A 56,983-nucleotide genomic window follows, 5' to 3' on the forward strand; every position below is an offset into this window, starting at 1 on the left:
GGCCACCAGACTTTAAAAACTCCTTAACTACCTTTAGTTTGAACTGCTTACTGTATTTGCTCATAAAACAAAACCCCCTTGGTTGGACTTGATGTCCAACTTTTGGGGGTCAGTTCACGAAGGTGGTTTTGGTATTTCTTGATGGCACGGGGCGGAATCAACCAGGGCCGAGGATGTCTGACTCTGCTTTAGTTAATCAACTGCAATCTTTCCGCTTTTAACCAATTTGGCCCACTCGGCCATTTGGGCCTTAATGAATTTATCGGCTGCATCTGAATTACCCTGGAATGGCTCACCACCTAGGCTCAATACCTTCTCCCTTACTTCTGGCGATTGCATTACCTTTGCAATGGCGTCTGATAGTTTTATCAAGATTGGTGCCGGCGTTGCCGCTGGAGCAAAAATACCATTCCATTCATAAACCTCATAGCCAGGAACACCCGCTTCAGCCATTGTTGGAACACTCGGCATAGAGGATGCTCTTTTCTTGCCAGTGACCGCTAGAGCATTCAACTTTCCAGAATCAACATATTGCTTTGTTGATGCAACGCTTCCAAAGAAAACTGGCACTTGCCCACCAATCACATCATTCAATGCAGGGCCACCACCTTTGTATGGAACATGTTGCATCTCCACTCCCGCCTTCACTTCAAACAATGCACCTGCCAGGTGTTGTGCAGAACCATTGCCTGATGATGCATAAGAAATGCTATTTGGCTTTGCCTTGGCCATTGCAACCAACTCTTTCACTGACTTAGCAGGAAAGCTTGGATTGACTAAGAGTACATTTGGGTACTGAGCTAAAACGGCCAAGGTCTTGAAATCCTTATTGGGGTCATAAGGCAACTTAGGAAACAAGGAGGGATTAACTGAATAGGATGATGCATCGAGCATCAATGTGTAGCCATCAGCATTAGCCTTGGCTACATAGGAGGCAGCAATTTGACCACTTGCCCCAGGCTTGTTTTCAACCACTACTGATGTGCCTAGAAGCTTGCCCAGTGGGGTTGCAACCGTTCTAGCCATTAAGTCTGCAGTGCCACCAGGGGGATAGCTGACTATCAAGCTAATGGGGCGGCTGGGCCACTCTTGAGCATGAGACAGCCCTGTTGTTGCAAGCAATGCAACTAATAGAGTTTTTACAAAGGACTTCATCTTTTCTCCTTAATTAACTTCTGCTGAATATTGGAATGCCATAGCATCCCCTACTGAACTGCGAAATTCAACTGGCTTACCAGTTAAATCAAATGCGATCCGATTCACTCTTACGGCTGGATGACCTTCTTTCATTGCTAATGCTTTTGCATCCGTTTTTTTCATCAACTCAAATCCAACCTGATCCTTGGCTTTGATTACCGCAACTCCACATACCTTTGCATACATCGGATAAAACAAAACTTCAAAATCTTTTGGCTTGTAGCCGGCTAACTTCTTAAACTTCGGTAGGGGCAAATAAATTGTTTCGTAGAGCAAGGGCTTGCCATCAATTAAGCGAAGACGATGAATTTTTAATAGCGACTTACAAGACCAACCCGTTAACCTAGTTATTTCTTTATCTAAAGCAACTTCCTTTAAATCTAAAACCTTTGCTTGGGGGGATAGCTGTTCTTGCTCATCTAATTGATAACGAAAAAACCTGAGCATTGATTGCCCATTAAGCCCACTACTGACCACTGTGCTTTTGCCATGTCGTTTAACCAACACTCCATCATCAGCGAGCTGAGCAATCGCCTGTCGAATTGTTCCAACTGCTACGCCGTACTCTTTAGCAAGACTGGCTTCGGATGGAATGGCTTCAGCAATCTGCCATGCACCACTTTCAACCTTATCCCTAAAGGCCGTAGCCAAGCCCTGATAACCCATTAACTCTTTAGCCATACCCGTATTTTCAACTCATTTACTCATCTAGATGAGTTATGCTACCATAATTCCCATGAATGTCGATACCCACTTCCATATTTTTGATAAAAGCCTTTTAAATGAGACTCAGGCTCGCTACTCTGTCGATTACAACGCCTCAATAGATGATTGGGCCAAAGTAGCTGATGCACAACAAATAACTGGCGGGGTCATTGTTCAGCCGAGCTTTCTAGGTTTTGACAACACGCTACTACTTGAAGCCATTAAACAAAATCCTAGATATTTAAGAGGGGTTGGAGTGACTGACCCCAAAGCCTCACAAAAAGAATTGCTTGAACTTAGCAAACAAGGGGTTTGTGGAATCAGACTTAATTTAGCGGGCGATGAAGATCCGCTTGGAACCCTTAAAAATTACGAAGGCCTTATCAACCTTTTAAAAGGGTTGAATATGCATTTACAAATACATCATGATGATGGCTTACTAAATGGGATTCTGCTAGCCATACCCAATGGAATAGACATAGTGATTGATCACTTTGGCAGACCTCAAGCTAATGATGAGTTTGAAAAATTAAATGATGGCATTAGGAAACATCGGGGCAACATCTGGGTGAAATTGAGTGCTCAATACAGAACGCCAAACATAAATCATCAAACTATTTTTGAATATTGGCTCAAGCAAATTGGGGCGTCCCGCCTCCTGTGGGGTAGCGATTGGCCGCATACAAGATTTGAAGCAACCGAAACTTATGAATCCCAAATGAAGCAGTTTTTGTCTTTAACAAATTCTCCAGAACTGAGACAACAAATTCTTTCAAAGAATCCCAGAGTCCTCTACTGGACTTAGCAATTAAAAGCGTCGTTTTAAACGACATTACAAGCACCCACCATAGATAACTTGATAAATAGAAATGAAAAAACCACCCGAAGGTGGTTTTGGTGTTTCTTGGTGGCCCGGGGCGGAATCGAACCACCGACACAAGGATTTTCAATCCTCTGCTCTACCGACTGAGCTACCAGGCCAAGACTGCTTATTATACGCAAACTGTTCTTAAAGCTGTTAAAAAATCCTCTACTGTGCGTTTCCACCTTGTAGTTATCAGCTTTTCTGCTGTGTGTACGCTATACAAAATAGTTTTCACTGTGTCCATTTAGTCCCACTGTAAAAACCCTGCGTTTACTTAAACCACACCCTACAAGCACACAAAACCCACCAAAATATTGCTGTTAGCAGTTGTAGCACACCAAAATCAGGTTGTCCTTGTGCTTTACTGACACTACGCTATAAAAATGCGTCGTCCGTTTACACAGTTAGTTAAAGCACAAGGTACAAGTAGCAACAGCCTCACCACCTTACAAAATGACAACATTGTTTACTTGCGTGACGGAGAGGTAGTGCTGTACAAGCGTGAAAACAGTAGCGTATGGCAGATGCGCTACAGGCTATATGACAAGGAGTGGCGCAGGGTAAGCACAAAGCATCACAACATAGACTACGCAATACGCACAGCAGGTGACATTTATGACGAGGCGAGATTTAGAGAGCGTTTAGGGCTGTCATTTACTCGTCGCAAGTTTGGCGCTATCGCAAAAGTATGTTTACAAGATATAAAAACAGAAATAGACGCTGGCATAAAGCCAATGACTAACAGCGACTACATAAGAGCAATAAACAAATATCTCGTTCCGTTTTTTGAAAACTACTACATTGAAAACATAGACGCAGAAGTTATGCGCAAGTATGAAGTGTGGCGCAATGAACTTATGAAACGCATTCCGTTAGCAAGCACATTAGCAACTCACGCAAGCGCATACAGACGAGTGATAGATACAGCAATACAGCGTGGATGGTTGAGTGAAAACTTGCCGACAGCGCAAATGAGTAGGCGTGGAGAGAAAGGCAAAGCACGACCAGGCTTCACGCGAGCAGAGATTGATTACTTGTTAGATTTTTTAGAAAGCTACAGCGAAGGTGGGCACAGTGCTCGTGCTAAAGAAATGCGCTTGTTGAGTAGAGACTACATAGAGTTATTGATTGGTACTGGTATGCGCTGTGGCAAAGAGAGTCTACACATTAAATGGAAACACATAGAGTGGTACACGGACGCTAATACTGACAAGCGTTATCTGCGTATATGGGTTAGTGGCAAAACAGGCTCACGCTTATTGATTGCTAAACATAATGTGAAAGAAACATTAGAGAGATTGATTAGTAGAGAAGATTTATTTAAGGGGAAAGATTTAGATGCTGTATTAGCAGAGAAGCACGATGTGTATTTGTTTAAGTACAGCAACGGAGAACAGCCGAAAAGTTTTCACACAACATTTATATGGCTTATGAAGGCAAGTGGGCTTACAAAAGACACGGCGACAGGACAAAACAGAACGCTGTATTCATTGCGTCACACTTATGCCACATTAGAACTTACAGAAAATAGAACGGACTTACACACGCTTGCGAAACAAATGGGTACAAGCGTTGGAATGATTGAAAAACATTACAGCAAACTCACAGCAACAATGGCGGCAGAAAGATTGGCTTAAAGGGTGGGCCTGGAAGCCTTATTTGGCAAAGGTTTGCGGGGCGAGTGATTTTTAGAGGGTCTGGTTTAAGTAAAAGCAGGTTTTTTTGTTGTTTTGATAAGGAAATACCCTGCGTTTAGTTAAACTATGTCAATGCGCTTTGACAAAATGTCACAGAAGTTTATAGTTATAAAACAACTAACTACCTGACACTATTTAATATGAAAAAAATCGTAATCTTATTTTTGGCTATAGGTTTAGCTGGTTGTATGACTTGGTACAAACCCAACGCAAGACAAGGTGAGTTTGAGCAAGCAAGATATGAGTGCTTACAGCAATCCCAACAAGCTGGTGGAGTAGCGCAAGTCAATGCTTCTGGTGGTTATGCTGTAAGTGGTGTTAGAACAAACGATATGCTATTTGCTTCCTGTATGAACGCAAAAGGATGGTCGTGGCAAAGCAAGGATTCAGCTCAAGCCGCTGTCGCGCAAAGTCAGATGGCAACTGCGGGCGCTCAATCACAAGTTCAGTCTGAAATGTCTCAGATAAAAGCAAGACAGCAGGCTACTTGTAGCAATCCAGACTTCAAACTTTACTACGCAAAGAGTTCTTGTTTAGCAGAAGATATGACTTTTGAGCAGTTAGCAGATTCAACAAAAATAACTCCAGCACAAAAGGCGGTATTAGTAAAACAAAGAGAGGCGGTTGCTTCTCAGCAAAAAGACCAAATGGAAATCAATAGGAGACTATTTGGAGCGCAAGGTGCGAAGGTTGCTGATTTAGCGCAATCAACACTAATACCTCAAAATGATAAAAATAATCTTGATTTATATAATGGCAAGATTACTTGGGGTGAGTACAACCAGAAAAGAAAAGAGATTGCGGCAACCTTTTCGGCGGCTGTAAAAAATATACGCTAACAATCTAAAAGCAATATATGAGAAGCCACTATTTTAAGTGGCTTTTTTTATTACTAAGGTAGTAATATCTTTTTATGCCAAAACTCAACATCACCCATTTAGTTGGACGCATACAAGAGCGCATAGGGCAACTTGAGCGTGGTGACGCATTAGAAGCAAGGGATATAAATGCTTTGCTTACTAAAGAGCAACAGCAAGCGTTAAAGGATGCTTGGACAGTACAGCAAGCACTACGCAAAATACACAAGCCACCTAAAACAAATGAAGAAGCGCAGAAGATTGGTTGGAAAACGATAAGAGAAGTGCGTTTAGAAATATATAAGCAAGCATTACAAGAGGCGCAAGATGGAATGGGTGATGGAATAGAAAAGTTATTACATCAAAGTGAATCGAAAGCCGCTCGTGTATTTTTGGATGCTTACTTCAACGCTAAAGAAGGTACAAGCAAGTGGAGTGCTGGCAACATAGCACTACGCAGAAATGGATTTAATAGGATTGATGGACAAAGTTATAGCAACGGCGATAAGCGCAGTAGAGAAATGAATGCGTGGGAAGATAGTATGCGTGAAAAAATGGAGGCTGATTTAAGCGCAGAAGAAAAAGAGCAGTTGGAGTTGAGTAGAGAATATGACAGAGCAGTAGCAAAACGGCGCAAATAGTGGGTTTATTAAAAAGCAGGCTTTTTGCTGCCCAGTAAAAACCCTGCGTTTAGTAAAACCCATCCTTTCTGCCCATTTCAGCCTTATATCCATTAGTCCAAAAGCCCATTTACCAGCACTACGCTACTTGTAAACTAAAACAGTCAACAGCTCGTCTTTTCTGCTCATCATTTACTGTGACATAACGCTGTGTAGTGCTGATATTTTTATGTCCTGCCAAACTTGCTAAAACAAAGACGCTAATACCACCTTGCGCCAGATTGGTTAAAAAGGTGCGACGCATACTGTGACTACTTGCTCCAAATACGCAAGCTCGCTTAAAAAGATAATGGAAGTGCTGGGTGAGCGTGGATGCTGTGAATGCTTTTCGCGCGCCTCGCAATGTATTAAACAATGTCTGCTCATTATCTAACCAAGTTCGTGCGTCAATATATTTTTGTAGCTCTGCTTGTAGCTGTGTACTGATAAACACTGTCCTTGCGTTTCCGTGTTTAACCCGATTAGCTGACAGATACACTTGCGATTTGACTGTACCATCCTCATTACGCACATCACCTATCGTTAGCCCTGCTATCTCGCTCACACGCAGTCCACAAGTTAGTCCGATTAAAAACATCATTTTGTTGCGCTCTGCGTATTCGTGCTGTGCTATGTAAGCAAGGACTTTGTTTATATCTGCTTGTGTAAGTGTTTTTGCTTGTGCCATTGTTCTCTCCAAATATTTTTGTTGTTTTAAGTATGTGTTCTTTAGTGCAGCGAGGGCAACCGATATGTGTTTGCGCTATTTGCTGTGAGTGATTTGTTATTTTTCAATAACTTGCGTCTTTGTTTTAATAGTTTGTGACTTCTCTTTGGTCTTGTATTTACGCAATCACACGAATACTTTGTGGCTTTTAGAACACAGAGTATGTAGATTACTTAAAACGCTGTACAGCAAGCGTTTGTCTATCTCGCTTACTCTGCGCTATCGCAAGTCTTTATATGCGCTTACACAGGTGATTTGAGCTATTGCTTTGTGTTGCTATGTGATTTTCAGTTGTAGCTCTGTATTTTTTGCGCTGTAGTTTTCGCAGGTGTAGCAGATCTGTAGTGCTGGTGATTTGTATCTAATGCCCTATGTATAAGCAAACTAAAGTTTGCTTGTGTGTCGCAAAAGCTGTCGCTTTAGCTCACACATTTTTTCTTTTGCTTTTTTTGATTCATTTAGATTAGATTGGACGCACGACGGCTATACGCTTGTGATGTACAAACGATAACCATCGTGTCGTGTAGTTTCATTTGAGTTGAGTCGTTTCTACACGACTGTGAGAACATTTTGCGCGAGACAATCGGATTAAAACTCGCAACCTACTTCTTGTAGGTAATGTCGCGGCTCTTACTTGTATTGCGCACTCCTCTCACAGCTATTGTGCGTCAAGTCCAGTCTCATTAGCCGTCATATTACAAACTGGGTTTTTACACTTTGTTATAGCAGTTGTTTATCTGCTGTTTAGTTGCCTTTGTTATGCCTGTTTACTTTTTAAGTGCCTATTATTTTTGTACTGTCCCCGTTTAACACGGCTTGATAGATTTAATACGCGGAAGCAATCTCCATCAGAAATATGATCTCGCTTTTTTCCATTCCGATAACGCTGTTGAAAGTTTCTTAAAAACTTTTTGGTAGCCTTATCTAGTAAGGTGCTATGTTGAGCAAGTAAATCCACTGATGCTCTTTGTGCTTGTAGTATTACTGGTTTTGTTTTATTAAAACTTTTTAAGTTGATTCCTTTAGAGCGCAACCAAGCATCTGTAGTTTTAATATCTTTTTCTGTGCGTCTTTGTATGTTGTAAGTTAAATGGTCCATACATTTATTTAGTAAGCACCAAACAATACCCTCTTAAATCTGGCGCACTATTTGGTGTTTTTTGGTAGTTTTGGACAAATGCGTTTGATTGCGCTGTTTTGGTTGTCCATTTATAGCCTCTGAAGCTAATGTTTATATGGGTTTATGGAAAAGCAGGGTTTTTTACTACTCATTTTGTAAAAACACTGCGTTTTGTTAAACCCCTCATTTACAACAATAGGGAGCAATAAATGAATACATTAGCAGCACTAAAACTAACAGCAACTAAAAAGCCAACGCAAATGCCAAGCGTTGTACAGCGTAGGACAAAGTTAGCAAAACGATTATGGGAACAGATTGAGTTAGCTAAAGCAGAACAAAACGGCACGAAGTTTTCCGTACCCAAGTTCCGTAGCTACACAGATAAAGAAAGTGGAGTACGCAAACAGATTGAAACAAACAAGCGATTAAAGAGTTGGGTATTTGTTGGTGACAATGGAAAGTTAGCTATTGCTGTTAGATACGGCGCAAAGATATTGGAGTTAGCTAAAGGCAAGTACGCTATTGAAGTAGCAAGCACTAACGATGTTGTACCTACATTACAAATCATTAAAACAGCAGTTGAGGCTGGTGAGCTTGATGTTGCTATTGAAAATGCGTCATTAAAACTGCGTGAGGGTTTTGCTAAATGAAACAGTACAGACTATGGGTGCGTATAAACAGTTTACAAACAGCCGATACGATTGTGTATGCGGAGAATGCTTACACAGCAAAACAGTTGGGTGAGCATATGTATGGTGTGGGTAATGTGTTGAACTACACAGAGGTGAGTTAAATGTAGTGGGGGTTGGGTAAATACTTGTATGCGCTTTTACGAATTTGCCCCCACCCCCACTATTAAACCTATCAAGCCAATGAACCCACAGCAATATCGCCTGAATAGCCTTAAGCGCAATAAAGATAATGCTAAGCAGGCTTATAAGGCTGAGAAGGATAGGCAGGCAGTAGCTAAAGCACAGCAACAGATTTACAAAGCAACTCACTAAAATTAGTTGAGTTGGCAGAATTCTGTCATCAACTGTATGTCGGTAAAGCTTGGCACGATTGGGGAAAAATGAAATTTTGTTTCAAGATTTTGACTGCCAGCAACTTTGCCTTTGCCCATCTGCTCATAAAAAACAGTGACTTTATCCCACTTAAATTTATTTGCCTGACAATTGATTGTCACATAGTATCGAGATGAACGAACACCATTAGTATCGGGCTTAAAATTATCCTTTAGCTCAGTAAAATTTAACAATTCTCCATTCTTCTTAATTGTATTTTTTTCAACATAAACATTTTCATTTATATTTTTAGTTAAGAATAGTAAATTTTCATCATTAACAATTGGGGGCTTGCTTTTGTTATTAAACTCAAAAAAAGCTCTGTCGTAACTTACCTCTACGCCACCATTCCACCTAACACTTACATTGGGAAAGTTTGGGTTCTCTATAAACATATTTACATAGCAACCGTCTGCTGTTTGCTTACCATAAGATAGTAGATATGCTCTCATAACAAATGGCGTAGAATCTCTCAAGCATTGCTCATCCGTAAGCTTTACAGTCCAACCATTATCTAATTTTCCTGTAGCTACTACACCAGCATTACTTGATGCTGATACTATGGCAAGCAATGTTACAAATAAAAATTTGTTCATATATAACTTTTCAATTAGCCTTAATATCAATAAGCTAATACTATATTAGTAGCTATAAAAAATTTAATAAATTTTGGTATAAAGCGATTGTGAATTTAAGTGATAGCTAAAGCACGGCAACAAATTTTCAAAGCTACCCGCTAAAAAATTAGTTCGCAGTTTTCAAATGCCACGCAGAATCTAACCCCAACCAGTTTTAATCTAAGCCCCCTAGCTATTAGATTGTTTAATTTTGGTGCGAATTGTGGTGGTTTTTGGTATTTTTTATGGGTTCTTTGGTTTTGTTGAGAGTGGGGATGAGAGGTATAGCAAAAATACTTTTAAGTGGCAGGGGGTGGGTTTAACAAAACGCAGGATTTTTGTTTGGGCGTAAATTATTTTGACACGCCCCCTGCTTGCTAAGATTAAATACCAAGCACAGTGCAAAAGGTAGATTTAGACTTTTACAGAAATAAACAACCAGTTAATTTTCGTTTATATCTTAGCCACCAAATGTGCTACAGCTTATATGCGTATATTTTTCTTTATTAGAAGAATTTCGTATCCCAAGCTTGACATATTCAGCATCCTTTAAAGTTTGATTTTTATCGACGCTACATTTGAATTTTCTGCCAAACTGTTCCAATTTAGAGTTGTCATCATTTAAAACTTTTACAAATATTCCCATGCCGGGTTGCGGACAACAGCCAATCCACTTTGTCATATAGCTATTTTCAATTACAACAACTTCGTTATTTAAAAAGTAGGTTGGTATTTTTACGCGATACATATCTGTGTAGTCTGATCTCAGCTCTGCCGCTTTATTAATAATTCCCAGTTCAGCAAGCTTCATAATCTGAGTCTCAGCAATTTTCAAATCTTCACGGGCTTTTATGTCTGTTGTTAATCCAATTTTTAATTGTGGCTGAGTTTGTTTTTCCGAATCTAAAGAAACCATTAAATCGCTTAGTTGCTTATCTGTAATTGGCTGTTGCTCAAAACCACTTGAACTGCTTGAAGCCTGCTCTTCGTTAGCCTTATTTGTTAATCCATACAATAAAATAAAATCTGTAGTTCCTTCAATTGTTATATAGGACTTGCCCTCTGATGCTCGCTGTCTTTCTTCTGTTGTAAGTGAAATTGGAATCCCAGCTTGATATGTGGCGCACCCAAGTTTTGCGAAAGCCTCTTTTCTTCCGATTAAAGTATGTGAAGCCTTTTTTAAAGCCTCCAATCCATACCCTTCACGCAAATCTAAAACTAATCCCTGCGGACATATAACTGCGCCTCTGGTTGTGTATAAGGGCTTGAAATAATCAACCTCCTCTTCTTTAGGGGTTGAATTATTATTACTTACAGTATTGGAATGCTCTGAGCCATTTATTGTTAAAGCCAAAATAAAAATGAAAATGGCGATGATGAGCGAAGTGACAGCAATTTTGGATCTCTTAATTGGCTTGCTTATACCGCAATTTGGGCAGGTAGCGGCTTGCTCGCTAATCATTTTTCCACATTCTTTACAAGCAACTAAAGCCATAATTACCCCCAATTTCTTTCAAATCTTACAGCCAAATACTTGTATGAACAAATACAGGGCTACAGTTAAAGCAAGCACTCCACATAACAAGCAGAGGGTGGGTTTAAGTAAACGCAGGGTTTTTGCTTTTACTTAAACACTTTTACAACACACCACATAAAAAATAATCCTCTGCGCTGTCATCCACGCTTGCTACAAAATATTTTTACTGTGTAAGTTTTTTAGAGTCACTGTGTCACACACTGTGTCGCGCTCCACTTTGCTATCGCCCTGCGAAGCATATAAACATTGGGCTTTTGACTACCGTAGGAGGATTTTCAATCCTCTGCTCTACCGACTGAGCTACCAGGCCAAGACTTGGAATTATAACGAATTGGGTTGGATCATCCTCAAATTTGCTTAGTACCCCGTGATTTCTAGGTTTTGTGGTACTTGCCCTTATTAGGCGGTCACCTAGCTCTCGCCCTTATTGCGTGAGGTATCTATTCCCAAGGCCTTCAGTTTGCGGTACAAATGGGTTCGCTCTAGACCTGTGTACTCTGAAATCTTGGTCATACTGCCGCCCATGATTTGCATTTGATGTTCAAAATACGCCTTCTCAAACAAATCTCTTGCCTCCCTCAAAGGAAGATCAAAGTACGTTTTTGCAATTCCACTGATGTATTCACCCTCAGTAGGTGGGGCAACCAACTCGGTTGTTGTTTGCTTTGGTGCGATAACGGAGCTAGCACTCGACTGAACGGCTCTAACCTGTTCTGGCTCTACATATTTAGGAGAGCTCTCCAGGGCTTTACTAACCGTCTTTAAAAGCTTTTGTAGAGCAATCGGTTTTTCTAAAAAATTGAGTGCGCCAATACGCGTGGCCTCAACTGCAGTGTCAATCGTTGCGTGCCCAGACATCATTACTACTGGCATCGTGAGCTGGCCAGTATTGGACCACTCCTTTAATAAGGTAATACCATCGGTATCGGGCATCCAAATATCTAATAAGACTAAATCGGGGCGCATTTGTTCGCGAATAGTGCGTGCCTGTACAGCGCTTTCTGCAGCGTACACAGTATGGCCTTCATCCGTGAGAATCTCATTGAGAAGCTCACGAATTCCCATCTCGTCATCAACAACCAAAATACTAGCCATGCTTATGCTGCCTCTTTTGCTAGATTCATAAACAATATTGACACTTTCGCACCAACCACTTCTTCACCCTGCATACGGTTCCGAATTTCAATTTTGGCCGAGTGATCATCAATAATTTTCTTAACTACTGCCAAACCCAGACCTGTGCCTTTGCTCTTTGTTGTTACGTAAGGCTCAAAGGCTCTTGCCAATATCTTAGCTGGAAATCCAACCCCACTATCACTTATTGTTAATCGCACAGCATTTTGAGCTACGCCATTGTGTTCGCCATAAGGGACTAATTCTGTCTTAACCTCTACCGGACTATTGGGGCGAGGCCCCTCAAGAGTGGCATCTTGAGCATTTTGTAGCAAGTTATGGATTACCTGTCTTAGTTGTGTGGGATCCCCCATGATCTCTGGGCAATGAGGATCTAACTGAGTGCGCAATGGACTGCCCTCGTATAGACCCAAAATTTCTGAGGTGAGCGTGTTGATGGAAACAGGCTTGAGTTGTGGAGTTGGCGTCTTCGCAAAATCCCTAAAGTCATTCACCATTTCTTTCATGGCTTGTACCTGACCAATGATGGTTTCGGTGCTGCGATTAATCATTTCCTCTTGCTCTGGGCTCAGCTTACCCGCAAGCTTATGCTGCAATCTTTCCGCAGAGAGCTGAATGGGCGTTAGAGGGTTTTTAATTTCATGAGCAAGACGTCTAGCAACTTCACTCCAAGCGATAGATCTTTGTGCGCTCACCACATCAGTAATGTCATCAAAAACAACCATACGTAAATCGCCAGTCAGCTCTGTACCGCGCACAAATAGAGTTACCCCCAATTCATTTTCAAATTCATTTGTAGTGTGTAGTTGAATTTGTTTTTGCCACACCGGCGCATTAGTCGGCGCGGTCTTTTGTTCTACATCTCCCTCGCCCAGGACTGCGAGCTTCATAGTAGAAAAGCCTTCTTTGATTGCCCCCTCAAACTCCAATAGAGCTGGTCTGCTGCCGAGGGGCTTTCCATCGAGTAGGGTAAGGTCTTGACCAAAAATACGATCTGCGCCCGCATTGCTAGAAACAACGTTGTAGTTTTTATCAAAAATGCATACGCCTGCCGTGAGGCTTCCCAATACGCGCTCTAAGAATGCTTTGGATTCTTGCAAAGAAGTTCGGGTGTCGGCCAACTGCCTAGTCATGACATTAAATTGCCGTGTAAGCATGCCAAGTTCATCGCCAGTATCGAGCTCTGGCTTGGGAGATAAATCTCCCTGTGCAACTGCCTGGGTGCCTCTCAGAAGCATTAGAAGGGGGCGTGCAAGCTGCCTACCCAACATCAAAGCCAAAGTAATGGCCACAAATACTGCAAAGAAAAGGGTAAGGGTTAAGGTTCCCACAAACATCTTGCGAAGGCCGGTACGCCCCAACGCTTTTTCTTGATATTCACTGTATGCAGACTCCACAGCAAAAATGTTTTTTGCCAACGGGGTAGGTATATAGCGCACTAGTTGTAAAAAATATTTGTCTTCGATCTCTTTGCCAGATTCTAATTTGTTGTGAATCAATTTTTTTCTTATAACGGGAACAATTGCCCTGACTCGATAACCGCGTTGGCCACCTTCTACTTCAATTTGGTCTAAAAAGGTCACTCCTTTCTTGCTAAATGCTTCTGCAATCACATCGGCGCTGGGCGCAGGAAAGTATTTTTTAGGCTTTAGCTCGCTAGTGAAAATCAAATTGCGCTGCATATTGAAGAGACTAACCTCTTGAATGCCAAATTGATTGCGAATTTTCATTACTGATGCAGCTACCTGCTCAGTAGTTGTGCCCGATGGAACTTGGACAATCTGCTCGGCGATGAAATTACCCTCGCCCAAAATTTCTTCTTGGGCCACTCGCAAAGTAACGCGCCCCAACTCTAAGCCCGAGTTCAGGGCTGTCTCCACTTTGACGTCAAACCAAGTCTCAATACTACGCGACACAAACTGTAATGAAACGCCATACAAAATTAAGCCCGGAACAATTCCGACTAAAGCAAAAATCATTGCTAACTTTGCAATCAAGCGCGTGCCAAAGTGCCCGCGATACCATCGCACGGCGATAACAGCCACCAAAATCAAAATAACCAGAGTTAAGCAAACCCCAATCACTACATTCGCGGCATAGAGCCAAATGAAGTAATTATCAAAAAATTCTGTATTGGATGAGGCAATCGCCAATAAAACTAAAAGTAATAAAGCAAAGGCGCCAATCACGCCTATCGTGATTGGAATTATTTTTTTACTCCAAGCCTTGGATGTAAAAAAGCCCGGGTCTAGCATGGCTGCTATCGATCTCATCGCTTAATTAAATTAGGGCCATTAGGAGAAAATAGGAAGCGATACCAATCGCTTGATACATTCCATTCGCGGTTATTGAGTGCGTTTACTTGAAATGGTTTTGGTAGCTTACTGAGATCTAAGCTCATTCGCATGCTGGCCGTATACGATTTACTGGAATCTAGTTGAGTGCCGTCAATGACTCGCCACCCACCAATACTCCCCACCGCCTGCAATGCCTCAGACATAGTTTTGGCAGAAAAGGTAAAGCCCTCTGAAGCAATTCGGTACTGCTGTGTCAATGGCTGATAAGAAAGCCGCGTCTGCCTTTGCACAAGCACAGACTTTTCATCAAACCAATACCAACGCGATCGCATTAAATCAAACTCCGTTTGGAAATAGAGGACGACGCCTTTTTGTACTGCGTCTTCCAGTCCGGGAGATAGCTCGATCTGAAAAGCTGCATTGAGAAGCCAGTCGTTATCCACCTTCTCCAACTCAAAGGATTTGATCTTGATTCCTTCGGCGCTAACGGTGGTTGAAAAAATACCCAACACCATCAAGAACAAAAAGAGGAATTGTTTAATTCTTCGGCTCATGGCCCATTTTTCTTAAACAAAGCATAGTAAAAACCGTCGTTTAGCTCACCAGGCAAAATCTGGCCCGGAGCGGCTAATCGTACCGCATTGGAGTGCTGCTCAGCAAACCAAACAGCCTGCTCCTCGCCCTCCTCTGGAAATATTGAGCAAGTGACGTACAAAAGGGTGCCCTCCACTTGGAGCATCTTCCACGCCTGATTCAAAATGGCTCGCTGCCTTTCTTGCAAAGCCCTGATATCTGATTCACGCCTTAAAAATGAAATATCAGGATGTCGCGACACTATTCCAGAAGCTGAGCAGGGTGCATCAAGAAGAATTTTGTCAAAAAGAACGCCATCCCACCAAGCCGCCTTGGAAGCATCGCCGCGTAACACGCGGACTTTGTCAGACTGCAAACGAAGTCGGTCTAGGTTGCCGCCAATTTTTCCAATGCGCTCACCGTCTAGCTCTAAAGCGCGCATTGAACAATCTGCAAGCTCCAATAGATGCGCCGTTTTTCCACCGGGAGCCGCACAGGCATCCAACACTAACTCTCCCGCCTGGGGATTTAATAAGATCGCAGCCAGCTGTGCACCTGCGTCTTGCACAGACACAGCGCCAGTATAAAAACCAGGCAAGTCCGATACGGGAACCGCCTCAGGCAACAAGAGAGCGGCGGGCAATTGAACCCCAGCCAATGTATCTATTGGTTTTGATGAAATGCCAGCCTCGGATAATAAGGATCGATATTGCTCACGCGTATATTGCTTTTGATTTACACGCAGAATTAATGGTGCACGCTTGGCTTGTTGAAACAAAATCGATTGCCATGCTTTAGAGTAATTGCGCTTGAGGTTTGCTCGCCACCAAGCAGGTACGTACATTGGAATTGGATCGGGCGGAAAATGCTTCTCGCCCTCTGGCGGCTGCACTACAAGGCTTACCTTGCGTAGGACCGCATTCACTAAACCTTTGGCATACATGGTTTCGTCATATTCGCCACAGGCTTTCACTGCCTGATCCACAATCGTATGAGCTGGATAGCCCTTGCTCTCGGCTGGATCTTGCAAAAATAAGGCAATCGCAACGCTGAGCAAATGATCCACCTCAAGAGGCGGAGTCTTTGGAATAAATTGCTTAATGAATTCATGGGAGCGCACCCATTTGCGGAGCGCATCAAAACTCAGGCTCTGCACGATCGGGCGCTCATGGGCCTCCAGTTGATCCAGAACCTCTGTAAGCGATCTTCCGCTCATGACCTCGCTGACCGCTTGTGCGGCAATCGTGATTGCTTCCGAGAGCGGGAGACTGCGTGGTGTTTTTTGATCAGTCAAATTAATTTACTCCGGGATATACCCCGTTTTTAGCCATGCTCATTAAGCGTGCCACCCGCTCTTCAGTAGGTGGATGGGTTGAAAATAGTTGCGCAAGGCCGCCGGCACTTAAGGGGTTGAGAATCATCATCTGCGCTGTTTCAGGATGTTGTTCAACCGCTTGAAACGGGATGCCTTGTGCGTAGTTGTGAATTTTTTCTAATGCCTGCGCTAGCGCCTCAGGATCAGCGCTTATTTCTGCACCACCGCGATCTGCCTCGTATTCTCTTGCGCGAGAAATACTCATTTGAATCAGGCTTGCTGCGATCGGGGCCAAAATTGCCACCATCAAGCTAGCTATCGGATTGTTTGGTCTACCCTCAGAATCGCGCCCACCAAAGAACATGGCAAAGTTAGCCAATGCTGAAATGGCTCCCGCCATAGTGGCGGCGATAGTCGAAATCAAAATATCACGATGGCGAACGTGGGCAAGCTCATGTGCCATCACGCCGCGCAGTTCGCGCTTCGAGAGAATTTTCAGAATGCCTGTTGTTGCGGCAACCGATGCATTGTCTGGATTGCGTCCTGTTGCGAAAGCATTAGGAGCATCTTCATTAATTAAAAATACTTTAGGCATCGGCAAGCCAGCCTTCTCCGACAACTCTTTAACGAGTCCGTAAAACTGGGGGGCAGATCTTTCATCAACCTGCTGTGCATTAGTCATCTTCAACACCATGGTGTCGGAAAACCAATAACTGAAAAAATTCATTCCAATGGCCAGTACTAGGGCCATCAACATGCCCTGTTCACCACCCAACATACCGCCAACCACAATAAAGAGTGCAGTAATTGCTGCCATCAAAACAGCAGTCTTTGCAAAATTAAACATTTCTACTCCTTTGTTTTAAAGCGCAACAATTTTTCACCAACACCAATCGGCTGCAAGCACGTTTTGGCATCTATTTTTTTACCGCCCGGTTTTTGCATCTCTAAGACCTCAAGCACCCCTTCACCACACTGTATATATGCGCCCTTATTACCAAACCCAAGGACCTCGCCTACAGTACCGGTGGCGATGACAGCCTTAGGGTCTGCAAGCCTTGAATCCCAAAACTTCACAGCCAGCCCATTGAGATTGCTGCTTGCCCCCGGGAAGGGATTAAAGGCCCGAATACGTTGGTCGATTTCTTTGGCGCTAAGGGCCCAATCGATCTCAGCCTCACTCTTCAGTATTTTTTCAGCGTAAGTAATGCCGTCTTTTTCTTGGGGTACTCGAGATAAATTTTTGTCTTGCTCTAAAGCATTTAAAACATCTACTATCGATTTTGAGCCAAGCTCTGCTAAGCGATCATGCAAGCTTGCGCTCGTTTCATCACGAGCAATTTCAAGTTCCGCGACTAAAACAGTGTCTCCGGTATCCAAACCAGCATCCATTTGCATAATGCAAACCCCCGTTTTGGGATCGCCAGATTCAATTGCTCGCTGAATTGGCGCTGCACCACGCCAACGGGGCAATAGAGAAGCATGAATATTAAAGCTGCCGTGTCTTCCCGCTCTCTCGCTAATATCCAAGACCTCTTGGGGCAAGATCAAACCATAGGCAACTACCACCATGACATCAAAGTCTATAGAGGATAAACGCTCATTAGCGGCTGCAGCTTGAGCCTGCTTTTGCGGATCAGTGCTGGTAATTCGCAATGTCTCTGGTTGCAGCACAGGAATATTTTTTTGCAAAGCAAACTCTTTAACTGGGCTTGCCTGAAGGTGCATACCTCTGCCGGCACGGCGATCAGGCTGCGTTAAAGCCAAAACAATTTCATGACCAGCATCGTAAATTGCGCGCATCGCTTGCGCAGCAAACTCAGGAGTTCCAGCAAAGACAATTTTCATTGGTGCGCTTAGCGCTGACCTACTAATTCTTTAGCGCGCTTCTTCATTTTTTGTGAAATACGAGTTCTTTTGAGTATGGATAAATACTCCACAAACACCTTGCCTTGCAAATGGTCTAACTCGTGCTGCAAACAAACTGCCAATAAACCATCGGCCTCTATTTCAAATTCTTTACCCTCAACATCCAATGCCTTCACTCGAATCTCGGATGGCCTCTCGACTTCGTCATAAAACTCTGGAACAGATAAACAACCTTCGCGCCAAGATTTTGTTTCAGAGCTTGCCCAAACAATTTCTGGGTTGATAAAAACCATCAATTCATTTTGTTCATCAGACACATCAATCACCACAATGCGCTCATGAATATCGACCTGCGTCGCAGCCAAGCCAACGCCGGGAGCGTCATACATAGTGTCTGCCATATCGGCGACAATTTTTTTAATGCGAGCGTCCACTTGCTCCACTGGTTTAGCAACCTTGTGCAAGCGCGGGTCTGGGTAACAAAGGACGGATAACAAAGCCATATAAGAATTATCCAACAGAGCTATCAGTCTGTCCTGATTGCCGCAATTCCCCCAAAGAACAAAATTGATTTATGCAAACTTCGCCGACACCCAATTCCATTCTCCAAGTCAACTGCCAGAGCCCCCATTACCCAAATCGCCTCCATGATTTATATGATCCCCCAGGGTCTCTTTATATCCATGGGGACATTCACCTTCTGAAGAGACCTATGATTGCGATCGTAGGCTCAAGAAACGCCAGCCCTGAAGGTTTAAAAAATGCATGCCTGTTTGCCCAAGCGCTATCGAAAGCGGGCGCCTTGATCGTTTCTGGCCTAGCAAAAGGGGTTGACAGTGCTGCCCATAGGTCTGCCATTGGGCTTGGGCCCAATCACTGCACTGCGGCAATATTAGGAACCGGCATAGATGTTGTCTACCCCCGGCAAAATATCGAACTATCTCGGGCCATCAGCCAGCAGGGCGTATTGGTGTCTGAGTTCCCTCTGGGGTCAGGGCCTAAGGCATGGCACTTTCCTAGAAGAAATCGCATCATTGCCGCTTTAGCGCTTGGCGTCGTTGTAATAGAGGCGGCTGAAAAGTCGGGCTCCCTTATTACTGCTCGCCTGGCCGCAGACCTTGGAAGAGAGGTTTTTGCCCTTCCTGGGCCCATCCACAGCGCAAATTCTGCCGGCTGCCATCTACTTATTCAGCAAGGTGCAAAACTAGCCTTTAGGCCAGATGATGTTCTTGAAGAGCTTTGTTTTTAATTAAAAACTGTCTTTAAATGACTTAAAGGGGGTTTGAACCCAAAACCGGGGTGTATAGGGCCGTCCAAAAGTGGCCAAAAATAGCGGTTTTTGGACTTTTCCCAATTTATCGGTTAATAATAAAAAAGGGTACGCAATTGGCCAAGTCCGATTTTGGTTTAAATTGGCCATCCGTTTTACCAAAAAAACATCATTTCTAGCTCAAATTTAGGCATAACGCGTGGCAACTAAAGCAACTACCAAAAAAAGCAGCCCAAAGACTACCGCTGGGGACCACCCTAAGGCACTTATCATTGCAGAGAAGCCTTCTGTTGCTAATGACATTGCTAAGGCCTTGGGTGGCTTTACAAAGTATGAAGATTATTTTGAGAGCGATGAATTCCTGATCTCTTCTGCGGTTGGCCATTTATTGGAAATTGCCGCCCCCGAAGAATTTGACGTAAAGCGTGGCAAATGGTCATTCGCCAACTTGCCAGTGGTGCCCCCTTATTTTGATTTACGTCCGATTGCAAAAACTGAGTCTCGACTCAAGGTTTTACAAAAGCTCATTAAGCGCAAAGATGTTACCGCCCTCATTAATGCTTGTGACGCAGGACGTGAGGGGGAATTAATTTTCCGCTTGATTGCGCAACACGCAAAGGCGTCGCAATCTATTCAGCGCTTATGGTTGCAATCGATGACTCCAGCCGCCATTCGCGAAGGTTTTACCAATTTACGCAGCGATGAAGATATGAAGCCCCTTGCTGATGCAGCTCGTTGTCGCTCAGAGGCAGACTGGTTGGTCGGCATCAATGGCACCCGCGCAATGACTGCCTTTAATAGTAAGAGCGGCGGCTTCTTCTTAACGACAGTGGGTCGCGTACAGACCCCAACACTTTCTATTGTGGTCGAGCGGGAAGAGCTCATTCGTAAGTTCATCTCTAAAGATTACTGGGAAGTGAAGGCTGAATTTATCGCTGCTGCTGGCGTATACGAAGGTCGCTGGTTTGACCCGAAATTTAAAAAGGATGTTGCAGAGCCAGATGCGCGCGAGAACCGCTTATGGAGTGAAGCCGCAGCTCAAAGTATTGTGGCTGCATGCCGAGGCAAAAAAGCAAATGTCACTGAAGAAGCTAAGCCCGCTACACAGCTTGCTCCTCAACTATTTGATTTAACCAGCTTGCAACGCGAGGCAAACGCGCGTTTTGGATTCTCTGCAAAAAATACATTGGGTCTTGCACAGGCTTTGTATGAGCGCCACAAAGTATTAACCTATCCACGTACCGACGCAAAAGCGCTTCCCGAAGACTACCTCGATACCGTTAAACAAACCATGGAAAACCTTGCCGAGCATTCGCAAGACTATCGTGCTTTTGCTAAACAAATTTTGAAGGGTGACCCGAAGGATCCTAAGATCAAGTCTGGTTATGGTTGGGTAAAACCAAACAAACGAATTTTTGATAACTCTAAAATTTCTGATCACTTTGCAATCATTCCAACATTAGAAACACCTAAGACTTTAAGCGAGCCAGAAGCCAAGCTCTACGACTTGGTTGTGCGTCGCTTCTTAGCCGTGTTTTATCCTGCCGCAGAGTTCCGCGTGACCACACGCATTACCGAGGCGTCCGGACACCACTTTAAAACCGAAGGTCGTGTGCTTGTAAACCCTGGTTGGCTAACGGTTTATGGCAAATCCAATCAAGCAGACGATGAGCTCGTCCCGGTTCAAGAGGGTGAGGCAGTGCAAACTGAATCTATTGCAGCCGTGCCATTGAAAACCAAGCCTCCAGCACGCTACACAGAATCAACCTTGCTCTCCGCAATGGAAAGCGCGGGTAAGTGGGTTGATGATGATGACATGCGCGAAGCGATGGCCGAAAAGGGATTGGGTACGCCAGCAACTCGAGCCGCCATTATCGAAGGTCTGCTCGCTGAAAAATACATGGTGCGAGAAGCTCGTGAGTTGATTCCAACAGCTAAAGCGTTCCAATTGATGACTTTGTTGCGCGGCTTAGATGTCGAAGAGTTAACCCGCCCAGATCTCACCGGCAGTTGGGAGAACAAACTTTCTCTCATCGAGCAGGGCAAGATGAATCGCGATACTTTCATGCAAGAGATCGCGCAAATGACTCAACGTATCGTCAAGCGCGCTAAAGAATACGATAGCGATACCATTCCAGGCGACTACGCCACCATGACCACGCCATGCCCTCACTGTAAGGGTTCGGTAAAAGAAAACTATCGTCGTTTTGCCTGTGAAAAGTGCGGCTTTACGATCAGCAAAACACCTGGTGGACGCGCATTTGAATACCCTGAAGTTGAAGAGTTGTTGCGAGAAAAAACTATCGGGCCACTGCAAGGCTTCCGCAGCAAAATGGGGCGCCCATTTGCAGCGATTATTAAGCTAAGCGAAATTCCGGAAGACGATAAAGATTATCCGAACGCAGGCTTCAAGCTCGAATTTGATTTTGGTAATACGCAAGATGATGAAACTGAAGCGGTTGATTTCACTGGCCGTTTAGCGCTAGGTGTTTGTCCAAAATGTTCAGGCGCAGTATATGAAGATGGAATGCGTTACGTTTGCGAAAACAATACTGGCCCAAATAAGTCATGCGATTTCAAAACCGGAAAAGTGGTGTTGCAACAAGAGGTGTCACCAGAACAGGTTCAGAAATTGCTGAAAGAGGGTAAGACGGATCTTTTGACCAACTTTAAGTCAAACCGTACTGGGCGTGGCTTTAAGGCCTATTTAGCGCTAGATTCTGCTGGCAAAATTGGTTTTGAATTTGAGGCCAAAGCACCTAAAGCCGAAGGTGCTGCCCCAGCAAAAAAACGGGCAGGCGCTAGTGCGGCGACTAAGTCTGCAGCGAAACCTAAACGAGCAAGTAAAGCAAAGTCATCCTCTAGCAGTTGAGCTGCAATCAGCTTAGCCGATAGAGCGGACCACAAAATTCCTCTCGACCCCAAGGCAGTAGCTAAAAATATTCCTGGGCGCTGTGTAAGCGCGCCGATGATTGGCAAACGATCTCCAGCCACACAACGCACACCAACAAAATCTCCAGACTTCATTAATGAAGAAAGATTGCCCTCTTCGTAATCTACTAAGCGCTTAGCTTGCTCACGATTAAAGTCATCACTCATTTCTCTTGGTGAGAGGTCATCCTCACCCTCATCAAAACTAGAGCCAACAATCCATTGATAGCTACCATCATCAAGCTGCTTGGCGGGCAAACAATATCCATCTCCAGAGATGCCAACTTGGGGTAGTTTTTTGACCCAAAGGTCGCCTTCTTTTACCGTGAAAATGCTCAACTGACCGCGCACAGGCCTTAAGGGCAAACGAATACCGATACTATTCATAAGATCTTTTGCTTCAATGGCGCATGCCACCACAACTTGATTTGCAGTCACAATCAGATTGTTTGAGGCATCAAATAAATGCCACTGATTGCTGATCTCCTCTAAGCGCGCGATGCGCGTGCTCCACACACAAGTTAATCGCTGTTGTTCGTGTAACAACCCCTTGCTTGTTTCATGCAGATTTAAACCGGCGCCACGCGGTAACCAAACACCGCTTTGCTCAATTCCGCAAAACTGTTTAGCCTCTTGAGCATCCATGGCAATAGCCATCTCTTCATCAAGATTCAATGAACGCAGATGCTCTTCTGTTGCAGCACGATCAAAAGTTTTATTTTTTTTGGTCGGCTGAAATATCCCGTGTTGCTGCCACACATTTTTCCAACGTGCCTCTGCTAGTAAAAATGCAAGGTGCGTTAGGCGCAATAAACGAGGGGACCCTTTGCCGATATGTGGATGCGCAATGGCATAAGCATGGCTTGAACAGGCGGTGGCTGGGGAAGGCGCGGCGTCAACAACACAAACGGCTCTACCGCGCTCGAGCAACTCATTTGCAATGGTTGCCCCGCAAATGCCGGCCCCAATCACCACTATTTCATGGTGTTGGGGTTTGGTCATTGATTAAGTCTAGATAAAACGCTTGATATTACTAAAAACTTATGGGGCTTAAGCATTCAAGCGTTGTTCAATCTTGGAACGAGTTTCTTTCATCTCTTTTGGCAAGCGATCACCAAGGTGTTCGAACAATTCTGTGTGCAGCTTAAGCTCATTCTTCCAATCATCAACTCCTACAGTGATAGCTTTGCTGAACTTCTCTACCGAATAGTCCAAACCGCCCCAATGCATATCGTTGTACTCTGGAGTGATGCCGAACGGCGTTTCTTTACCGCTAGCTTTGCCTTCAGCACGATTCAAAATCCAAGAAAGAACGCGCATATTTTCACCGAAGCCTGGCCATACAAACTTGCCATTCTCATCTTTGCGGAACCAGTTCACACAGTAGATCTTCGGCAATACTGCGCCTTCAGCTTCGAGCTTCTTGCCAATATTGAGCCAATGTTGGAAGTAGTCGCTCATGTTGTAACCAGCAAACGCAATCATTGCAAATGGATCACGACGTACAACGCCGATTTGTCCTGTAATGGCTGCAGTAGTTTCGGAGCCTAAGGTTGCAGCCATGTAAACGCCTTCAATCCAATCACGTGCCTCGCTAACCAAAGGCACGGTATTTGAACGACGGCCGCCAAACAAGAAGGCATCAATAGGAACGCCTGCTGGATCATCCCAATTTGGATCAACTGCTGGGTTGTTGGTTGCAGCAACAGTGAAGCGTGAATTTGGATGTGCGGCTTTGCGACCAGCGGCTCCATCAGCAGGAGTCCAGTCCTTGCCTTGCCAGTCGATTAAATGCGCCGGCGGAGTTTCTGTCAAGCCCTCCCACCAAACATCACCATCATCGGTCAAACCAACGTTAGTGAAAATCACATCTTGGTTTAAAGAATCAATACAGTTTTGGTTGGTTTGACGGTTGGTTCCAGGAGCCACACCGAAGTAACCAGACTCTGGATTGATTGCAAACAAACGGGTTTTGCCTGTGACGGGGTCTTTGCGTGGTTTGATCCAAGCAATGTCATCACCAATGGTAGTAACTTTCCATCCCTCGAATCCTTTTGGAGGAATCATCATGGAGAAGTTGGTTTTGCCACACGCAGATGGGAATGCAGCTGCGATGTGATATTTCTTACCTTCGGGTGAGGTTACGCCTAAGATCAACATATGCTCAGCCAACCAACCTTGATCGCGACCCATATTGGATGCAATGCGCAATGCAAAGCATTTTTTACCCAATAATGCGTTACCGCCGTAGCCAGAACCAAAAGACCAAATCTCACGAGTCTCGGGGTAATGAACAATATATTTGTTTTTATTGTTAGGCCATGCAACATCTTTTTCGCCAGCGGCCAGAGGCTTGCCAACCGTATGAATGCAAGGAACAAACTCGCCATCGGCGCCCAACTGATCAATAACCGCTTTGCCCATGCGGGTCATCAGCTTCATATTGATTGCAACATAAGGGCTATCAGACAACTCAACACCAATGTGTGCAATTGGTGAACCGATTGGGCCCATGCAGAATGGCACTACATACATTGTTCTACCGCGCATGCAGCCATCAAACAATGGGTTCAATGTTGCGCGCATTTCGCTTGGCTCTACCCAGTTATTGGTTGGGCCGGCATCTTCTTTCTTTGCTGAACAGATAAAGGTGCGGTCTTCAACACGCGCCACATCTTCAGGATCAGATAATGCTAAAAATGAGTTTTTACGTTTGGCCGGGTTCAGACGCTTAAAGACCCCCGCGCCTACCAACAACTCGCACAACTCATCGTACTCAGCCTGAGAACCATCACACCAGCGAATGGCATTTGGTTTGGTCAAGGCGGCTACTTCGGCAACCCACTCAATTAGACGTTTGTTTTTTACGTAAGCAGGCGCATTCACATTAATCTGGCCGCCAGTAGTTGAAGTCATATGTTTCCCTATGAAGGTTGAATTTTTTAATCCGACAATTTTATCATTTTGGGCAAATTTTTACCCCTACCTACACACAGCACAAACCCTTTACTTGCCAATACAGAACTGGCTGAAGATTTTCCCCAAAAGGTCGTCTGGAAGTAGTTTTCCGGTAATTTCACCCAAGCGTCTTTGGGCCAAAGAGAGCTCTTCTGCAAATAATTCCAGCGAATTGTTGCCATTTGCCGCGAATTCTTCCGATTTTTCAATATGTTCGGCCGCACGCTCTATGCAGTCCAAATGTCTTCTACGAGCCAAAATAGCACCCTCCTGGGGTCCAGCCCAGCCCACAAGCTCCAAAATCTTCTGTTTTAGCCCCTCAATTCCCTCTCCAGTTTTGGCGGAAATCAGCAAAGTTTCACTGGATGCAGTTTTTGATGATTCTTGGAGCAAATCAGCCTTATTCACAAGCTCAAGCACAGCGCATTTAGGTGGTAATTCCCTCAAAATCTGGGTTTTTAGGTCGTCCTGTTGGGGGGCCGACTGAGCATCAGTCAAAAAAATCACTACGTCTGCCAAACGAATGGCATCCCAGGATCTTTCAATGCCCTTTGCCTCCACAACATCAGTTGTTTCGCGCAGACCAGCTGTATCAATAATGTGCATGGGCACGCCGTCAATGGTGATGCTTTCTTTAACCCGGTCTCGGGTTGTCCCAGCAATAGGAGTAACAATGGCCACCTCTTCACCGGCCAAGCGATTAAGCAAAGAGCTTTTCCCCACATTGGGTGCTCCAGCCAACACTAGCTGAATGCCGTCACGCAAAATTTTTCCCTGCTTAGCGCCAGCACGTAAAGCCTGTAACTTTTCTTTAACGGCGGTTAAGCGCTGGCGTGCCTGAGCGTTTTCTAGAAACTCAATTTCTTCTTCTGGGAAATCTAAAGTTGACTCAACCAAAATTCTGAGTTGAGTAATTTCTTCAATGAGATTGTTAATGTCATCAGAAAAAGCACCCTGCAAAGAACGCGCTGCACCGCGAACAGCTGCCTCGCTTTGCGCGTCTATTAAATCTGCAATAGCCTCAGCCTGGGTTAAATCAATCTTGTTGTTGAGATAGGCGCGCAGGGTAAATTCGCCAGGCTCCGCAATGACAAGCCCCTCGTCTTTGCCCAACTCAAGACAGCGCTTCATCACTAGCTCAAGAAGTTGTGGTCCACCATGACACTGAAGCTCTAAAACATCTTCACCCGTAAAAGAGGCTGGTCCAACAAAATAAATTGCAATGAGCTGATCAATGGCTTGGCCATTCTCATCACAGAGTGTTAATAAGTTTGCTTGTCTTGGGGAAAGATTTTTTTGAAACAGGGCGCTCGTCATCGCGCTTAAATTTTTCCCACTAATGCGAATAACTCCGACGCCCGCCTTGCCGGGCGCGGTTGCAACAGCAATGATGGGCAATTTTCTTGTCATCATTGCTGTTTATTTATTACAAGCGAGTTATGCTGCGCTCAAACTACTTAGCGGGCTTTTTTCCAAAAATCCGATTAATCTGCCATTGTTGAGTAATCGACAGGATATTGTTGGTGACCCAATACAACACCAAACCGGCAGGAAAAAAGAAGAACATGATTGAAAAGACGATCGGCATGTACATCATCACCTTCGCCTGAATTGGGTCTGGAGGCGTTGGGTTCAACTTCGTTTGCACAAACATCGAGACAGCCATGACGACTGGCAGAATGTAGTACGGATCAGGCACTGAGAGGTCGTGAATCCACAAAACCCATGGTGCACCGCGCATCTCAACTGATGACAGCAGCACCCAATACAAAGAAATAAACACGGGGATCTGAATCACAACTGGTAAACATCCACCCACCGGGTTAATCTTTTCCTTGCGATACATCTCCATCATGGCTTGATTGAGTTTTTGTGGTTCGCCCTTGTACTGCTCCTTCATAGCCGCCAAGCGTGGCTGAACTTCCTTCATGCGAGCCATAGACTTGTAACTTGCAGCAGACAAGGGGAAGAAAACCAGTTTGATCAAAATGGTTAATAAAATAATAGACCAGCCCCAGTTACCAGCAATATTGTGAATGTGCTCCAGCAACCAAAAAATAGGTTTGGCCAGAATAGTTAGATAGCCATAGTCTTTAAGCAGCTCCAGTCCAGGTGCTATGGTTTCCAACATGCGCTCTTCTTGTGGACCAACAAATAACTGCGCATTAGCGATTAATGTGGTTCCAGCTGGAATTGCGCCTAATTGTGTCTGCATTCCGACTCGGTACAAATCACTATCGATTTTTCCTGAGTAAATATCTCGCGGCAATTTGTCATCTGGAATCCATGCACTAGCGAAGTAGTGTTGAACCATAGCAACCCAGCCAGGCTGTCCGGCCGATATCTGTGCGGGTGCAGTAAATTTATTTTTCTCTATATCTGTAAATGGGACCTTTTTAAACTTATCCCCATCGGTATAAATTGCTGGCCCAGTAAAAGTGCTTGCAGAAAAAGCACCTCCAAAAGGTCCAATTTTTTGCTCCTGGGAGCCGTCTCGCACAATCTCTGTATACAAACTCAGTGGAGCTCCATTTGCTGCCACCTGTGTAACCCGATGCCCAACATAAACATCGTAACTTTGAGGATTCAGGAGAAATGTTTTTTCTAGTTTCACACCGTTACGCTCGGCGGAAAGAACCAAAAACGGTCTACCAGACTCGTCTTTACCTGAGCGGTCAAGCTTAAATGTGCTGGTGTGGTTGGGCAAATCTGCATTACCAACAGCCACCAAACCTGAGCGAGCTACATAGGTGTGGGTAGGTGTATGTTGGAAAATTTCTACTGGTTTTTGATCTGCGGTTAGTTCTTTTAATAATTTCGCACCAACGACGTTTGCGCCCGCAGAGCTTATCTCCAATGAAAGAAGGTCGTTAGACAAAACAAATTTTTCAGCATTCTCGCCTGTTATTGCTTTGGAGTTAGGCGCCTGGGTAATGGGTGTGCCTGCTATTGCCGCCGGGGTATCAACCTTGGGTGGTGTCGCCTTATCGTTTGATGAAGCAACAACAGCTGGAGTTCCACCAAACAAGGATGGTTTTCCCTCATGAACCTGCCAATTGTTGTAGAGCATGAGACCCGACATCGAGAATACTGCCCAAAGAATTGTTTTTTTAAAGTCCATTTATATTCACTTAAGTTGGTGTTTTGTATCTTTTACAGCAGGATCATAACCGCCGTGTGACAAAGGGTTGCAGCGCAAAATACGCCACACCGTAAGACCAAAGCTTTTAATAAATCCGTAGTGACCAAAGCAGTCACATGCATATTGCGAACAGCTCGGCACATACTTACAGTGCATACCTAAATAAGGACTTAAAGCTAGTTGATATATTTTTACCAACTTAATTGCCACATTATTTAAAACTCGCACCTAAAGCAGCCCCGAAATTTGAGAGCGCAAAATTTCTTTTTCTTTATTTCTGAGTCTGCCTCGAGTTTCGCGACCAATTGGTTTTTTGAGCTTAACCACAATATCTTTGTTTAGCTTGCTGGCTTGAGCCGTCCAAACCAATTCGCGAATCATCCGCTTTAGGCGGTTTCGATCAACCGCTCTTTTGGCTAGCTTCTTTGCTACTGCAACCCCCAAGTCAGGTTTAACGCCCTCTTGAGTGGATGCAACATACATACCCCAATACAAACTTGTCTTGGGGCGTGTTTTTAGTAGTTCAGAAATCCTTGCGCTATTCAATGGCTAAATTACACAGCCAAACGCTTGCGGCCTTTTGCACGACGAGCATTTAAAACTGCGCGTCCACTTTTGGTTTTCATACGAATACGGAAACCGTGTGTACGCTTGCGACGAGTTACTGAGGGTTGGTAAGTTCTTTTCATGTTCGATCCCTGGAAAACCAAGTATTTTCCTTGTTGCAGAGCAAAAGGTCAATCGATCTTGATGAATATTTAGGTGTTTTTCTCTATTTTTTGTGAAATTTCTCTCAAATCATTAATTTAAATAGAGATTTTTCTATTATTCACAAGTTATCCACAGCTTTTCCACGTTTTTGTTGCTTGTGGATAACTTTGGAGCATCGCTACAATGGATCCTCCAAAAATATGAGCAACCTACACAATCCTCCCGCCTTGAATTCAATTAGCCCACTGGGGTTCTGGGATGATGCTATAGGCATTTTATCCCGCGAACTGTCGCCCCAACAGTTTAAAACATGGATTCAACCCCTTACTTTATTGTCTTTTATTGAAAGTGATGACTCACTAACAATTGGAGCCCCCAATCGATTTAAGTTGGACTGGACCAAAAAGACCTTTGCAGACCGATTCCAAGAGTTAGCCTCCCAGTATTTTGGGCGCCCCATTAATGTCGGTTTTACGCTTTCTGTAGAGGGTGGCACAACCAATACCGCGCCCTCCATAACAACGGAAGAGCCTATAGAAAAAAATGTTTCTATAGAGGTCCCGGCACCAAACATATCGGTAGAGGAGAGCGCTTTTGAGATTGAGGACCACTCAAAGCTCAACCCAAACCTCACTTTTGAAACATTTGTTACTGGCAAAGCCAATCAACTTGCCAGGGCGGCGTCGATTCAGGTGGCGCATAACCCTGGAACCTCTTACAACCCCATGTTCTTATATGGTGGGGTAGGTCTGGGTAAGACCCATTTAATTCATGCGATTGGTAACCACCTCTTAAAAGAAAAGCCTAACGCCCGAATTCGTTATATCCACGCTGAGCAGTATGTTTCTGATGTGGTTCGTGCCTATCAGCAAAAAGCGTTTGACCGCTTTAAGCGTTACTACCACTCCTTAGACCTTTTGCTAATTGACGACATTCAATTCTTTAGCGGTAAATCCAGGACTCAGGAAGAGTTTTTCTATGCTTTTGAGGCTTTATTAAGCAATAAGGCTCAAGTTATTATTACTAGTGACACCTACCCCAAGGAAATGGCGGGTATCGATGATCGCCTTATTTCCCGTTTTGATTCTGGGCTAACGGTTGCAATTGAGCCCCCAGAACTTGAAATGCGTGTAGCCATTTTGATGAAAAAAGCTATTAGCGAGGGCATCCCCATGAGTGAGGATGTTGCATTCTTTGTGGCAAAACACCTACGCTCAAACGTTCGTGAGTTAGAGGGGGCTTTGAGAAAGATTTTAGCGTTTGTTCGGTTCCACGGTCGTGAAGTAACGATTGAGGTTGCCAGAACAGCCCTAAAAGACCTGCTTTCTATTCAAAACCGGCAAATTTCTGTCGAGAACATTCAGAAGTCGGTTGCTGATTTCTATAGTATCAAGGTCGCAGACATGTATTCCAAGAGGCGCCCAGCCAACATTGCTCGACCCCGTCAAATTGCAATGTTTATGGCTAAAGAGTTGACACAAAAAAGCTTGCCAGAGATTGGTGAATTATTTGGCGGTAGGGACCACACAACAGTCCTTCACGCCGTTCGTAAAATTGCAGATGAGCGAGCACACGATGGGCAGCTAAACCATGAAATTCACGTTATTGAGCAAACTTTAAAAGCGTAGTTTTTTACTTGTGGATAAGGTTGTGGACAACCCTAGGGATAAGTTTGGGGATTAGATGTGGATAAATTGTGGAAAGATTCAGCTTCATGCAAAAATAGGGTGTTGATAAAAAGTTATCCCCTTTTTATGCAGCGCTTATACAAGAGTTTTCCACAGGTTTTTTAGTCTCCAATGTGTTGTTTTGTAAGGGGTTTTTGACTTATCCACGGAATTTCGAACCCTTATTACTATTACTACTAAGATATATACAAGGATTTAAAAGCAATGCAACTCGTTAACACTTCTCGCGATAGCCTACTAAAACCACTTCAGGTTGTTAGTGGAATTGTTGAACGTAGACATACGCTGCCAATTTTGGCAAACCTCTTATTTAAAAAAGTTGGGGAAAAAGTTTCATTCATCTCCACTGATATTGAAATTCAAATTACAACGAACGCTAATTTTGGTGTTGGTACGGAGGATGTAACAACAACCGTTGCCGCCAGAAAACTTCTAGATATATTGCGTGCATTACCAGAAGGCCCGGTATCCTTAAATCTTAAAGATAACAAAATGGTTGTTCAAAGCGGCAAAAGCCGCTTCTCTTTGCAAACACTTTCTGCAACTGAATTTCCAGTAATGCAAAGTGTGGGTGAAGTAACCGCTGCTTGGAAGATGTCACAAAAGAGTTTCCGTCAACTCATTAGCCAAGTACATTTTTCAATGGCTCAACAAGATATTCGCTACTACTTAAACGGGATGTTGTTGGTGGTTGAAGGTAAAGAGGTGGTTGCGGTGGCAACAGATGGCCACCGCCTTGCTTACTCTCAAGTTGAACTGGCAGAGGCCCCATCGGGCTCTGGTCAAAAACAAGAAATTATTATTCCCCGCAAAACAATTTTGGAGTGCCAACATTTACTTGAGGATTCTGATGAATCTTTAGAAATTAGCTTGACAGCTAATCAAGTGAAGTTTGCATTTGGTGATATTGAATTAATTTCGAAATTAGTTGAAGGTAAGTTTCCAGATTTCCAAAGGGTCATTCCAAAGGGTCATAAAAACTCACTCGTAGTTGGTCGTGATGCCCTTCAATCAGCACTCCAGCGTGCCGCTATCTTGACAACAGACAAATTTAAGGGTGTCCGTTTCTCTCTTTCCCCAAACCGCATCACCATTCAATCAACCAATGCTGAGCAGGAAGAAGCTCAAGAAGAGATTGAGACTGACTATGCTGGTGATGCAGTAGAAATTGGATTTAACGTTAGCTACTTGTTGGATGTTTTATCAAACCTAAAGAGCGAAAAGATTCAAATTAGCTTAGGTGATGCAAACAGCAGTGCTGTAATTACTCTGCCTGGCTCAGAGAGTTTTAAGTATGTTGTGATGCCAATGCGTATTTAACTTAGAAAAAAATGACTGAAGAAAAAAAAGTAGTAGAGCAGTACGGCGCTGCATCGATTCAAATCCTAGAGGGTCTTGAGGCTGTTCGTAAACGTCCTGGGATGTATATCGGAGACACATCCGATGGCACGGGTTTGCACCACCTTGTATTTGAGGTTTTGGATAACTCCATTGACGAAGCTTTGGCTGGCTATTGTTCTGAAATCACAGTAGTTATCCAAACTGATAACTCTATTTCTATTGTCGATAATGGTCGTGGTGTCCCAACAGGGATTAAATATGACGATAAGCATGAGCCGAAACGTAGTGCTGCTGAAATTGTCATGACTGAGCTCCATGCTGGTGGTAAGTTCGATCAAAATAGTTATAAAGTTTCTGGCGGCCTTCATGGTGTGGGTGTTAGTTGTGTAAATGCGCTATCCAAATGGTTAAAGTTAACCATTCGTCGTGATGGTAAAGCTCACTACATGGAATTTGCACGCGGCGTTATTCAAAATCGCAATGTTGTTGATGAGAATGGTGTTTTAGTTTCTCCAATTACCGTTACTGGCGACACTGAGTTATCGGGAACTGAAGTTCACTTTTTGGCCGACGAGACAATTTTTGGAAATGTTGAGTTTCATTATGAAATCTTGGTTAAACGTATTCGTGAACTCTCGTTTTTAAATAATGGTGTTCACATCAAACTTATTGACCAACGTAGCGGTCAAGAAGAAGATTTTGCTTTCTCTGGTGGTGTAAAAGGCTTTGTGGAGTACATCAACCAAACTAAAAACGTACTGCACCCTAATATTTTTTATGCTGAGGGTAATCGCCCTTCAGACTTAGGTGGTCAAATTACCGCTGAAGTATCTATGCAGTGGAATGACAGCTTTAGTGAGCAAGTACTTTGCTTTACTAATAACATTCCACAACGGGATGGTGGAACACACTTGACCGGTTTGCGTGCCGCAATGACACGCGTCATTAACAAATACATTGATGAGCATGAAGTTGCTAAGAAAGCAAAAGTAGAAATTTCTGGCGACGATATGCGTGAGGGTTTAGCCTGTGTTTTGTCGGTGAAAGTTCCAGAGCCAAAATTCTCTAGCCAAACAAAAGATAAATTAGTTTCCAGCGAGGTCCGTGGGCCTGTTGAGGAGATTGTTGCTGAGGCCTTAAGTGCATATCTGCAAGAGCGCCCAGCGGATGCCAAGATTCTGTGCGGCAAGATTGTTGACGCTGCCCGCGCTAGAGAGGCGGCACGCAAAGCGCGTGATATGACCAGGCGTAAGGGTGTGTTGGATGGACTTGGTCTGCCCGGCAAGTTAGCCGACTGCCAAGAAAAAGACCCAACGAAGTCTGAACTCTTTATTGTTGAGGGAGACTCTGCGGGGGGCTCTGCGAAACAGGGGCGTGATCGTCGCTTCCAAGCAATTCTTCCTTTAAAAGGAAAAATCCTTAACGTTGAAAAAGCTCGTTTTGACAAAATGCTTGCTAGCCAAGAGGTGGTTACTTTAATTACCGTTCTGGGCACCGGCATCGGGATCGAAGAATATAAAGCAGACAAATTGCGCTATCACCGCATCATCATCATGACCGACGCGGACGTTGACGGTAGCCACATTCGCACCCTGCTATTAACCTTCTTTTATAGACAGATGCCTGAGTTGATCGAGCGTGGCCATATCTATATTGCCCAACCACCCCTTTACAAAGTAAAGTTTGGTAAGAATGAGCAGTACATTAAAGACGACAACGAGCTAAATCAGTTGTTATTAAAAATTGCGCTTGAAACAGCATCCCTACAAACACCATTGGGTGAAATTATTGAGGGTGAGGCGCTCAATGAGTTAGCAAAACACTATCAAGTGATTCAGTCCATTGTTGACCGCTTGTCTCGCACCATTGATGAAGATGCTCTGCGAGCAATTGCTTCAGGAACACCATTAAATTTGGATACAGAAAAATCAGCAAATGAATCTGCTGATCGTTTAAGGCAAGCGCTTGCGGACTCTTTGAACCCTTTAGCTTTGCCACCAGAAATTATTGTTCAAAAAGAAGACCGTACTGAGCGCTTCCGTTTATTGTTATCGCGCCGCATTCATGGGAATCTGAAGCTCTCTTCCATTAATTCTGACTTTGTTCATGGCGATGATTATCAAAGCCTTGCAAATGCCGCAGCTGTTTTATCAGGTAAAGTTGTGGCGGGCTCCAAGGTTCGTCGTGGCGACCCAGACAAAAACCAAAAAGAGCAAACTATTGGCGACTTTAGAGCAGCCTTTGCCTGGTTGTTGTCTGAGGCGGAGCGCGTATTGAGTCGTCAACGCTATAAGGGTCTTGGTGAGATGAACCCTTCGCAGCTATGGGAAACCACGATGGATGCAAGCTCCAGGACACTTTTGCAGGTAAAGATTGAAGATGCAATTGCTGCAGACCAAGTCTTTACTACACTCATGGGGGATGAGGTGGAGCCTCGTCGTGCATTTATTGAAAAAAATGCCCTCATTGCCCGCAACTTAGACGTTTAATTTATGACATCCAAAAAATTAAAACCACCTAAGGTGGACCGATCCTCTATTGTTGTGAAGTCTTCGCCGATTCATGGAAAAGGGGTCTTTGTTGCTAAGCCCATTAAAAAGGGTCAAGCAATCATTGAATATAAAGGCGAGCGCATTAGTTGGAAGCTTGCTGAGAAGCGCCACCCACATGACCCCAAAGACCCCAATCACACCTTTTACTTTTCCTTAGAAGATGGCCGTGTGATTGATGCGAAATATGGCGGGAATGCTGCGCGCTGGATCAATCATTCATGTAAGCCAATTTGCGAAACTCGGGAAGATAGTTTTGATGGTGAGCCCCGCGTGTTTATTTATGCAAAGCGCGCCCTTAAGGTTGGTGAAGAGTTGTTTTATGACTACTCACTTGATATTGAGGGCAAAATTACCAAGCAAATGAAAAAAGATTACGAGTGCCGTTGTGGTGCAAAAAAATGCCGTGGCACTATGCTTGCAACCAAAGATAAGTAAAAACAATTTAATGTTGTTTGTAACAATCCAAGAATTAGAGGCTGCCATCAATTACTGGCGCAGCCAGTCCCCATCAGAGGGTGATGAGTTGCGGCTCTGCCCTGAAGCTTCGGCCCTCGCCAAACCATATGCGTTAATGATTGTGCAGGGCGCCCAAAGGGTTCCGGTTGACGTCTTAGACGAATTGGCCCGTTCAGCAATTCAGGAATTTCAAAAACTTTCCTAAAATTTTTTTAGCGTTGCCACTTTAATTGTTTAGGGTTATTGCTATATAAACCCAAGCCATCTTCGGGTATTCTCGTATTCTTGCTCCCAAGTAGGGGGTAGAGGGTATGACATTGCAAGAAACAATATTAAAAACAATTGGACTGGGGAAATCCTTCAAGGGATTTTCCGCGGTCACCGATGTGAACCTAGATGTCGCTCGGGGAACCATTCACGCTTTAATTGGGCCCAATGGAGCCGGTAAAACAACTTGCTTCAATTTGCTGACTAAATTTTTAGAGCCCAGCAGCGGACAAATCTTATTCAACGGTTTTGACATTACTAAAGAGGCCCCCGCACAAATTGCGAGACGGGGCATTATTCGCTCTTTTCAGATTTCTGCAGTTTTTCCACATTTAACGGTTATTGAAAATGTTCGTGTTGCACTGCAGCGAGAATTGGGTACCGAGTTTCACTTCTGGAAGTCTGGAAATTCCTTGAATGTGCTTAACGAGCGCGCACTAGAGCTGCTTCATGAGGTTGGCTTAGAAGATTTTGCCAACGAGGAAACTCTCAACCTAGCTTATGGCCGTAAAAGGGCGCTTGAAATTGCAACAACTTTAGCTATGGAGCCAGAGTTAATGCTTTTGGATGAGCCCACCCAGGGAATGGGCCACGAAGATGTTGAGCGTGTAACAGAGTTGATTGATCGAGTGGCCAAGGGCCGTACTATTCTGATGGTTGAACACAATATGAAGGTGGTTTCTTCAATTGCAGATCGTATTACCGTTTTACAGCGTGGATCCGTGCTGGCTGAGGGTTCTTATCATGAGGTTTCAAAAAACCCATTGGTTGTTGAGGCTTATATGGGTAGCCACGGGGGAGATAACTCATGAGCACCATGGCGCTAGAGGTTAAAAATTTAGAGTCTTGGTATGGCGAATCCCATATTTTGCATGGCGTGAATTTTGCTGTGCGTGATGGTGAGGTGGTTACTTTACTTGGACGAAATGGCGCCGGTCGAAGCACCATTCTGAAGACCATCCTAGGATTAACTAGCAAAAGAGCTGGTTCTGTAGAGGTGTATGGGGCGGAAACCATCTTCATGCCCACTTATAGGATTGCTCGTCTGGGGGTTGGTTTTTGCCCAGAAGAAAGAGGCATTTTTGCTAGTTTGAGTACAGAGGAAAACCTTTTGCTATTACCGGAGATTGCTCCTGGCGGCATGGGTTTGGATGAGATTTATGAAATGTTTCCAAATCTCTATGAAAGAAGAAATAGCCCTGGCACCCGCCTATCTGGTGGTGAGCAGCAAATGCTAGCGATGGCGCGAATTCTGAGAACCGGCGCAAAGCTATTGTTATTGGATGAGATTACTGAGGGGTTGGCGCCCGTGATTGTGCAAAAGCTTGGTGAAGTTGTTACCAGTTTGCGCAACAAAGGTTTCACGATTGTGTTGGTTGAGCAAAACTTTCGTTTTGCTGCACCCTTGGCTGATCGTCATTATGTTGTTGAGCATGGAAATGTGGTTGAGGTAGTGCAACAAAGCGAGCTTGCCGAAAAAGCAACCTTATTAAATGAGTATCTTGGTGTTTAGTGGATTTCTATAGGAGACGGTAATGAAGTTAAAGCAAATAACCGCGTGTCTGGTTGCGGCGACTATGTTTGGTACAAACCCAGCGTTTGCACAAAGTGGATCTAAGGTAAGTGGCGATGTTGTAAAGATTGGTGTATTAACCGACCTTTCATCAACCTACTCTGATTTGGCTGGCCCTGGTGCGGTAATTGCCGCAAAGATGGCGATTGCCGACTTTTCCAAAGACGGCACTGTAATTGGCAAGAAGATTGAGCTCGTAAGCGCTGACCACCAGAACAAAGCCGACATTGCTGCTAACAAAGCACGCGAATGGTACGACAAAGATGGTGTGGATGTAATTGTTGAATTGGTTTCAACCAACGTTGCCTTAGCTGTGATGGAAGTCGCAGAGCAAAAGAACAAGATTACTTTGGTTTCTGGCGCAGGCTCTTTAACCATTACCAATGAAAAATGCACGCCAAACAATGTGCATTGGGCTTATGACACCTATGCGCTGTCAAACGGCACAGGTAAAGCAGTTGTAAAACAGGGTAAAAAGAATTGGTACTTTATTACTGCCGACTATGCTTTCGGCGCTGCTCTTGAGAAAGATGCGACAGCTGTTGTGACTGCTAATGGCGGTAAAGTTTTGGGTACCAGCAAACACCCTTTCCCTAATAGCGATTTCTCTTCATACCTTTTAAAGGCGCAAGCTAGTGGTGCAGATGTAGTTGCTTTGGCAAATGCTGGTCAAGATACTATCAACACCGTTAAGCAAGCCTCCGAGTTTGGTATCAACAAAAAACAAACCGTTGTTCCTTTATTGATGTTTATCTCAGACGTGCATTCTTTGGGCCTACCTGCCGCACAAGGCATGTACCTTACAGAAGGCTTCTATTGGGACAAGGATGACAAGACCCGCGCGTTCTCCAAACGTTTTATCTTGCAACACAAGCGTATGCCAACCATGGTTCAAGCCGGTGTTTACTCATCCGTTCTTGCTTATTTGAATGCGGTTCAAAAAGCTGGTACAGACGATACGCAGGCTGTAATGAAGGCGCTTAAATCAACCAACATCGATGACGGCCTCTTCAAAGGCAAGATTCGTGCGGATGGCAAGTTTGAGCATGACATGTATTTGTTGGAAGTGAAGAAACCTGCTGACTCTAAGAGCCCGTGGGATTATTACAATGTGCGCGCGACGATCCCTGCTGCTGAAGCAACTTTGCCGCTTTCGCAATCGAAGTGCAAGTTAGTTAATAAGTAAGAAATTTAGAAATCAAGAATGTTTGAACTTCTCGGAATTACCCCTCAAGGGCTGGTAGCCCAGCTCTTGGTGGGGCTTATTAATGGCTCGTTCTACGCCATATTGAGTTTGGGATTGGCCATTATTTTTGGCCTTCTCAACATCATTAATTTTGCACATGGTGCTCAGTACACTATGGGCGCTTTTATTGCCTGGATTGGTTTAACCCAGATTAGCCAATGGCTTGGCTTTCCTGACCTATCTATTAATTATTGGTTTGCTCTTGTTGTTGTGCCATTGGTTTTGGCGGGATTTGGCTTAATTTTGGAGCGCACGATGTTGCGCCGCCTGTACCACCTTGACCACCTATATGGTTTGTTGTTGACTTTTGGTTTGGCTCTCATTATTGAGGGCATGTTCCGTCATTGGTACGGCATCTCTGGAGAGAGCTATCCAGCCCCAGAGATACTGCAGGGGGCAATCCCCCTTGAGTCTCTTGGCATCATCTTGCCGAAGTATCGCATCTGGGTTGTGGTCATTTCTATGACGGTATGTTTCTCAACCTGGTATGTGATTGAGAGAACAAAGTTGGGTGCCTATTTGCGCGCTGGAACCGAAAACCCTAAATTACTACAAGCCTTTGGTATCAATGTCCCGCTGATGATTTCTTTGGCCTACGCCTATGGCGTTGGTCTAGCAGGTTTTGCTGGTGTATTAGCAGCCCCCATTTTCCAGGTGAACCCGTTGATGGGTTCCAACCTCATCATTGTTGTGTTTGCGGTGGTGGTGATTGGTGGTATGGGCTCGATTATGGGTGCCATCCTTACTGGTTTGGGCTTGGGTCTGGTTGAGGGCCTGACTAAGGTCTTTTATCCAGAGGCCTCCGGCGTTGTGATTTTTGTGATCATGGCAATTGTTCTTTTGATTCGCCCTGCTGGACTGTTTGGGCGGGAGAAATAAGCATGAGTCCAAAAACAAAATTGCTTTACGGCATCTTGGTTTTAATTGCCCTGTTATTGCCCTTCCAAGATTTTATTTATCTCGTGTTTGCAATGAAGGTGTTGTGCTTCGCCCTTTTTGCATGCGCATTCAATTTGCTTTTGGGTTTTACCGGGCTTCTATCTTTTGGTCATGCAGCATTTTTTGGAACTGCTGCTTACATTACCGCCTACTTCTGCAAAGAAGCGGGCCTCTCCCCTGAGTTAGGAATTCTGTTGGGCGTTGTTGGCTCTGGTGTTTTGGGATTCTTAATTGGATCGTTGGCCATTCGCAGACAAGGCATTTACTTTGCGATGGTGACTTTGGCTCTTTCGCAAATGGTTTACTTTTTAGCTGTTCAGCTTCCATTTACGGGTGGCGAAGATGGAATACAGGGTGTCCCCCGCGGCATGTTATTTGGCTTGATTGACCTAAAGGACGATGTTGCGATGTATTACTTTGTTTTGGCGGTTTTCTTATTTGGTTTTGCCGTCATCATGCGTACAGTGCACTCTCCGTTTGGTCAGGTTCTTAAGGCAATTCGCGAGAATGAGCCCCGCGCTATTTCCCTGGGCTATGACGTTGATCGTTTTAAGTTGATGTCTTTTGTGATCTCGGCCGCATTATCTGGCTTGGCTGGTTCCATGAAATCTTTGGTATTCCAGTTGGCAACACTGACCGATGTTCATTGGCATATGTCTGGCGAGGTTGTGTTGATGACCTTGCTTGGTGGTATGGGAACCATTCTGGGCCCAGTGGTTGGCGCGGGAATTGTCGTTGGCCTGCAAAATTATCTTGCCAATATTGGCTCATGGAGCACAATTGCAACAGGCTTCATTTTTGTCATTTGTGTTTTAGCATTCCGTCGAGGCGTTGTTGGCGAGATTGCTGCGCACTATAAAAACAAAAACTGAGTTTTTGTTTTTCCTTTTATTATTTGATTTTTAGTGCGGCGCTTTCGCCGCACTCATTCAATTAAAAGAGACTCTCATCGAATTTTCAATTTTCATATGGCCACTGCTTTTGGCAATGGCTTTCTTTGCTGGTCTGGTTGATGCCGTAGCCGGAGGTGGTGGCTTGATTCAGGTGCCCGCCCTGTTTGCTGCTTACCCCAATGTTCCGCCCGCAACTTTGCTAGCGACGAATAAGGTTGCTGCGGTTGGTGGGACCTTTAATGCTGCGCGTAAATTTTTGCGCCATGTTTCTTTACCTTGGGCAATTGTTTTACCAGCAATTGTTGCGGGTTTTGTAGGCTCTCTTTTGGGTGCAAATGCAGTGAGCAATTTTCCAGCCGAGCCTTTGCGCAAAGCGTTGCCATTTGTTTTGTTGTTCCTGCTTCTGTACACCTGGTTTCAACCTTCGCTTGGAGAGGCGCATGCGCCGAAAATTCTTGGGCGTTTTCAACAGCTCAAGGGTGTAGTCCTTGGTTTAACAATTGGTTTTTATGACGGCTTCTTTGGTCCTGGTACCGGCAGTTTTTTGTTGTTTGGTTTCGTGCGCTTTTTTGGTTTTGATTTTCTTCATGCGTCTGCGGCAACGAAATTGGTAAATGTGGCAACCAATCTGGCAGCTATTTTGATGTTGGCTAGCCTCGGTCAAATTAACTGGCCTCTCGGGTTTGCAATGATGGTTGCTAATATAGCTGGCAGTCAGTTTGGTAGTCGATTGGCAATTAAGCATGGTAGCGCCTTTGTCAGAAAGGCCTTTTTGGTCATTGTTAGTGTGCTGATATTGAAGTCAGCCTGGAATGCTTATTTCATTAATTAAATCAATTACTTAGAAATCTGCCTATTGTTTTTCTAGGAATTTTTAATCTTTTGTTTCACGTGAAACAAACAAAATGCTATGATCATCGCCCTATCTGAGGCAAATCATGCGTTATTCCAAAAGTTTCGATGTCATTGTGGTTGGAGGCGGTCACGCTGGGACTGAGGCCGCGCTTGCTTCGGCGCGTATGGGGTGCGACACCCTATTAATTACCCATAGCATTGAAAACTTGGGCGCCATGAGCTGCAATCCTTCCATCGGCGGGATTGGTAAGGGCCATCTAGTAAAAGAAATTGATGCCATGGGCGGCGCTATGGCTGCGGCTACTGATGAAGCCGGCATTCAGTTCCGCATTCTAAATTCTAGTAAGGGCCCTGCTGTTCGGGCTACTCGTGCTCAAGGGGACCGAGTTCTGTATAAGGCCACCATTCGGCGCCGTCTAGAAAATCAACCTAATTTAACCCTCTTCCAGGCCGCAGTTGATGACTTATTAGTTAAGGGCGATGAGGTTCAGGGTGTGGTTACTCAAATGGGCCTAGAGTTTGCTGCAAAGAAAGTTGTTCTTACGGCGGGCACCTTTTTGGATGGAAAGATCCATGTAGGCTTAAATAACTACGCCGGTGGGCGTGCGGGTGATCCTGCAGCAGTTTCCTTATCGGCTAGATTAAAGGAATTGAAGCTTCCTCAGGGAAGATTGAAGACTGGTACTCCACCTCGCATTGATGGCCGAACAATCGACTTTTCAGTCATGCTTGAGCAGCCTGGGGACTTGGATCCAGTGCCGGTATTTTCTTATTTGGGGCGTCCAGAGCAGCACCCCAAGCAGGTTCCTTGCTGGATTTCTCATACAAACGAAAAGACTCACGATATTATTCGGGGCGGTTTAGATCGTTCACCGATGTATACCGGTGTGATTGAGGGGGTTGGTCCCCGCTACTGCCCCTCTATTGAGGACAAGATTCATCGCTTTGCCTCTAGAAATAGTCATCAGATCTTCTTGGAGCCAGAAGGCCTCACAACCAATGAGTTTTATCCCAATGGGATTTCTACCAGCTTACCTTTTGATGTTCAGTGGGACTTAGTCCGCAGTATTCGGGGTATGGAGTCTGCGGTGATTGTCCGCCCTGGCTACGCAATTGAATATGACTTCTTTGATCCACGCCAATTACGCCATAGCCTTGAGACCAGGGCTATTGGCGGGCTTTACTTTGCTGGCCAGATTAATGGCACCACTGGCTATGAAGAGGCTGCAGCGCAAGGCATGTTGGCTGGAATTAACGCTGGCTTAGCGGCCAAAGGAAAAGAGCCATGGTTGCCCAAGCGCAGCGAGTCCTATATTGGTGTCTTGGTTGATGACCTGATTACCCGCGGAGTCCAGGAGCCATATCGCATGTTTACAAGCCGAGCAGAATATCGCTTGAGCTTGCGTGAAGATAATGCAGATATGCGCTTAACCACAATTGGGCGCGAGCTTGGTTTGGTGGATGATTATCGTTGGGCAGTTTTTTGCAGAAAACAAGAGGCTGTTTCACGTGAAACATCTCGTTTGCAAGATATTTGGGTTGGCCCAAAACACGAGGCCGCACCCCTAGTTTCTCAGTTGCTAGGTCAAGGCCTGTCTCATGAATGCAACTTAACGGAGTTATTGAGGCGCCCAGGGGTTACTTATGAAGCAATTACTGCTTTGGGCAATGGAATGTGGGCTCCAGCAACTCTAGACGAAGATCTTGGCTTGGCTGCTCAAATTAGCGATCAGGTAGAAATCTCAGTTAAATACCAGGGTTACATCGATCGTCAGGCGACTGAAATCGCTCGTCAAGAACACAATGAATCATTCCCCTTACCGGAATCACTCGATTACTCTCAGGTTGTTGGCTTATCTAAGGAGGTTCAGCAAAAACTGAATTTGCATAAACCCGAAACATTAGGTCAGGCCGGCCGCATTTCAGGGGTCACGCCTGCCGCCCTTTCACTTTTATTGGTGCACCTTAAAAAAGGCTTGGGCCGTACTCAAGAAACCCATGAGTGAGGGTTTGCTTGCTTTGGGAATTGAGGATCTTGGGCTGGAGTTAAGTCCAAGCAATATCGCTGATTTAGAGCTGTTTTTGCAAGAAATGGGACGCTGGAATCGGGTTCATAACCTCACAGCAATCGAAGGCGAGAAAGACTCCATTCGACTCCATCTTATTGATTCTATTGCAGTTTTACCGGTATTGCGGCAGTTTTTAAGGGGTCCCTCACCTAAAATTGCCGACCTTGGTTCTGGGGGTGGGCTGCCGGCGATTCCTATTGCCATTGTTCAGCCGGAGTGGCAGCTTTCACTGATTGAAGCCATCCGCAAGAAGACGGCATTTCTGCAGCATGTGCGCGGAAAACTGAAACTGAAAAACATTGAGGTGCTCTGCGAGAGAGTGGAAGATGCTGCAATGCAACAACCAGCACAATTTGATGCAGTCATTTCTCGGGCATTTACTAATCTTGCACGTTTTTTGGAGTTGTCATTGCCATTCTTAAAATCCGATGGCCTGGTGTTTGCAATGAAGGCCAAGCGCGCTGATGACGAAATGAAAGATGTTTCCATGGACTATTGGCGTTTAGTTGCCGACGAGCCCCTTCATATCCCTAATTTAGCGGTGGAGCGACGCCTTTTGGTGTTGGCCCCCGTGAGAAAATCCACCCTCACCTCTTAAGTAAACCCAAAAGTAGCCATGGCAAAAATTTTCTGTATTGCAAATCAAAAAGGTGGTGTTGGTAAGACCACTACCGCTGTTAATTTGGCAGCGGGTTTAGCGGGGCTAGAACAGCGCGTTTTGTTGGTGGACCTTGATCCCCAAGGCAATGCCACTATGGGCTCGGGGGTAGAAAAAGCAGACTTAAACGCAAGCGTATATCAGGTGTTAATTGGTATGACGTCAGTTAAAGAGTGTGTGCAGCGTTGCGAAAGCTCCGGGTACGACGTATTGCCGGCTAATCGTGATTTAGCGGGCGCTGAAATTGAATTGGTAGATTTGGATTTACGCGAAGCACGTTTGAAAGATGCGCTTGCTCAAGTGGCGAACGATTACGACTTTATTTTGATTGATTGTCCGCCTGCTTTATCTTTGCTTACGCTCAACGGATTGTGTGCAGCAAATGGTGTGATCGTGCCAATGCAATGTGAATACTTTGCATTGGAAGGATTGTCTGATTTGGTAAACACCATCAAACAAGTGCATGCAAATTTGAATCCCGACTTAGTCATCATCGGTTTATTGCGCGTCATGTTTGATCCACGCATGACTTTGCAACAACAAGTTTCCGATCAGCTTCTTGAGCACTTCGGCGACAAAGTATTTAAGACCATTATTCCGCGTAATGTGCGTCTTGCTGAAGCCCCGTCTTACGGGCTTCCTGGGGTGGCTTTCGATAAATCATCGCGTGGCGCAAAGGCCTATTTAGAGTTTGGTGCCGAGATGGTTGAGCGCATCAAGCACATGTAATTTTCAGAAAGAACAATAAAGATCATGGTTGCTATTAAGAAAAAAGGTTTGGGTAGAGGTCTTGAAGCTTTGCTTGGAGAAAAGACACAACAAGCAAACCCTTCTACCGAAATCAATCGTTTGCCATTAACTGCTTTGCAGGCTGGCAAATATCAACCGCGTCAAAAAATGGAAGCTGGGGCATTACAAGAGTTGGCAGAAAGCATTTGTGAGCAAGGGGTGATGCAGCCCCTATTGGTTCGCCTGGTAGCCCCTGGTAAGTACGAAATTATTGCGGGCGAAAGACGTTTTCGTGCGGCAACTATTGCAGGCTTAAAAGAAGTTCCAGTTTTAGTTTCTGACGCTGATGATCAGGCTGCGGCAGCAATGGCCTTAGTGGAAAACATGCAGCGAGAGGATTTGAATCCTCTCGAAGAGTCACAAGGTTTAGCAAGGTTGATTGAAGAGTTTGGTTTTACTCATGAGCAGGCTGCCAAGGCTGTAGGTAAGTCTCGCAGCGCCATCACTAATCTACTGCGCCTTGCTCAGTTAGCTAAGCCTGTGCAAGCTATGCTGTTGGCTGGCGATATAGATATGGGTCATGCACGTGCACTTTTACCTCTTCCAGGTTCAAGCCAAGTGGCCTTAGCCCAGAGAATCTCCGCTCAGGGCCTATCGGTTCGCGAGGCAGAGCGCATGACTGCTGCTTTGGTGATTGCAGGTGGTCAGATTGGTGACAAAAAGTCTAAAAATAAGCCTGGGAATAAGTCCCCGAGTGCGGACCCAGACATGCAGCGTTTAACGCAGGAAATAGCCGACTTAATCGGATTAAGCACCGAATTTAAGCTTAAAGGTAGAGGCGGAGAGCTCAGAATTCGCTTTAGTCAATTTGATGAGCTTGATTCCTTATTAAAAAAGTTGGGTATTGGTTTTGAATAAAGTGCGCCCTATTAAAGCTGTTGAATGGAACGATCAAGATGAGGATTCATTCAAGGCCCTCAGCAAGACTGAGATGGATGCATTGCGAAAAGTAAAGCCCAAAAGCTTTACTTCTATCAATGGATGGCGGGTTGTTGCGAGTCAGGTGGTGCTTACCCTGATTATTGCTAGTTTTAGTTATTTTTTTTCTGAATCGGCAGAAAGAGTCGTTTATACTTACTCGGCTTTAGTGGGTGGCTTGATTGGGTTTTTGCCCTCCGCCTTGTTTTTGGTGCGCTTAGAGGCCGCGAAAAAGAATGTAAAATCGAGCCCTGGTGGATATTTAGCAGCAGTGGTTTCTGGCGAATTTTTAAAAATCCTAGCAACCATTCTCCTGTTTATTGGCTTTGCCCTAAAGCAACCTGATTTGAAATGGATTCCATTGCTTGTCACCTATTTAGCTACGCTTAAGTGTTATTTGTTAGCGTGGTTTTGGAGGTAACAAGTGGTAAATATAGATAAGGACAAGTTCAGAGATGTCTAGCGAAGTCAACGCAGCAGCAGAGGTAGCCCATCATGTGGCTAGCGAACCGCTTACACCTACTGCTTATATTGCTGAGCACTTACAAAACCTGAATAACATTGGCGGGGCACAAACCTCTGTCATTGATTTCAGTGTTATTAACTTAGATACTATCTTTTGGACCTCTTTAATGGGGTTGATCACCGTTTTTCTCTTGGTTCTTGCTGCTCGCAGAGCATCCCCTGGAGTTCCAGGACGCTTTCAGTGTTTAGTGGAAATGCTGGTTGAGATGGTTGATAACCAAACTAAGAGTATTGTTCATGGCGACCGCACTTTCATTGCACCGCTAGCGCTATTCGTTTTTTGCTGGATCATTCTCCTAAATACTTTGGATTTAGTGCCAGTAGATTGGATCTTTGGCGTAAATCAATTTATTGGCAGTTTTGGCGTTCACGTTCCGCACCACAAGATCGTACCTACTACCGATCTAAATGCCACTTTCGGCTTATCGTTCTCAGTTCTACTACTAGTGTTCTTCTATAGCTTCAAAGTTAAGGGCCTAGGCGGATTTTTGCACGAGTTGGTTTCTGCACCTTTCGGCGCAAAGTGGTACTTGGCACCTTTCAACTTGGTTTTAAACATTATCGAATACATTGCTAAGGGCGTTTCCTTGGGGATGCGACTTTTCGGAAATATGTACGCAGGTGAGCTACTCTTTTTGCTCATCGCCCTCTTGGGAAGTATGTGGACCTTTAACTTAGATTTGTACATGCTTGGCTTTGTTGGTAACGTTATTGCTGGCTCAGCTTGGGCGATATTCCACATCTTAGTTATTTTGTTACAAGCATTTATTTTCATGATGTTGACCTTGGTTTACATTGGGCAAGCCCATAGTCACCATTAACTTTTTTATTTTTAACCTCACCTTCAATACTTAGGAGTAAACATGCAAGCATTCTTAGCCAACATTCAAGGACTAACCGCTATCGGTATTGGCCTCATCATCGGCCTCGGCGCATTAGGAGCCTGTTTGGGCATTGGCCTAATGGGTGGTAAGTTCATTGAGGGCGCCGCCCGTCAACCAGAATTGATCAATGAACTACAAACCAAAATGTTCCTTTTGGCTGGTTTGATCGACGCTGCGTTCTTGATCGGCGTTGGTGTTGCAATGTTGTTTGCTTTCGCAAACCCACTGCTCGCAGTTATTAAGTAATTGTTCTGGCGTGGATGACCAACGGGTCATCCAACTGTTCTCAACAATACTGAAAGGAATATCGTGAATCTGAACGCGACCATATTCGCGCAAATGATCGTTTTCTTCGTCTTATGGTGGGTTGTTGCACGCTTCGTGTGGCCTCCGCTGGTTAAGGCGTTAGATGAGCGTTCAAGCAAAATTGCTGATGGATTAGCCTCTGCCGAGCGTGGTAAAGAAGCGCTCGCATTGGCAAGCAATGAAGCTGAGCAAGAATTAACTAAAGCACGCCAAGAAGGTGTTCAACGCGTTGCCGAAGCTGAAAAACGTGCACAAATGTCAGCCGAAGAAATTCGTGCTAACGCACAAGCTGAAGCCGCTCGAATCATTTCTCAAGCCCAACAAGATGCAGCCCAGCAAGTTACTCGTGCCCGCGAGGTTCTGCGTGCTGAAGTGGCTGTTCTCGCTGTTAAAGGTGCCGAGCAAATTTTGCGTCGCGAAGTTGATGCAAAAGCGCATGGCCAATTACTTGACCAACTAAAGGCAGAACTTTGATATGGCTGAATTAGCCACTATTGCACGTCCTTACGCTGAAGCACTTTTTCAAAGCGCCAAGCCTGCTGAGCTCGCTGGATGTTTGGAGCAATTAAACGAATTGGCACAGCTTGCTGCTTTGCCAGAAATTGCTGCCCTATCAAACAACCCAAAAGTATCCGCTGATGATTTAAGCAAGCTACTTTCTGGCATGGTGAAAACCAAGCTCGACCCTAAGGTTGCTAGCTTTTTGAATCTTGTGAATCAAAACCACCGCTTAGCAGCCGTTCCTGAAATTGCCCATCAATTTGAAGCAATGAAGAACAAAAGCGAAGGCGCTGCAGAAGTAAATATTACTAGCGCATTCCCTTTAGAGGGATCTGCGTTAAATGATTTGTTGTCAAGTTTGAAGAAGCGCTTTGGGGGTAAAGAATTGCGCCCAACTATTCAGGTTGACCCAACATTGATTGGCGGAGTTCGCATTCAAGTTGGCGATGAAGTAATGGATAGTTCAGTTAAGGCTCAGTTAGCTCAAATGCAAGCAAGTCTTGGCGCATAAGTGATCCCTATTAAGAACATACGAAATAAGACCCAGGAGTAAGTAATGCAACTCAACCCTTCCGAGATCAGCGAGCTGATCAAAAGCCGAATTAGCGAATTGGGCGTTGACTCCCAAGTTCGCAACGAAGGCACTGTAATTTCAGTGACCGACGGTATTTGCCGCGTACATGGCTTGTCAGGCGTTATGCAGGGCGAAATGTTGGAGTTTCCTAACAACACTATCGGCCTTGCATTAAACCTTGAGCGTGATTCTGTTGGTGCCGTAGTGTTGGGTGAATACACCCACATTAAAGAAGGCGACCCAGTGAAATGTACGGGTCGCATTTTGGAGGTTCCAGTTGGCCCAGAGTTGCTTGGTCGCGTTGTAAATGCGCTCGGTCAGCCAATTGATGGCAAAGGCCCAATCAATACTAAGTTAACTGACTTTATCGAAAAAGTTGCTCCAGGCGTTATCGCACGTCAATCCGTTAGCCAGCCAGTACAAACTGGTTTAAAGGCGATTGATGCGATGGTTCCAATTGGCCGCGGTCAGCGTGAGTTGATCATTGGCGACCGTCAAACTGGTAAAACTGCCGTTGCGGTTGACGCGATCATTAACCAAAAAGGTAAAGGTGTTTATTGCGTTTACGTGGCGATCGGTCAAAAAGCTTCAACTATTGCTAACGTTGTTCGTAAGCTCACAGAATTGGGCGCGATGGAGTACACCGTTGTTGTTGCAGCGAGTGCGTCTGAGTCTGCAGCGATGCAGTACCTCTCTGCTTATGCAGGCTGCACCATGGGCGAATACTTCCGCGATCGCGGCGAAGACGCTTTGATTGTTTACGATGACTTAACTAAGCAAGCAGTTGCTTATCGTCAAATTTCCTTATTGCTCCGTCGCCCACCAGGCCGCGAAGCTTATCCTGGCGATGTTTTCTACCTCCACTCACGCTTACTCGAGCGCGCTGCACGTGTAAATGCTGAGTATGTTGAGAAGTTTACGAATGGTGCCGTAAAAGGTAAGACTGGTTCATTGACTGCATTGCCAATCATCGAAACTCAAGCTGGCGACGTTTCTGCATTCGTTCCAACTAACGTAATTTCGATTACTGACGGTCAGATCTTCTTGGAAACTGACTTGTTCAACGCTGGTGTACGTCCTGCGATTAACGCCGGTATTTCTGTTTCCCGCGTTGGTGGTGCTGCACAAACTAAAGTGATTAAGAAGTTATCTGGCGGTATTCGTACCGACTTGGCGCAATATCGTGAATTGGCAGCGTTTGCTCAGTTCGCATCTGACCTTGACGAAGCAACCCGCAAGCAGCTCGAGCGCGGTCGTCGCGTTACGGAATTGTGTAAGCAAGCTCAGTACAAGCCACTCCAAGTCTGGGAAATGGCCGCTTCACTTTATGCTGTTAATAACGGCTACTTCGATGATCTCGAGGTAAAGAACGTATTGCCATTCGAAAAAGGCTTGCAAGATCATTTGAAATCTAAATTCGCTGACTTAGTTGCGCGTATTGAAGAAACCAAGGATTTGAGTAAAGATGACGAAGCTGCATTGCGCGCTGCTATTGAGGATTACAAGCGTTCTGCCTCTTTCTAAGAGGGCTCGCATAAATCATGGCAAGCACAAAAGAGATACGATCTAAGATCAAGAGCGTGCAAAACACGCGCAAGATCACGAAGGCAATGGAAATGGTCGCCGCATCCAAGATGCGTCGCGCCCAAGAGCGCATGCGTAATGCGCGTCCATACGCTGAAAAAATTCGTGAGATTGTTGCCAATCTATCAAAAGCTAATCCTGAGTTCCGCCCTGCTTACATGGCAACTCGTGAGGTGAAGAAAGTTGGCACGATTTTGGTTACTACAGACAAAGGCCTGTGCGGTGGTTTAAATACCAACGTCTTGCGTTTGATTGCTAACCAAGTGCGCGATTTGCAAGAAAAAAATGTTGAGATTGCGTACACCGCAATTGGTTCAAAAGGTTTGCAATTTTTGAATCGCTCAAAAGCAAAATTGATTTCTCAAACAATCCAAATTGGTGACACACCACATATGGATGTTTTGATTGGTGCAATTGTTGCCCAATTAGAAGCGTTTGAGCGTGGCGAGATTGATGCTGTTTATTTGGCATATACCCGCTTTGTAAATGCAATGAAACAAGAGCCTGTTTTAGAAAAACTCTTGCCTTTGGAGCCAGAAGCTTTGACTCCACAAGAGAAAACAGGCAATTCTTGGGATTACATCTACGAACCTGATGCAGAGTCTATTTTGAATGGCCTGCTTAAGCGTTACGTTGAAGCAATGATTTATCAGGCAGTTGCTGAAAACATGGCTTCTGAGCAGTCTGCACGTATGGTCTCTATGAAGGCCGCTTCAGATAATGCGAAGAACGTAATCGGCGAATTGCAATTGGAATACAACAAAACACGACAGGCTGCTATTACTAAAGAGTTGTCAGAAATTGTTGGCGGAGCGGCTGCGGTTTAAGCGGTCAGCGTTTAGGAATACGAAAGAATTCAGGAATTAAAAGCGGAGAAATGCGATGAGTAACGGAAATATCGTGCAATGTATCGGTCCAGTGGTGGACATTCAGTTCCCACGCGACAAAATGCCAAACATCTATGATGCGTTGACATTAGTTGATAGCGGTGAAAAATCATTTGCTGAAAAAGGTTTGACCTTTGAAGTTCAGCAACAAATCGGTGACGGCGTAGTTCGCGCGATTGCCATGGGCGCCAGCGATGGCTTGCGTCGTGGTATGGAAGTGAAGTCTACTGGTGGCCCAATTTCTGTGCCTGTTGGCCCAGCAACTTTAGGCCGCATCATGGACGTTCTAGGACGCCCAATCGATGACGCAGGTCCGATTGCTACTGAAGAGCGTCGCGCTATTCACCAGCCAGCACCTAAGTTTGATGAGCTCTCTCCTTCCGTTGACTTGTTAGAGACGGGTATTAAGGTTATTGACTTAGTTTGCCCGTTTGCTAAAGGCGGTAAGGTAGGCTTGTTCGGTGGTGCGGGTGTTGGTAAGACCGTGAACATGATGGAATTGATTAACAACATCGCTAAGCAACACTCAGGTTTATCAGTGTTTGCCGGTGTTGGTGAGCGTACTCGTGAAGGTAATGACTTCTACCACGAGATGAAAGAATCTAACGTTATCGACAAAGTGGCGATGGTGTTTGGTCAGATGAACGAGCCACCTGGCAACCGTTTGCGCGTTGCGTTAACTGGTTTGACAATGGCTGAAGCGTTCCGTGACGAAGGCCGTGACATTTTGTTCTTCGTTGACAATATTTATCGTTACACATTGGCCGGTACCGAAGTTTCTGCATTGCTCGGTCGTATGCCTTCCGCTGTGGGTTACCAACCTACATTGGCTGAAGAGATGGGTAAATTGCAAGAGCGTATTACTTCTACCAAGACTGGTTCCGTTACCTCTATTCAGGCCGTTTACGTTCCTGCGGATGACTTGACCGATCCATCACCAGCTACAACCTTCTTGCACCTAGACTCCACAGTTGTGTTGTCGCGTGATATCGCTGCATTGGGTATTTACCCAGCGGTTGATCCATTGGATTCAACCAGCCGTCAGCTCGACCCACAAGTGGTTGGTCAAGAGCACTATGAAGTAGCTCGCGAAGTACAGATGACATTGCAGCGCTATAAAGAGTTGCGCGACATTATTGCAATTCTAGGTATGGACGAGTTGTCACCAGAAGATAAGTTGTCAGTATCACGTGCTCGTAAGATTCAACGTTTCTTGTCCCAGCCTTTCCACGTTGCTGAAGTGTTTACTGGTTCACCAGGCAAATACGTTCCATTGAAAGAAACTATCCGTGGTTTCAAAATGATCTGCAGCGGCGAATTGGATCACTTGCCTGAGCAAGCGTTCTATATGGTGGGTTCAATTGATGAAGCCATCGAGAAAGCCAAGAAGCTTTAATCTAGGGAAATTATGTCAACCATACGCGTCGATGTAGTAAGTGCTGAGCAGTCTATTTTCAGTGGGGAAGCTAAGTTTGTTGCGCTTCCTGGCGAAAGTGGTGAGCTCGGCATTTTGCGCGGCCACACTCCTTTGATTACACGCATTCGTCCAGGCTCAGTTCGCATTGAAAAAGCCGATGGTGATGAAGAGTTTGTTTTCGTAGCAGGTGGCTATTTAGAAGTTCAGCCAGATCGCGTCACCGTTTTAGCCGATACCGCTATTCGCGGACATGATCTTGATGAAGCTAAAGCTGTTGAAGCTAAGAAACGTGCTGAAGAAGCAATGCAAAACCGTGGCACTGACTTTGACTTGGCTTTGGCCCAATCTGAGTTTGCAATGGCGGCAGCACAGCTAGCTGCAATTGCTCGTTTCCGTCGTAAAAAGTAATAGACGGTCATCTCCTTGTTGTTAAATGATCGGTTTTTAAAGGCCTGCCTGGGCGAAGCGGTTGATCAAACACCGCTTTGGCTCATGCGTCAAGCCGGCCGATACCTCCCCGAGTACAACGCTACTCGGGCCAGAGCTGGAAGTTTTTTAGGGCTCGCAAAAAATCCTGCTTACGCTACAGAAGTAACTCTTCAGCCTTTAGATCGCTATCCGTTGGATGCGGCGATTTTGTTCTCCGATATTTTGACCATTCCTGATGCCATGGGATTGGGTTTGAAATTTACCGCGGGCGAAGGCCCTAGTTTTGAACATCCCCTGCGCACTGAAGAGGCGGTTAAGAAATTGCGCATAGCTGATATGGATCAGTTGAAATATGTATTTGATGCGGTTTCAGAAATTCGGAAAGCATTGATACAGGATGGCAAACAGCGTGTGCCATTGATTGGCTTCTCCGGAAGCCCTTGGACATTAGCTTGTTACATGATTGATGGTTCAAGCGCTGATGATTTTCGTCATGCCAAAACGATGATGTTTAGCCGCCCTGATTTGATGCAGCATATCTTAGATATCAATGCGCAATCTGTTGCTGCTTATCTAATCGAGCAAGTAAAAGCAGGTGCGCAAGCACTGATGATCTTTGATACCTGGGGCGGAATGCTTCCAGATGGCTGGTATCAAAAAATGTCTCTGGCTTCAATGCAAAAAGTGATTTCTTTATTGCCACGCGAACATGAAGGCAGAAAAATTCCAGTAATCATGTTTACCAAAGGCGGTGGGATTTGGTTGAGCGATATGGCGCAAGTTGGTGCTGATGTTATTGCCATTGATTGGACAATGTCACTGAGTCGCGCACGCAAACAATTGCTGGCTCTGAACAAGCCACTGGCATTGCAAGGTAATTTAGACCCGCTTATTCTGTTCTCAGAGCCAAAACAAATTGCGCAGGAAGCAAACCTTTTGCTTGAAGATTTGGCGAGCGCTCCAGCCCTTAAACCCGGCTTACACCCTTTAGACGGACACGTCTTTAATCTAGGGCATGGGATTTCTCAGTTTACCCCTCCTGAAAGCGTTACGGCTCTCGCTGAAGCGGTCATTGAGCGCTCAAGGGCTCTCAGGGCAAAGTCGTAACACTGAGTGATTGCTAACTTTCGGTTAGGATTTTTAGCGAAAGTTATGCACAGATAACGGGAAAATTCGAAATTCAGTGAGATTGTGAATAATGATGAAAATTCACTTTCGAATACCTTTCCAAGTTATTGATTTATATAAATAATTACTAAAAAGCTGTAAAAGGGTGCAGAATCTGAAAGCTGATAAATTAGCTTATAAATCAGAATTCTCGGATGATATCCACAGACTTATCCACAAGCAAACTAGAGATTTGAAGTAAATCATGCCTCCCCCAATCATTGTCCAAGTTGTTGTTGATAAGCCCCTTGCACAGGGCTTTGACTACTTGTGGGACAAAGAGGCATTAGGGGGCGCCCCACAAGTGGGGGCAATAGTTGAGGTTCCCTTTGGGCGTAGCTCGCTGGTGGGATTGATAATTAAAGTAAGCGTTCACTCAGACTATGAACTTGATAAATTAAAAGGGGTAAGCAAGCTTGCACCCCTTCCCCCCTTGGACCCCGCAATATTGAGGTTAATGAACTTTGCCAGTCAGTATTACATTCATGCATTAGGCGAGACCATTATTCCCACCATTCCCCAGATGTGGAAAAAGCCTGATGACTGGGAAAAGATCCCCAAGAAATTAGCGGCAGATGAAGAAAAGCAAAAGAAAAAAAAGAAGCTTGAAGCTGTAGAGGGTTTTGTTGATGAGATCCATCTGAACGATGGCCAAAAACTAGCCTTAGAAAAATTGCGCACCATTACTTCAGGTGAATTCAAAGCAATACTGCTGCAAGGACAAACTGGTAGCGGAAAGACGGCTGTATTTTTAAATTGGTTAAGCGGCATTTTGGAAGATGCAAGCGCACAGGCGTTGCTCTTAGTGCCTGAAATTAATTTAACGCCACAGTTGGAGCGCAGAGTGCGTGCATATTTTCCAGATAAAAAAATGGTCGTGCTTCACAGTGGCGTTAGTGAAAAAGTCAGAGGCATTGCTTGGCATGATGCGATGACTGGTAAAGCCCAAATTATTTTGGGAACAAGATTGGCTGTATTAACTCCCCTACCTAATCTGCGTGCGATTGTTGTTGATGAAGAGCATGACCCATCCTATAAGCAACAAGATGGTATTCGTTACTCTGCAAGGGATCTTGCGATATGGCGTGCCCACGATCTTAAGATTCCGATCTTATTGGCTTCCGCTACACCATCTCTTGAGACTTGGATGGCTGCAAGGGCTAACCGTTATGAATATATTCGTCTGGATCAACGCGCACAAGGCGCAAGCTTGCCAAGAGTGCATCTGATCAACACACGCGATCCACAAACGCAATTTAGTCCGGGCGATATAGAGAAGCCAAAATCCAAAAGCTTGATTACTAAAACTCTTGCTAATGCGGTCAGTCAGAATCTTGAAAATAAGCAGCAAAGCCTAATACTCATCAATCGGCGAGGCTATGCCCCCGTTCTTAGCTGCGGCGCTTGCTCATGGCTCTCAAGATGCGAGCAATGTAGCTCCTATATGGTGCTGCATAAAGCAGGAGCATTAGGCAGGAAGTCAGTTTTAAGTTGCCACCACTGCGGCTTGGTTAAATCAATTCCAAGTCATTGTCCCGATTGCGGTAATGCCGACTTGAAGACCCTGGGACAAGGAACTCAAAAGATTGAAGATGCTATTGAGGAGATGTGGCCGGCTGCAAGAGTGCTGCGAGTCGATACAGACTCCAGCAGGAAGAGTAAGGGCGCCGAAGAGCTCTTTCAGGAAATTCACGAAGGTAATGTCGATATCGTTGTTGGGACCCAGATGATTGCCAAGGGGCACGATTACCAAAATATTGGCTTAGTTGCTGTGCTGGATGCAGATAGTAGATTGTTCTCTCAAGACTTTAGGGCGGCAGAGCGATTATTTGACCAGTTAGTTCAGGTTGCAGGGCGGGCTGGGCGATCCAATAAGGATGGTGAAGCAGGTGGTGCTATTTATATTGAAACGCAGTTTCCGGAGTCTGCAGTTTTTCAGTTTTTACTGCACCATGACGTAGATGGGTTTTTAAGCTTTACGGCCAATGAAAGAAAAGAGGCTGGCTTGCCGCCTTTTGCCTACCAGGCCCTTATCTATGCTGAGGCTAAAAGTTTAGATAAAGCAATTCAGTTTTTGAGTAGCCTGAAGGGATATTTAAAGTCTCGGGGCCATATAAATAAGGACCTCAGAGTCTATGATCCGGTCCCCAAGGCAATGATGCGTGTAGCGGGCTCGGAACGCGCCCAACTTCTGGTGGAGTCTGATGATCGTAAAAACCTGCAAGAAATATTAGAGGCAACGGATCTTTATTTGCGAGAGCGCTCCCAGGGACGCATTAGTAAAGAAGGGCGCATTCGATGGTTAATTGAACGCGACCCCATTTCAATCTAATTGATTTCAGATATTAGACGCCAGGGCCCGCGTTATATATTTCTGGGGTCAAGAGTTGATTGAGTTCTTGAGCAAGAACTTCATCGGAGGCGGGTTTGATTTTGAATAACCAAATACCATATGGATTTTCATTGACGATTTCAGGCGATGTATCAACCTCTTCATTGAGGGCAACAATCTCGCCACTTATTGGCGCATGAATATCACTGGCCGCCTTCACTGACTCAATAACCGCAATAGCCTCACCCTGCTTTACTTGTTGCCCAAGTTTTGGGGCTTGAAAGAACATCACATCGCCTAGCGCTTCTTGTGCATGATTGCTAATACCAACCCAAACTAAGCCATCATTTTCTTGATCGGCCCATTCGTGAGTTTCTGCAAATTTAAATGTATCTTGGCTGTTCATTGTTTTATCCTTTAGGTGCATTTTATGCCGACTCCCATAAACTAGCTTTCCCAAATGATTCATTTAACTGCTTGTACGTATGCCAATTAAATTAGGAATTGTTCCCGTTACTCCCTATGAGCAAAATTGCTCAATCCTAGTTTGCCAAGAGACTGGCGACGCTGCTGTGGTTGATCCTGGCGGTGATATTGAAAAGATCCTTAAGGGCCTTAAGCAGATGGGCGGTAAGGCTAAAAAGATTTTGCTTACTCATGGGCACTTGGATCATTGTGCGGCTGCGAAAGATTTGGCCGACCAACTGGGCGTTCCTATTGAGGGCCCACAAGAGGAAGAGCGTTTTTGGATTGATCAGTTACCAGAACAAACAGTGCGTTTTGGTTTTGGGCATGCCAAAGTTTTCGAGCCTGACCGCTGGTTAAATAATGGTGATCATGTTCAGGTGGGAAATATTGATCTTGAGGTATTTCATTGTCCTGGTCATA

General features: G+C 44.8%; 56 protein-coding genes, 1 tRNA gene and 1 pseudogene (1 of these 58 cut by a window edge). 36 read left to right on the plus strand and 22 right to left on the minus strand.

The window, feature by feature from the left end:
• Nucleotides 1–192: 192 nt before the first annotated feature.
• Nucleotides 193–1,155, minus strand: coding sequence for a tripartite tricarboxylate transporter substrate binding protein (locus tag ICN37_RS00005; protein WP_215321205.1), 963 nt, complete (start codon nt 1,153–1,155; stop codon nt 193–195).
• Between the two features lie 9 nt (nt 1,156–1,164).
• The gene (locus ICN37_RS00010; protein ID WP_216154258.1) at nt 1,165–1,878 is read right to left on the minus strand and encodes a GntR family transcriptional regulator; all 714 of its coding nucleotides are present in this window, start codon (nt 1,876–1,878) and stop codon (nt 1,165–1,167) included.
• 55 nt (nt 1,879–1,933) lie between these two features.
• Here ICN37_RS00010 and ICN37_RS00015 point away from each other — a divergent pair, with 55 nt between their 5' ends.
• Nucleotides 1,934–2,707: an amidohydrolase gene (locus ICN37_RS00015; protein WP_215321207.1), complete on the plus strand. Its 774-nt coding sequence runs from the start codon at nt 1,934–1,936 to the stop codon at nt 2,705–2,707.
• A 100-nt stretch (nt 2,708–2,807) separates the two neighbouring features.
• Here the strand turns inward: ICN37_RS00015 and ICN37_RS00020 are convergent.
• Nucleotides 2,808–2,883: transfer RNA gene (locus tag ICN37_RS00020), tRNA-Phe, on the minus strand.
• Between the two features lie 267 nt (nt 2,884–3,150).
• Between ICN37_RS00020 and ICN37_RS00025 the strand changes: the two genes are divergently transcribed.
• The 3 genes from ICN37_RS00025 (at nt 3,151) to ICN37_RS00035 (ending at nt 5,962) form a co-directional block, all read left to right on the plus strand.
• On the plus strand, nt 3,151–4,404 hold the full coding sequence (locus ICN37_RS00025; RefSeq protein ID WP_216154259.1) for a tyrosine-type recombinase/integrase: 1,254 nt from the start codon (nt 3,151–3,153) through the stop codon (nt 4,402–4,404).
• A gap of 200 nt (nt 4,405–4,604) precedes the next feature.
• Nucleotides 4,605–5,303: a hypothetical protein gene (locus ICN37_RS00030; RefSeq protein WP_216154260.1), complete on the plus strand. Its 699-nt coding sequence runs from the start codon at nt 4,605–4,607 to the stop codon at nt 5,301–5,303.
• A 74-nt stretch (nt 5,304–5,377) separates the two neighbouring features.
• Nucleotides 5,378–5,962: a hypothetical protein gene (locus ICN37_RS00035; protein ID WP_216154261.1), complete on the plus strand. Its 585-nt coding sequence runs from the start codon at nt 5,378–5,380 to the stop codon at nt 5,960–5,962.
• A 118-nt stretch (nt 5,963–6,080) separates the two neighbouring features.
• Here the strand turns inward: ICN37_RS00035 and ICN37_RS00040 are convergent, their stop codons facing one another.
• The gene (locus tag ICN37_RS00040; RefSeq protein WP_216154262.1) at nt 6,081–6,668 is read right to left on the minus strand and encodes a site-specific integrase; all 588 of its coding nucleotides are present in this window, start codon (nt 6,666–6,668) and stop codon (nt 6,081–6,083) included.
• Between the two features lie 796 nt (nt 6,669–7,464).
• The gene (locus tag ICN37_RS00045) at nt 7,465–7,806 is read right to left on the minus strand and encodes a hypothetical protein (protein WP_216154263.1); all 342 of its coding nucleotides are present in this window, start codon (nt 7,804–7,806) and stop codon (nt 7,465–7,467) included.
• Between the two features lie 230 nt (nt 7,807–8,036).
• Between ICN37_RS00045 and ICN37_RS00050 the strand changes: the two genes are divergently transcribed.
• From ICN37_RS00050 to ICN37_RS00060, 3 genes are read left to right on the plus strand one after another with little or no spacing between them, the layout of a single operon-like run.
• Nucleotides 8,037–8,477 carry a DUF6641 family protein gene (locus tag ICN37_RS00050; protein WP_216154264.1) on the plus strand — a complete coding sequence of 147 codons (441 nt, stop codon included), beginning with the start codon at nt 8,037–8,039 and terminating at the stop codon, nt 8,475–8,477.
• Nucleotides 8,474–8,620 carry a hypothetical protein gene (locus ICN37_RS00055; protein WP_216154265.1) on the plus strand — a complete coding sequence of 49 codons (147 nt, stop codon included), beginning with the start codon at nt 8,474–8,476 and terminating at the stop codon, nt 8,618–8,620. Before ICN37_RS00050 ends, ICN37_RS00055 begins: the two co-directional genes overlap by 4 nt.
• A gap of 28 nt (nt 8,621–8,648) precedes the next feature.
• Entirely contained in the window at nt 8,649–8,831 is a 183-nt protein-coding gene (locus tag ICN37_RS00060; RefSeq protein WP_216154266.1) for a hypothetical protein, read from the plus strand.
• 2 nt (nt 8,832–8,833) lie between these two features.
• Here the strand turns inward: ICN37_RS00060 and ICN37_RS00065 are convergent, their stop codons facing one another.
• From ICN37_RS00065 to def, 9 genes are all read right to left on the minus strand, one after another.
• Nucleotides 8,834–9,487: a surface-adhesin E family protein gene (locus ICN37_RS00065; RefSeq protein WP_216154267.1), complete on the minus strand. Its 654-nt coding sequence runs from the start codon at nt 9,485–9,487 to the stop codon at nt 8,834–8,836.
• Nucleotides 9,488–9,968: 481 nt separating this feature from the next.
• A complete protein-coding gene (locus ICN37_RS00070) occupies nt 9,969–11,003 on the minus strand; it encodes a zinc ribbon domain-containing protein (protein ID WP_216154268.1) in 1,035 nt (344 codons plus the stop codon).
• A gap of 453 nt (nt 11,004–11,456) precedes the next feature.
• Nucleotides 11,457–12,140 carry a response regulator gene (locus tag ICN37_RS00075; protein WP_215321231.1) on the minus strand — a complete coding sequence of 228 codons (684 nt, stop codon included), beginning with the start codon at nt 12,138–12,140 and terminating at the stop codon, nt 11,457–11,459.
• A 2-nt stretch (nt 12,141–12,142) separates the two neighbouring features.
• Complete coding sequence (locus ICN37_RS00080) at nt 12,143–14,452, minus strand: ATP-binding protein (RefSeq protein ID WP_216154269.1); 2,310 nt, start codon at nt 14,450–14,452, stop codon at nt 12,143–12,145.
• Entirely contained in the window at nt 14,449–15,030 is a 582-nt protein-coding gene (locus ICN37_RS00085) for a DUF4390 domain-containing protein (protein WP_251368481.1), read from the minus strand. Before ICN37_RS00085 ends, ICN37_RS00080 begins: the two co-directional genes overlap by 4 nt.
• Nucleotides 15,027–16,343, minus strand: coding sequence for a 16S rRNA (cytosine(967)-C(5))-methyltransferase RsmB (gene rsmB, locus ICN37_RS00090; protein WP_216154270.1), 1,317 nt, complete (start codon nt 16,341–16,343; stop codon nt 15,027–15,029). The genes ICN37_RS00085 and rsmB overlap by 4 nt, the downstream gene beginning before the upstream one ends.
• 1 nt (nt 16,344) lies before the next feature.
• On the minus strand, nt 16,345–17,211 hold the full coding sequence (gene htpX / locus ICN37_RS00095) for a zinc metalloprotease HtpX (RefSeq protein ID WP_215321234.1): 867 nt from the start codon (nt 17,209–17,211) through the stop codon (nt 16,345–16,347).
• A gap of 2 nt (nt 17,212–17,213) precedes the next feature.
• Nucleotides 17,214–18,212, minus strand: a complete 999-nt coding sequence (fmt, locus tag ICN37_RS00100; RefSeq protein WP_215321235.1) for a methionyl-tRNA formyltransferase — start codon at nt 18,210–18,212, stop codon at nt 17,214–17,216.
• Nucleotides 18,213–18,220: 8 nt separating this feature from the next.
• Nucleotides 18,221–18,736 carry a peptide deformylase gene (gene def, locus ICN37_RS00105; RefSeq protein WP_215321236.1) on the minus strand — a complete coding sequence of 172 codons (516 nt, stop codon included), beginning with the start codon at nt 18,734–18,736 and terminating at the stop codon, nt 18,221–18,223.
• 71 nt (nt 18,737–18,807) lie between these two features.
• On the opposite strand from def, the gene dprA reads away from it, so the two are divergent.
• Nucleotides 18,808–19,482 (plus strand): DNA-processing protein DprA, encoded by a 675-nt coding sequence (dprA, locus tag ICN37_RS00110; protein WP_215321237.1) that lies wholly within the window; start codon nt 18,808–18,810, stop codon nt 19,480–19,482.
• Nucleotides 19,483–19,702: 220 nt separating this feature from the next.
• Complete coding sequence (locus ICN37_RS00115) at nt 19,703–22,375, plus strand: DNA topoisomerase III (protein WP_216154271.1); 2,673 nt, start codon at nt 19,703–19,705, stop codon at nt 22,373–22,375.
• Here the strand turns inward: ICN37_RS00115 and mnmC are convergent.
• From mnmC to rpmH, 7 genes and pseudogenes are all read right to left on the minus strand, one after another.
• Nucleotides 22,348–23,436 (minus strand): annotated as a pseudogene (mnmC, locus tag ICN37_RS11455) (FAD-dependent 5-carboxymethylaminomethyl-2-thiouridine(34) oxidoreductase MnmC); the annotation flags it as partial. The gene ICN37_RS00115 and the pseudogene mnmC overlap by 28 nt on opposite strands.
• A 48-nt stretch (nt 23,437–23,484) precedes the next feature.
• Entirely contained in the window at nt 23,485–25,350 is a 1,866-nt protein-coding gene (locus ICN37_RS00120; RefSeq protein ID WP_216154272.1) for a phosphoenolpyruvate carboxykinase (GTP), read from the minus strand.
• A gap of 90 nt (nt 25,351–25,440) precedes the next feature.
• A complete protein-coding gene (gene mnmE / locus ICN37_RS00125; RefSeq protein WP_215322377.1) occupies nt 25,441–26,802 on the minus strand; it encodes a tRNA uridine-5-carboxymethylaminomethyl(34) synthesis GTPase MnmE in 1,362 nt (453 codons plus the stop codon).
• Nucleotides 26,803–26,845: 43 nt separating this feature from the next.
• On the minus strand, nt 26,846–28,513 hold the full coding sequence (gene yidC, locus ICN37_RS00130) for a membrane protein insertase YidC (protein WP_215321240.1): 1,668 nt from the start codon (nt 28,511–28,513) through the stop codon (nt 26,846–26,848).
• Between the two features lie 6 nt (nt 28,514–28,519).
• A complete protein-coding gene (gene yidD / locus ICN37_RS00135; RefSeq protein WP_216154273.1) occupies nt 28,520–28,762 on the minus strand; it encodes a membrane protein insertion efficiency factor YidD in 243 nt (80 codons plus the stop codon).
• Complete coding sequence (rnpA, locus tag ICN37_RS00140) at nt 28,763–29,017, minus strand: ribonuclease P protein component (RefSeq protein ID WP_255533260.1); 255 nt, start codon at nt 29,015–29,017, stop codon at nt 28,763–28,765.
• Between the two features lie 71 nt (nt 29,018–29,088).
• Entirely contained in the window at nt 29,089–29,223 is a 135-nt protein-coding gene (gene rpmH / locus ICN37_RS00145) for a 50S ribosomal protein L34 (RefSeq protein WP_011903922.1), read from the minus strand.
• Nucleotides 29,224–29,445: 222 nt separating this feature from the next.
• Between rpmH and dnaA the strand changes: the two genes are divergently transcribed.
• The 26 genes from dnaA (at nt 29,446) to priA (ending at nt 56,095) form a co-directional block, all read left to right on the plus strand.
• Complete coding sequence (gene dnaA, locus ICN37_RS00150; RefSeq protein ID WP_255538421.1) at nt 29,446–30,873, plus strand: chromosomal replication initiator protein DnaA; 1,428 nt, start codon at nt 29,446–29,448, stop codon at nt 30,871–30,873.
• 264 nt (nt 30,874–31,137) lie between these two features.
• On the plus strand, nt 31,138–32,253 hold the full coding sequence (gene dnaN / locus ICN37_RS00155; RefSeq protein ID WP_216154274.1) for a DNA polymerase III subunit beta: 1,116 nt from the start codon (nt 31,138–31,140) through the stop codon (nt 32,251–32,253).
• An 11-nt stretch (nt 32,254–32,264) separates the two neighbouring features.
• Nucleotides 32,265–34,763, plus strand: a complete 2,499-nt coding sequence (gyrB, locus tag ICN37_RS00160; RefSeq protein WP_216154275.1) for a DNA topoisomerase (ATP-hydrolyzing) subunit B — start codon at nt 32,265–32,267, stop codon at nt 34,761–34,763.
• Between the two features lie 3 nt (nt 34,764–34,766).
• Complete coding sequence (locus ICN37_RS00165) at nt 34,767–35,261, plus strand: SET domain-containing protein (RefSeq protein ID WP_215321244.1); 495 nt, start codon at nt 34,767–34,769, stop codon at nt 35,259–35,261.
• A 10-nt stretch (nt 35,262–35,271) separates the two neighbouring features.
• Nucleotides 35,272–35,487, plus strand: a complete 216-nt coding sequence (locus ICN37_RS00170) for a DUF3717 domain-containing protein (RefSeq protein WP_215321245.1) — start codon at nt 35,272–35,274, stop codon at nt 35,485–35,487.
• A 106-nt stretch (nt 35,488–35,593) separates the two neighbouring features.
• Nucleotides 35,594–36,361: an ABC transporter ATP-binding protein gene (locus ICN37_RS00175; RefSeq protein ID WP_216154276.1), complete on the plus strand. Its 768-nt coding sequence runs from the start codon at nt 35,594–35,596 to the stop codon at nt 36,359–36,361.
• Nucleotides 36,358–37,062 (plus strand): ABC transporter ATP-binding protein, encoded by a 705-nt coding sequence (locus tag ICN37_RS00180; RefSeq protein WP_216154277.1) that lies wholly within the window; start codon nt 36,358–36,360, stop codon nt 37,060–37,062. The genes ICN37_RS00175 and ICN37_RS00180 overlap by 4 nt, the downstream gene beginning before the upstream one ends.
• A gap of 22 nt (nt 37,063–37,084) precedes the next feature.
• Complete coding sequence (locus ICN37_RS00185) at nt 37,085–38,308, plus strand: ABC transporter substrate-binding protein (RefSeq protein WP_215321248.1); 1,224 nt, start codon at nt 37,085–37,087, stop codon at nt 38,306–38,308.
• 18 nt (nt 38,309–38,326) lie between these two features.
• Nucleotides 38,327–39,247, plus strand: coding sequence for a branched-chain amino acid ABC transporter permease (locus tag ICN37_RS00190; protein ID WP_216154278.1), 921 nt, complete (start codon nt 38,327–38,329; stop codon nt 39,245–39,247).
• A gap of 2 nt (nt 39,248–39,249) precedes the next feature.
• The gene (locus ICN37_RS00195; RefSeq protein WP_215321250.1) at nt 39,250–40,179 is read left to right on the plus strand and encodes a branched-chain amino acid ABC transporter permease; all 930 of its coding nucleotides are present in this window, start codon (nt 39,250–39,252) and stop codon (nt 40,177–40,179) included.
• A gap of 115 nt (nt 40,180–40,294) precedes the next feature.
• The gene (locus ICN37_RS00200; RefSeq protein WP_216154279.1) at nt 40,295–41,032 is read left to right on the plus strand and encodes a TSUP family transporter; all 738 of its coding nucleotides are present in this window, start codon (nt 40,295–40,297) and stop codon (nt 41,030–41,032) included.
• A gap of 106 nt (nt 41,033–41,138) precedes the next feature.
• The gene (mnmG, locus tag ICN37_RS00205) at nt 41,139–43,061 is read left to right on the plus strand and encodes a tRNA uridine-5-carboxymethylaminomethyl(34) synthesis enzyme MnmG (protein WP_216154280.1); all 1,923 of its coding nucleotides are present in this window, start codon (nt 41,139–41,141) and stop codon (nt 43,059–43,061) included.
• Nucleotides 43,054–43,722 carry a 16S rRNA (guanine(527)-N(7))-methyltransferase RsmG gene (rsmG, locus tag ICN37_RS00210; RefSeq protein ID WP_216154281.1) on the plus strand — a complete coding sequence of 223 codons (669 nt, stop codon included), beginning with the start codon at nt 43,054–43,056 and terminating at the stop codon, nt 43,720–43,722. Before mnmG ends, rsmG begins: the two co-directional genes overlap by 8 nt.
• A gap of 18 nt (nt 43,723–43,740) precedes the next feature.
• On the plus strand, nt 43,741–44,511 hold the full coding sequence (locus ICN37_RS00215; RefSeq protein WP_216154282.1) for a ParA family protein: 771 nt from the start codon (nt 43,741–43,743) through the stop codon (nt 44,509–44,511).
• A 24-nt stretch (nt 44,512–44,535) separates the two neighbouring features.
• Nucleotides 44,536–45,429: a ParB/RepB/Spo0J family partition protein gene (locus tag ICN37_RS00220; RefSeq protein ID WP_216154283.1), complete on the plus strand. Its 894-nt coding sequence runs from the start codon at nt 44,536–44,538 to the stop codon at nt 45,427–45,429.
• Complete coding sequence (locus ICN37_RS00225; RefSeq protein ID WP_216154284.1) at nt 45,416–45,910, plus strand: ATP synthase subunit I; 495 nt, start codon at nt 45,416–45,418, stop codon at nt 45,908–45,910. The genes ICN37_RS00220 and ICN37_RS00225 overlap by 14 nt, the downstream gene beginning before the upstream one ends.
• A 34-nt stretch (nt 45,911–45,944) precedes the next feature.
• Nucleotides 45,945–46,835 (plus strand): F0F1 ATP synthase subunit A, encoded by an 891-nt coding sequence (atpB, locus tag ICN37_RS00230; RefSeq protein ID WP_216154285.1) that lies wholly within the window; start codon nt 45,945–45,947, stop codon nt 46,833–46,835.
• Nucleotides 46,836–46,877: 42 nt separating this feature from the next.
• The gene (gene atpE / locus ICN37_RS00235; protein ID WP_028818346.1) at nt 46,878–47,144 is read left to right on the plus strand and encodes a F0F1 ATP synthase subunit C; all 267 of its coding nucleotides are present in this window, start codon (nt 46,878–46,880) and stop codon (nt 47,142–47,144) included.
• Between the two features lie 63 nt (nt 47,145–47,207).
• Nucleotides 47,208–47,678 (plus strand): F0F1 ATP synthase subunit B, encoded by a 471-nt coding sequence (locus ICN37_RS00240; RefSeq protein WP_216154286.1) that lies wholly within the window; start codon nt 47,208–47,210, stop codon nt 47,676–47,678.
• Between the two features lies 1 nt (nt 47,679).
• Nucleotides 47,680–48,216 (plus strand): F0F1 ATP synthase subunit delta, encoded by a 537-nt coding sequence (locus ICN37_RS00245; protein ID WP_216154287.1) that lies wholly within the window; start codon nt 47,680–47,682, stop codon nt 48,214–48,216.
• A gap of 45 nt (nt 48,217–48,261) precedes the next feature.
• Complete coding sequence (gene atpA / locus ICN37_RS00250) at nt 48,262–49,803, plus strand: F0F1 ATP synthase subunit alpha (protein ID WP_072582050.1); 1,542 nt, start codon at nt 48,262–48,264, stop codon at nt 49,801–49,803.
• Between the two features lie 17 nt (nt 49,804–49,820).
• On the plus strand, nt 49,821–50,690 hold the full coding sequence (gene atpG / locus ICN37_RS00255) for a F0F1 ATP synthase subunit gamma (RefSeq protein WP_216154288.1): 870 nt from the start codon (nt 49,821–49,823) through the stop codon (nt 50,688–50,690).
• Between the two features lie 55 nt (nt 50,691–50,745).
• Nucleotides 50,746–52,146 (plus strand): F0F1 ATP synthase subunit beta, encoded by a 1,401-nt coding sequence (gene atpD, locus ICN37_RS00260; protein ID WP_072582052.1) that lies wholly within the window; start codon nt 50,746–50,748, stop codon nt 52,144–52,146.
• A gap of 12 nt (nt 52,147–52,158) precedes the next feature.
• Complete coding sequence (locus ICN37_RS00265; RefSeq protein ID WP_216154289.1) at nt 52,159–52,575, plus strand: F0F1 ATP synthase subunit epsilon; 417 nt, start codon at nt 52,159–52,161, stop codon at nt 52,573–52,575.
• A 9-nt stretch (nt 52,576–52,584) separates the two neighbouring features.
• Nucleotides 52,585–53,703, plus strand: coding sequence for a uroporphyrinogen decarboxylase (gene hemE / locus ICN37_RS00270; RefSeq protein WP_216154468.1), 1,119 nt, complete (start codon nt 52,585–52,587; stop codon nt 53,701–53,703).
• Between the two features lie 265 nt (nt 53,704–53,968).
• Complete coding sequence (priA, locus tag ICN37_RS00275; protein WP_216154290.1) at nt 53,969–56,095, plus strand: primosomal protein N'; 2,127 nt, start codon at nt 53,969–53,971, stop codon at nt 56,093–56,095.
• Nucleotides 56,096–56,108: 13 nt separating this feature from the next.
• On the opposite strand, the gene gcvH is transcribed toward priA, so the two are convergent.
• The gene (gcvH, locus tag ICN37_RS00280; protein WP_255538422.1) at nt 56,109–56,501 is read right to left on the minus strand and encodes a glycine cleavage system protein GcvH; all 393 of its coding nucleotides are present in this window, start codon (nt 56,499–56,501) and stop codon (nt 56,109–56,111) included.
• Between the two features lie 79 nt (nt 56,502–56,580).
• Between gcvH and ICN37_RS00285 the strand changes: the two genes are divergently transcribed.
• Nucleotides 56,581–56,983: the 5' portion of an MBL fold metallo-hydrolase gene (locus ICN37_RS00285; protein ID WP_216860861.1), read on the plus strand. The gene runs 242 nt beyond the window's last position; the window shows 403 of its 645 coding nt (coding positions 1–403); the start codon lies at nt 56,581–56,583; the stop codon falls past the right edge of the window.

The sequence above is a fragment of the Polynucleobacter sp. P1-05-14 genome, assembly GCF_018881675.1.
GTDB lineage: Bacteria > Pseudomonadota > Gammaproteobacteria > Burkholderiales > Burkholderiaceae > Polynucleobacter.

What these genes read in the sequence shown, in the direction of transcription:
- ICN37_RS00005 (WP_215321205.1), bottom strand. Translation starts at nt 1,155, where the DNA reads ATGAAGTCCTTTGTAAAAACTCTATTAGTTGCATTGCTTGCAACAACA.
- ICN37_RS00010 (WP_216154258.1), bottom strand. Translation starts at nt 1,878, where the DNA reads ATGGCTAAAGAGTTAATGGGTTATCAGGGCTTGGCTACGGCCTTTAGG.
- ICN37_RS00015 (WP_215321207.1), top strand. Translation starts at nt 1,934, where the DNA reads ATGAATGTCGATACCCACTTCCATATTTTTGATAAAAGCCTTTTAAAT.
- ICN37_RS00025 (WP_216154259.1), top strand. Translation starts at nt 3,151, where the DNA reads ATGCGTCGTCCGTTTACACAGTTAGTTAAAGCACAAGGTACAAGTAGC.
- ICN37_RS00030 (WP_216154260.1), top strand. Translation starts at nt 4,605, where the DNA reads ATGAAAAAAATCGTAATCTTATTTTTGGCTATAGGTTTAGCTGGTTGT.
- ICN37_RS00035 (WP_216154261.1), top strand. Translation starts at nt 5,378, where the DNA reads ATGCCAAAACTCAACATCACCCATTTAGTTGGACGCATACAAGAGCGC.
- ICN37_RS00040 (WP_216154262.1), bottom strand. Translation starts at nt 6,668, where the DNA reads ATGGCACAAGCAAAAACACTTACACAAGCAGATATAAACAAAGTCCTT.
- ICN37_RS00045 (WP_216154263.1), bottom strand. Translation starts at nt 7,806, where the DNA reads ATGGACCATTTAACTTACAACATACAAAGACGCACAGAAAAAGATATT.
- ICN37_RS00050 (WP_216154264.1), top strand. Translation starts at nt 8,037, where the DNA reads ATGAATACATTAGCAGCACTAAAACTAACAGCAACTAAAAAGCCAACG.
- ICN37_RS00055 (WP_216154265.1), top strand. Translation starts at nt 8,474, where the DNA reads ATGAAACAGTACAGACTATGGGTGCGTATAAACAGTTTACAAACAGCC.
- ICN37_RS00060 (WP_216154266.1), top strand. Translation starts at nt 8,649, where the DNA reads ATGCGCTTTTACGAATTTGCCCCCACCCCCACTATTAAACCTATCAAG.
- ICN37_RS00065 (WP_216154267.1), bottom strand. Translation starts at nt 9,487, where the DNA reads ATGAACAAATTTTTATTTGTAACATTGCTTGCCATAGTATCAGCATCA.
- ICN37_RS00070 (WP_216154268.1), bottom strand. Translation starts at nt 11,003, where the DNA reads ATGGCTTTAGTTGCTTGTAAAGAATGTGGAAAAATGATTAGCGAGCAA.
- ICN37_RS00075 (WP_215321231.1), bottom strand. Translation starts at nt 12,140, where the DNA reads ATGGCTAGTATTTTGGTTGTTGATGACGAGATGGGAATTCGTGAGCTT.
- ICN37_RS00080 (WP_216154269.1), bottom strand. Translation starts at nt 14,452, where the DNA reads ATGAGATCGATAGCAGCCATGCTAGACCCGGGCTTTTTTACATCCAAG.
- ICN37_RS00085 (WP_251368481.1), bottom strand. Translation starts at nt 15,030, where the DNA reads ATGAGCCGAAGAATTAAACAATTCCTCTTTTTGTTCTTGATGGTGTTG.
- htpX (WP_215321234.1), bottom strand. Translation starts at nt 17,211, where the DNA reads ATGTTTAATTTTGCAAAGACTGCTGTTTTGATGGCAGCAATTACTGCA.
- fmt (WP_215321235.1), bottom strand. Translation starts at nt 18,212, where the DNA reads ATGAAAATTGTCTTTGCTGGAACTCCTGAGTTTGCTGCGCAAGCGATG.
- def (WP_215321236.1), bottom strand. Translation starts at nt 18,736, where the DNA reads ATGGCTTTGTTATCCGTCCTTTGTTACCCAGACCCGCGCTTGCACAAG.
- dprA (WP_215321237.1), top strand. Translation starts at nt 18,808, where the DNA reads ATGCAAACTTCGCCGACACCCAATTCCATTCTCCAAGTCAACTGCCAG.
- ICN37_RS00120 (WP_216154272.1), bottom strand. Translation starts at nt 25,350, where the DNA reads ATGACTTCAACTACTGGCGGCCAGATTAATGTGAATGCGCCTGCTTAC.
- mnmE (WP_215322377.1), bottom strand. Translation starts at nt 26,802, where the DNA reads ATGACAAGAAAATTGCCCATCATTGCTGTTGCAACCGCGCCCGGCAAG.
- yidC (WP_215321240.1), bottom strand. Translation starts at nt 28,513, where the DNA reads ATGGACTTTAAAAAAACAATTCTTTGGGCAGTATTCTCGATGTCGGGT.
- rnpA (WP_255533260.1), bottom strand. Translation starts at nt 29,017, where the DNA reads ATGTATGTTGCATCCACTCAAGAGGGCGTTAAACCTGACTTGGGGGTT.
- rpmH (WP_011903922.1), bottom strand. Translation starts at nt 29,223, where the DNA reads ATGAAAAGAACTTACCAACCCTCAGTAACTCGTCGCAAGCGTACACAC.
- dnaA (WP_255538421.1), top strand. Translation starts at nt 29,446, where the DNA reads ATGAGCAACCTACACAATCCTCCCGCCTTGAATTCAATTAGCCCACTG.
- dnaN (WP_216154274.1), top strand. Translation starts at nt 31,138, where the DNA reads ATGCAACTCGTTAACACTTCTCGCGATAGCCTACTAAAACCACTTCAG.
- gyrB (WP_216154275.1), top strand. Translation starts at nt 32,265, where the DNA reads ATGACTGAAGAAAAAAAAGTAGTAGAGCAGTACGGCGCTGCATCGATT.
- ICN37_RS00165 (WP_215321244.1), top strand. Translation starts at nt 34,767, where the DNA reads ATGACATCCAAAAAATTAAAACCACCTAAGGTGGACCGATCCTCTATT.
- ICN37_RS00170 (WP_215321245.1), top strand. Translation starts at nt 35,272, where the DNA reads ATGTTGTTTGTAACAATCCAAGAATTAGAGGCTGCCATCAATTACTGG.
- ICN37_RS00175 (WP_216154276.1), top strand. Translation starts at nt 35,594, where the DNA reads ATGACATTGCAAGAAACAATATTAAAAACAATTGGACTGGGGAAATCC.
- ICN37_RS00180 (WP_216154277.1), top strand. Translation starts at nt 36,358, where the DNA reads ATGAGCACCATGGCGCTAGAGGTTAAAAATTTAGAGTCTTGGTATGGC.
- ICN37_RS00185 (WP_215321248.1), top strand. Translation starts at nt 37,085, where the DNA reads ATGAAGTTAAAGCAAATAACCGCGTGTCTGGTTGCGGCGACTATGTTT.
- ICN37_RS00190 (WP_216154278.1), top strand. Translation starts at nt 38,327, where the DNA reads ATGTTTGAACTTCTCGGAATTACCCCTCAAGGGCTGGTAGCCCAGCTC.
- ICN37_RS00195 (WP_215321250.1), top strand. Translation starts at nt 39,250, where the DNA reads ATGAGTCCAAAAACAAAATTGCTTTACGGCATCTTGGTTTTAATTGCC.
- ICN37_RS00200 (WP_216154279.1), top strand. Translation starts at nt 40,295, where the DNA reads ATGGCTTTCTTTGCTGGTCTGGTTGATGCCGTAGCCGGAGGTGGTGGC.
- mnmG (WP_216154280.1), top strand. Translation starts at nt 41,139, where the DNA reads ATGCGTTATTCCAAAAGTTTCGATGTCATTGTGGTTGGAGGCGGTCAC.
- rsmG (WP_216154281.1), top strand. Translation starts at nt 43,054, where the DNA reads ATGAGTGAGGGTTTGCTTGCTTTGGGAATTGAGGATCTTGGGCTGGAG.
- ICN37_RS00215 (WP_216154282.1), top strand. Translation starts at nt 43,741, where the DNA reads ATGGCAAAAATTTTCTGTATTGCAAATCAAAAAGGTGGTGTTGGTAAG.
- ICN37_RS00220 (WP_216154283.1), top strand. Translation starts at nt 44,536, where the DNA reads ATGGTTGCTATTAAGAAAAAAGGTTTGGGTAGAGGTCTTGAAGCTTTG.
- atpB (WP_216154285.1), top strand. Translation starts at nt 45,945, where the DNA reads ATGTCTAGCGAAGTCAACGCAGCAGCAGAGGTAGCCCATCATGTGGCT.
- atpE (WP_028818346.1), top strand. Translation starts at nt 46,878, where the DNA reads ATGCAAGCATTCTTAGCCAACATTCAAGGACTAACCGCTATCGGTATT.
- ICN37_RS00245 (WP_216154287.1), top strand. Translation starts at nt 47,680, where the DNA reads ATGGCTGAATTAGCCACTATTGCACGTCCTTACGCTGAAGCACTTTTT.
- atpA (WP_072582050.1), top strand. Translation starts at nt 48,262, where the DNA reads ATGCAACTCAACCCTTCCGAGATCAGCGAGCTGATCAAAAGCCGAATT.
- atpG (WP_216154288.1), top strand. Translation starts at nt 49,821, where the DNA reads ATGGCAAGCACAAAAGAGATACGATCTAAGATCAAGAGCGTGCAAAAC.
- atpD (WP_072582052.1), top strand. Translation starts at nt 50,746, where the DNA reads ATGAGTAACGGAAATATCGTGCAATGTATCGGTCCAGTGGTGGACATT.
- ICN37_RS00265 (WP_216154289.1), top strand. Translation starts at nt 52,159, where the DNA reads ATGTCAACCATACGCGTCGATGTAGTAAGTGCTGAGCAGTCTATTTTC.
- priA (WP_216154290.1), top strand. Translation starts at nt 53,969, where the DNA reads ATGCCTCCCCCAATCATTGTCCAAGTTGTTGTTGATAAGCCCCTTGCA.
- gcvH (WP_255538422.1), bottom strand. Translation starts at nt 56,501, where the DNA reads ATGAACAGCCAAGATACATTTAAATTTGCAGAAACTCACGAATGGGCC.